The sequence below is a fragment of the Evansella tamaricis genome (assembly GCF_019042215.1).
Lineage (GTDB): Bacteria > Bacillota > Bacilli > Bacillales > Salisediminibacteriaceae > Evansella > Evansella tamaricis.
Genome location: NZ_JAHQCS010000096.1, coordinates 1 through 57,671, shown reverse-complemented (window position 1 = coordinate 57,671; position 57,671 = coordinate 1). Strand labels below are relative to the sequence as shown.

At 36.7% G+C, this 57,671-nt stretch carries 56 protein-coding genes, 1 tRNA gene, 1 pseudogene and 4 riboswitches; of the genes and pseudogenes, 20 read left to right on the top strand and 38 right to left on the bottom strand.

Annotation, left to right across the window (positions count from 1 at the left end; genetic code table 11):
* Positions 1-25: 25 nt before the first annotated feature.
* Together KS419_RS11265 and KS419_RS11260 are read right to left on the bottom strand one after the other, a co-directional pair.
* A complete protein-coding gene (locus KS419_RS11265; RefSeq protein ID WP_217066506.1) occupies positions 26-382 on the bottom strand; it encodes a hypothetical protein in 357 nt (118 codons plus the stop codon).
* A gap of 27 nt (positions 383-409) precedes the next feature.
* Positions 410-643 carry a hypothetical protein gene (locus tag KS419_RS11260; protein ID WP_217066505.1) on the bottom strand — a complete coding sequence of 78 codons (234 nt, stop codon included), beginning with the start codon at positions 641-643 and terminating at the stop codon, positions 410-412.
* Between the two features lie 104 nt (positions 644-747).
* Between KS419_RS11260 and KS419_RS11255 the strand changes: the two genes are divergently transcribed.
* Positions 748-1,278, top strand: a complete 531-nt coding sequence (locus KS419_RS11255; RefSeq protein ID WP_217066504.1) for an Hsp20/alpha crystallin family protein — start codon at positions 748-750, stop codon at positions 1,276-1,278.
* A 657-nt stretch (positions 1,279-1,935) separates the two neighbouring features.
* Here KS419_RS11255 and KS419_RS11250 read toward each other — a convergent pair.
* From KS419_RS11250 to KS419_RS11220, 7 genes are all read right to left on the bottom strand, one after another.
* Positions 1,936-2,394 carry an SAM-dependent methyltransferase gene (locus KS419_RS11250; RefSeq protein WP_217066503.1) on the bottom strand — a complete coding sequence of 153 codons (459 nt, stop codon included), beginning with the start codon at positions 2,392-2,394 and terminating at the stop codon, positions 1,936-1,938.
* Positions 2,395-2,512: 118 nt separating this feature from the next.
* Positions 2,513-2,908, bottom strand: a complete 396-nt coding sequence (locus tag KS419_RS11245; RefSeq protein WP_217066502.1) for a VOC family protein — start codon at positions 2,906-2,908, stop codon at positions 2,513-2,515.
* A 120-nt stretch (positions 2,909-3,028) separates the two neighbouring features.
* A complete protein-coding gene (locus tag KS419_RS11240; RefSeq protein ID WP_217066501.1) occupies positions 3,029-3,577 on the bottom strand; it encodes a GNAT family N-acetyltransferase in 549 nt (182 codons plus the stop codon).
* Between the two features lie 98 nt (positions 3,578-3,675).
* Positions 3,676-4,104 (bottom strand): hypothetical protein, encoded by a 429-nt coding sequence (locus tag KS419_RS11235; protein ID WP_217066500.1) that lies wholly within the window; start codon positions 4,102-4,104, stop codon positions 3,676-3,678.
* Between the two features lie 168 nt (positions 4,105-4,272).
* Positions 4,273-4,686 (bottom strand): VOC family protein, encoded by a 414-nt coding sequence (locus KS419_RS11230; protein ID WP_217066499.1) that lies wholly within the window; start codon positions 4,684-4,686, stop codon positions 4,273-4,275.
* Positions 4,687-4,988: 302 nt separating this feature from the next.
* Entirely contained in the window at positions 4,989-5,804 is an 816-nt protein-coding gene (locus tag KS419_RS11225; RefSeq protein ID WP_281419792.1) for a DUF2935 domain-containing protein, read from the bottom strand.
* A gap of 227 nt (positions 5,805-6,031) precedes the next feature.
* Entirely contained in the window at positions 6,032-6,601 is a 570-nt protein-coding gene (locus tag KS419_RS11220) for a TetR/AcrR family transcriptional regulator (RefSeq protein WP_217066497.1), read from the bottom strand.
* 139 nt (positions 6,602-6,740) lie between these two features.
* On the opposite strand from KS419_RS11220, the gene KS419_RS11215 reads away from it, so the two are divergent.
* The 3 genes from KS419_RS11215 (at position 6,741) to KS419_RS11205 (ending at position 10,887) form a co-directional block, all read left to right on the top strand.
* On the top strand, positions 6,741-8,807 hold the full coding sequence (locus KS419_RS11215) for an efflux RND transporter permease subunit (protein WP_217066496.1): 2,067 nt from the start codon (positions 6,741-6,743) through the stop codon (positions 8,805-8,807).
* On the top strand, positions 8,804-10,636 hold the full coding sequence (locus KS419_RS11210) for a coiled-coil domain-containing protein (protein ID WP_217066495.1): 1,833 nt from the start codon (positions 8,804-8,806) through the stop codon (positions 10,634-10,636). The genes KS419_RS11215 and KS419_RS11210 overlap by 4 nt, the downstream gene beginning before the upstream one ends.
* 175 nt (positions 10,637-10,811) lie before the next feature.
* Positions 10,812-10,887, top strand: a tRNA-Asn gene (locus KS419_RS11205).
* Positions 10,888-11,075: 188 nt separating this feature from the next.
* Here the strand turns inward: KS419_RS11205 and KS419_RS11200 are convergent.
* The 6 genes from KS419_RS11200 to KS419_RS11175 form a co-directional block, all read right to left on the bottom strand.
* The gene (locus KS419_RS11200; RefSeq protein ID WP_217066494.1) at positions 11,076-11,540 is read right to left on the bottom strand and encodes a hypothetical protein; all 465 of its coding nucleotides are present in this window, start codon (positions 11,538-11,540) and stop codon (positions 11,076-11,078) included.
* Between the two features lie 153 nt (positions 11,541-11,693).
* Complete coding sequence (gene crcB, locus KS419_RS11195) at positions 11,694-12,077, bottom strand: fluoride efflux transporter CrcB (RefSeq protein WP_217066493.1); 384 nt, start codon at positions 12,075-12,077, stop codon at positions 11,694-11,696.
* On the bottom strand, positions 12,074-12,478 hold the full coding sequence (locus KS419_RS11190) for a fluoride efflux transporter FluC (protein WP_217066492.1): 405 nt from the start codon (positions 12,476-12,478) through the stop codon (positions 12,074-12,076). Before KS419_RS11190 ends, crcB begins: the two co-directional genes overlap by 4 nt.
* Before the next feature lie 168 nt (positions 12,479-12,646).
* Positions 12,647-13,261, bottom strand: coding sequence for an MgtC/SapB family protein (locus KS419_RS11185; protein WP_217066491.1), 615 nt, complete (start codon positions 13,259-13,261; stop codon positions 12,647-12,649).
* A 233-nt stretch (positions 13,262-13,494) separates the two neighbouring features.
* Complete coding sequence (gene mgtE, locus KS419_RS11180; RefSeq protein ID WP_217066490.1) at positions 13,495-14,868, bottom strand: magnesium transporter; 1,374 nt, start codon at positions 14,866-14,868, stop codon at positions 13,495-13,497.
* Positions 14,869-15,274: 406 nt separating this feature from the next.
* A riboswitch (M-box (ykoK) riboswitch) is annotated at positions 15,275-15,441 on the bottom strand.
* Positions 15,442-15,489: 48 nt separating this feature from the next.
* Positions 15,490-15,660, bottom strand: coding sequence for a hypothetical protein (locus KS419_RS11175; RefSeq protein WP_217066489.1), 171 nt, complete (start codon positions 15,658-15,660; stop codon positions 15,490-15,492).
* 605 nt (positions 15,661-16,265) lie between these two features.
* Positions 16,266-16,433: riboswitch (M-box (ykoK) riboswitch) on the top strand.
* A 209-nt stretch (positions 16,434-16,642) separates the two neighbouring features.
* On the opposite strand from KS419_RS11175, the gene KS419_RS11170 reads away from it, so the two are divergent.
* Complete coding sequence (locus KS419_RS11170) at positions 16,643-17,263, top strand: magnesium transporter (protein ID WP_217066488.1); 621 nt, start codon at positions 16,643-16,645, stop codon at positions 17,261-17,263.
* A gap of 189 nt (positions 17,264-17,452) precedes the next feature.
* Here the strand turns inward: KS419_RS11170 and KS419_RS11165 are convergent, their stop codons facing one another.
* The gene (locus KS419_RS11165; RefSeq protein WP_217066487.1) at positions 17,453-17,986 is read right to left on the bottom strand and encodes a DUF4269 domain-containing protein; all 534 of its coding nucleotides are present in this window, start codon (positions 17,984-17,986) and stop codon (positions 17,453-17,455) included.
* A gap of 424 nt (positions 17,987-18,410) precedes the next feature.
* Here KS419_RS11165 and KS419_RS11160 point away from each other — a divergent pair, with 424 nt between their 5' ends.
* Complete coding sequence (locus KS419_RS11160; RefSeq protein WP_217066486.1) at positions 18,411-19,490, top strand: serine hydrolase domain-containing protein; 1,080 nt, start codon at positions 18,411-18,413, stop codon at positions 19,488-19,490.
* A 157-nt stretch (positions 19,491-19,647) separates the two neighbouring features.
* Here the strand turns inward: KS419_RS11160 and KS419_RS11155 are convergent, their stop codons facing one another.
* The 4 genes from KS419_RS11155 to KS419_RS11140 all read right to left on the bottom strand — a co-directional run bounded on the left by KS419_RS11155 (position 19,648) and on the right by KS419_RS11140 (position 23,667).
* Positions 19,648-21,609 carry a serine hydrolase domain-containing protein gene (locus tag KS419_RS11155; protein WP_217066485.1) on the bottom strand — a complete coding sequence of 654 codons (1,962 nt, stop codon included), beginning with the start codon at positions 21,607-21,609 and terminating at the stop codon, positions 19,648-19,650.
* A gap of 330 nt (positions 21,610-21,939) precedes the next feature.
* The gene (locus KS419_RS11150) at positions 21,940-22,506 is read right to left on the bottom strand and encodes a TetR/AcrR family transcriptional regulator (protein ID WP_217066484.1); all 567 of its coding nucleotides are present in this window, start codon (positions 22,504-22,506) and stop codon (positions 21,940-21,942) included.
* Between the two features lie 295 nt (positions 22,507-22,801).
* Positions 22,802-22,960, bottom strand: a complete 159-nt coding sequence (locus KS419_RS11145) for a hypothetical protein (protein WP_217066483.1) — start codon at positions 22,958-22,960, stop codon at positions 22,802-22,804.
* 212 nt (positions 22,961-23,172) lie between these two features.
* A complete protein-coding gene (locus KS419_RS11140) occupies positions 23,173-23,667 on the bottom strand; it encodes a GNAT family N-acetyltransferase (RefSeq protein WP_217066482.1) in 495 nt (164 codons plus the stop codon).
* Between the two features lie 752 nt (positions 23,668-24,419).
* Between KS419_RS11140 and KS419_RS11135 the strand changes: the two genes are divergently transcribed.
* The 6 genes from KS419_RS11135 (at position 24,420) to KS419_RS11110 (ending at position 30,154) form a co-directional block, all read left to right on the top strand.
* Entirely contained in the window at positions 24,420-24,872 is a 453-nt protein-coding gene (locus KS419_RS11135) for an HIT family protein (protein WP_217066481.1), read from the top strand.
* Complete coding sequence (locus KS419_RS11130) at positions 24,865-25,677, top strand: PP2C family serine/threonine-protein phosphatase (RefSeq protein ID WP_217066480.1); 813 nt, start codon at positions 24,865-24,867, stop codon at positions 25,675-25,677. The genes KS419_RS11135 and KS419_RS11130 overlap by 8 nt, the downstream gene beginning before the upstream one ends.
* A 290-nt stretch (positions 25,678-25,967) precedes the next feature.
* Complete coding sequence (locus tag KS419_RS11125; protein ID WP_217066479.1) at positions 25,968-26,345, top strand: SET domain-containing protein; 378 nt, start codon at positions 25,968-25,970, stop codon at positions 26,343-26,345.
* Between the two features lie 272 nt (positions 26,346-26,617).
* Positions 26,618-27,952 carry a cytochrome ubiquinol oxidase subunit I gene (locus KS419_RS11120; protein ID WP_217066478.1) on the top strand — a complete coding sequence of 445 codons (1,335 nt, stop codon included), beginning with the start codon at positions 26,618-26,620 and terminating at the stop codon, positions 27,950-27,952.
* A 13-nt stretch (positions 27,953-27,965) separates the two neighbouring features.
* Positions 27,966-28,994 carry a cytochrome d ubiquinol oxidase subunit II gene (locus tag KS419_RS11115; RefSeq protein WP_217066477.1) on the top strand — a complete coding sequence of 343 codons (1,029 nt, stop codon included), beginning with the start codon at positions 27,966-27,968 and terminating at the stop codon, positions 28,992-28,994.
* 242 nt (positions 28,995-29,236) lie between these two features.
* Positions 29,237-30,154: a YncE family protein gene (locus tag KS419_RS11110; RefSeq protein WP_217066476.1), complete on the top strand. Its 918-nt coding sequence runs from the start codon at positions 29,237-29,239 to the stop codon at positions 30,152-30,154.
* Positions 30,155-30,319: 165 nt separating this feature from the next.
* On the opposite strand, the gene KS419_RS11105 is transcribed toward KS419_RS11110, so the two are convergent.
* Complete coding sequence (locus KS419_RS11105) at positions 30,320-32,836, bottom strand: GGDEF domain-containing protein (RefSeq protein WP_217066475.1); 2,517 nt, start codon at positions 32,834-32,836, stop codon at positions 30,320-30,322.
* A gap of 436 nt (positions 32,837-33,272) precedes the next feature.
* On the opposite strand from KS419_RS11105, the gene KS419_RS11100 reads away from it, so the two are divergent.
* Both KS419_RS11100 and KS419_RS25500 read left to right on the top strand, forming a co-directional pair.
* Entirely contained in the window at positions 33,273-33,470 is a 198-nt protein-coding gene (locus KS419_RS11100) for a hypothetical protein (protein ID WP_217066474.1), read from the top strand.
* A 237-nt stretch (positions 33,471-33,707) separates the two neighbouring features.
* Positions 33,708-34,142: a spore coat protein gene (locus KS419_RS25500; RefSeq protein WP_217066473.1), complete on the top strand. Its 435-nt coding sequence runs from the start codon at positions 33,708-33,710 to the stop codon at positions 34,140-34,142.
* Positions 34,143-34,221: 79 nt separating this feature from the next.
* Here the strand turns inward: KS419_RS25500 and KS419_RS11090 are convergent.
* The 5 genes and pseudogenes from KS419_RS11090 to KS419_RS11070 form a co-directional block, all read right to left on the bottom strand.
* A pseudogene (locus tag KS419_RS11090) lies at positions 34,222-34,493 on the bottom strand (class I SAM-dependent methyltransferase); the annotation flags it as partial.
* Between the two features lie 2 nt (positions 34,494-34,495).
* On the bottom strand, positions 34,496-35,785 hold the full coding sequence (locus tag KS419_RS11085; protein ID WP_281419791.1) for a histidine--tRNA ligase: 1,290 nt from the start codon (positions 35,783-35,785) through the stop codon (positions 34,496-34,498).
* Between the two features lie 274 nt (positions 35,786-36,059).
* The gene (locus KS419_RS11080) at positions 36,060-36,506 is read right to left on the bottom strand and encodes a flavodoxin domain-containing protein (RefSeq protein ID WP_217066472.1); all 447 of its coding nucleotides are present in this window, start codon (positions 36,504-36,506) and stop codon (positions 36,060-36,062) included.
* Entirely contained in the window at positions 36,506-37,552 is a 1,047-nt protein-coding gene (locus tag KS419_RS11075) for a ribonucleotide-diphosphate reductase subunit beta (protein ID WP_217066471.1), read from the bottom strand. Before KS419_RS11075 ends, KS419_RS11080 begins: the two co-directional genes overlap by 1 nt.
* A gap of 26 nt (positions 37,553-37,578) precedes the next feature.
* Positions 37,579-39,867, bottom strand: a complete 2,289-nt coding sequence (locus KS419_RS11070; protein WP_217066470.1) for a ribonucleoside-diphosphate reductase subunit alpha — start codon at positions 39,865-39,867, stop codon at positions 37,579-37,581.
* Between the two features lie 130 nt (positions 39,868-39,997).
* A riboswitch (cobalamin riboswitch) is annotated at positions 39,998-40,181 on the bottom strand.
* Positions 40,182-40,339: 158 nt separating this feature from the next.
* Here KS419_RS11070 and KS419_RS11065 point away from each other — a divergent pair.
* Entirely contained in the window at positions 40,340-40,897 is a 558-nt protein-coding gene (locus KS419_RS11065) for a hypothetical protein (protein WP_217066469.1), read from the top strand.
* 219 nt (positions 40,898-41,116) lie between these two features.
* Here KS419_RS11065 and msrA read toward each other — a convergent pair whose 3' ends face one another.
* The 6 genes from msrA to KS419_RS11035 all read right to left on the bottom strand — a co-directional run bounded on the left by msrA (position 41,117) and on the right by KS419_RS11035 (position 48,153).
* Positions 41,117-41,662 carry a peptide-methionine (S)-S-oxide reductase MsrA gene (gene msrA, locus KS419_RS11060; protein ID WP_217066468.1) on the bottom strand — a complete coding sequence of 182 codons (546 nt, stop codon included), beginning with the start codon at positions 41,660-41,662 and terminating at the stop codon, positions 41,117-41,119.
* Positions 41,663-41,818: 156 nt separating this feature from the next.
* Complete coding sequence (locus tag KS419_RS11055) at positions 41,819-41,923, bottom strand: YjcZ family sporulation protein (RefSeq protein ID WP_217066467.1); 105 nt, start codon at positions 41,921-41,923, stop codon at positions 41,819-41,821.
* 256 nt (positions 41,924-42,179) lie between these two features.
* Positions 42,180-42,599, bottom strand: a complete 420-nt coding sequence (locus KS419_RS11050) for a universal stress protein (RefSeq protein ID WP_217066466.1) — start codon at positions 42,597-42,599, stop codon at positions 42,180-42,182.
* Positions 42,600-42,654: 55 nt separating this feature from the next.
* Positions 42,655-44,112, bottom strand: coding sequence for a SulP family inorganic anion transporter (locus KS419_RS11045; RefSeq protein WP_217066465.1), 1,458 nt, complete (start codon positions 44,110-44,112; stop codon positions 42,655-42,657).
* A gap of 403 nt (positions 44,113-44,515) precedes the next feature.
* On the bottom strand, positions 44,516-44,833 hold the full coding sequence (locus KS419_RS11040) for a hypothetical protein (RefSeq protein WP_246593791.1): 318 nt from the start codon (positions 44,831-44,833) through the stop codon (positions 44,516-44,518).
* 263 nt (positions 44,834-45,096) lie between these two features.
* Entirely contained in the window at positions 45,097-48,153 is a 3,057-nt protein-coding gene (locus tag KS419_RS11035) for an EAL domain-containing protein (RefSeq protein WP_217066464.1), read from the bottom strand.
* 750 nt (positions 48,154-48,903) lie between these two features.
* Here KS419_RS11035 and KS419_RS11030 point away from each other — a divergent pair.
* Entirely contained in the window at positions 48,904-49,614 is a 711-nt protein-coding gene (locus KS419_RS11030) for a peptidoglycan recognition protein family protein (protein ID WP_217066463.1), read from the top strand.
* 266 nt (positions 49,615-49,880) lie between these two features.
* On the top strand, positions 49,881-50,696 hold the full coding sequence (locus KS419_RS11025) for a squalene/phytoene synthase family protein (protein ID WP_217066462.1): 816 nt from the start codon (positions 49,881-49,883) through the stop codon (positions 50,694-50,696).
* A 273-nt stretch (positions 50,697-50,969) separates the two neighbouring features.
* Here KS419_RS11025 and KS419_RS11020 read toward each other — a convergent pair whose 3' ends face one another.
* Both KS419_RS11020 and KS419_RS11015 read right to left on the bottom strand, forming a co-directional pair.
* Positions 50,970-52,169, bottom strand: a complete 1,200-nt coding sequence (locus KS419_RS11020; RefSeq protein WP_217066461.1) for a phosphoglycerate dehydrogenase — start codon at positions 52,167-52,169, stop codon at positions 50,970-50,972.
* 120 nt (positions 52,170-52,289) lie between these two features.
* Positions 52,290-52,370: riboswitch (ZMP/ZTP riboswitch) on the bottom strand.
* 182 nt (positions 52,371-52,552) lie between these two features.
* Complete coding sequence (locus KS419_RS11015; protein ID WP_217066460.1) at positions 52,553-53,320, bottom strand: DUF975 family protein; 768 nt, start codon at positions 53,318-53,320, stop codon at positions 52,553-52,555.
* Between the two features lie 214 nt (positions 53,321-53,534).
* On the opposite strand from KS419_RS11015, the gene KS419_RS11010 reads away from it, so the two are divergent.
* Positions 53,535-54,017 (top strand): YqeG family HAD IIIA-type phosphatase, encoded by a 483-nt coding sequence (locus KS419_RS11010; RefSeq protein WP_217066459.1) that lies wholly within the window; start codon positions 53,535-53,537, stop codon positions 54,015-54,017.
* 97 nt (positions 54,018-54,114) lie between these two features.
* Here the strand turns inward: KS419_RS11010 and KS419_RS11005 are convergent, their stop codons facing one another.
* The gene (locus tag KS419_RS11005; protein WP_217066458.1) at positions 54,115-54,315 is read right to left on the bottom strand and encodes a cold-shock protein; all 201 of its coding nucleotides are present in this window, start codon (positions 54,313-54,315) and stop codon (positions 54,115-54,117) included.
* A 192-nt stretch (positions 54,316-54,507) separates the two neighbouring features.
* On the opposite strand from KS419_RS11005, the gene KS419_RS11000 reads away from it, so the two are divergent.
* Positions 54,508-54,756 (top strand): hypothetical protein, encoded by a 249-nt coding sequence (locus KS419_RS11000; RefSeq protein ID WP_217066457.1) that lies wholly within the window; start codon positions 54,508-54,510, stop codon positions 54,754-54,756.
* 494 nt (positions 54,757-55,250) lie between these two features.
* The gene (locus tag KS419_RS10995) at positions 55,251-55,709 is read left to right on the top strand and encodes a DUF2621 domain-containing protein (RefSeq protein WP_217066456.1); all 459 of its coding nucleotides are present in this window, start codon (positions 55,251-55,253) and stop codon (positions 55,707-55,709) included.
* 46 nt (positions 55,710-55,755) lie between these two features.
* Here KS419_RS10995 and KS419_RS10990 read toward each other — a convergent pair whose 3' ends face one another.
* The 3 genes from KS419_RS10990 to KS419_RS10980 all read right to left on the bottom strand — a co-directional run bounded on the left by KS419_RS10990 (position 55,756) and on the right by KS419_RS10980 (position 57,501).
* The gene (locus KS419_RS10990) at positions 55,756-56,247 is read right to left on the bottom strand and encodes a CcdC family protein (RefSeq protein WP_217066455.1); all 492 of its coding nucleotides are present in this window, start codon (positions 56,245-56,247) and stop codon (positions 55,756-55,758) included.
* A gap of 72 nt (positions 56,248-56,319) precedes the next feature.
* A complete protein-coding gene (locus tag KS419_RS10985; protein WP_217066454.1) occupies positions 56,320-56,934 on the bottom strand; it encodes a hypothetical protein in 615 nt (204 codons plus the stop codon).
* Positions 56,935-57,501, bottom strand: coding sequence for a TlpA family protein disulfide reductase (locus KS419_RS10980; RefSeq protein WP_217066453.1), 567 nt, complete (start codon positions 57,499-57,501; stop codon positions 56,935-56,937). It lies immediately after the preceding gene.
* Between the last annotated feature and the right edge of the window lie 170 nt (positions 57,502-57,671).

Genomic DNA, 57,671 nt, shown 5'->3' with positions numbered 1-57,671 from the left:
TAAAAGAAAAGTCATATTCATCTTTTCAGTCTCTTTTCTTTTCCTCATCCACAATATTTACCTTTATTGATTCATCATCGGTTGACGCATTGTCCGACTCTGCTTCTTCCTCCAAAGTAGACAGTATTTTTTCCTTTAGCCACTCAGGAATATCATCACTTAATGAGCCGTTAAACATATCAAGAAAATCTGCATCATCTAAAAGCGTTTTTGAATCTTTAAACGAGTTATTGTCCCCGCTTATGGATCCAAATCCTTGATTCTGTTTCTTTTCACTTTTAAACCCTGAATTTGTGTTGTGTCCAATATTCACACTGGATGACCCTTCAACGGTACCGATGCGAATGTTACCTATATAAAATGTAGGAGAAAAAGATGCCATATAAGGAGCCTCCTTTACTGTTGGCCTCTATTCCTTGTAATCTTTCTTTTGCGGGGGGCGATAAACGTCGATATAGTCCGGATCGAAGGTAATACTCATATTATTCTCGGCAAGATTATCTTGTCCCTCTACTTTACCAAATCCTTCATTTTGTTTTGATGAGCTTTTCCAACCTATATGTGTGTTTCGACCGGAAAAAACACCTGAAGATCCTGAAACTTGATTGATACTAATGCTTTTCACATTTATTTTTATATCCATCAATAAGCCTCCTTATGTCTTTACTTCTATTCTATTTTTCACACAACTTTAATATGAATAAGGTATTAGTAAAATAAGTTTTTTCAGAAAGCGTGGTGTTTCTAATGGATGAGAGGGATAAGTTTATTAAGGGAAAAATGGATTGGAATCAATTTCAAAATATCTTTAAAGACAAGGGTTTTATGGGAAATCCCTTTTTTGGTGCAGGTGGAAAGGATCCACAATGGATTGAGGAGTACATCCAAAATGTTTTAAAGCAATCAATGCCAAATACGGATCAACAAAATTCTCCCGATAGGGCTCAAGGGCAGACCCCAAACCAATCACAAAACCCGAATATAAACCCTAATCAATCACCACAACCATTGAAAAGAGAGATATTTGAAGGCCATTATAATATGATTGTAAAAATTCTTATTCCACATCACATACATCCAAACCAATTGAAAATATTTCATGCAGCAAACCACTTAAGAATAGAGGGTATCCCAAATCACCCTCCTGAGATTATCGAATTACCCGCTCTTGGAAAAGCAGATGGTGCCATGTCAGTATTTAAAAACAGTGTATTGGAAGTAAATATTCCAAAGGATCCAAATGTAAACTATCACGAAATTACGATTGTTTTTGAATAACCCTCTTCCATCAAGAGTTCTGGATTGAAAAATATCATTCTCCACATATGTAGGTGTATTTTTCCATTAAGAACAATGATTCGGAGCTTCATTAGCTCCTCAAAAAAGGCACCTAAGCCCCGGTACAGTAATGTTGTACCGGGGCTCAGGCTCATTAAAAAAACGCCAAAGCCAATGTGTCTTCCTCTATTAGTATTTCGAAGAAATGAATCCGTCGACACAAATCGTAGCTTATTCATGAAGAATTGCTCTTTGGTCACGAGCGAAGAGCTTCATTTCTTCCAGTTCTTTTCTATTTAACGAATTGTTTTCCACATTACAGTCCCTCTCAACTTCCATAATCTAAGTGGTATTATATGTAAAAGGAGGAAAGGATATACAGTATTATACATTTTGAGCATGTATCACTGTATAGCCCTTTTTATTGATAAACCTGGTATGGGGATGGAATTTATTATTTTGATGTGATTCTCCTCTAAACGTTTTCCAATGTGTTATACCATTCACTTCATAGGCTAAATGTGACTTCGTTGAAAATCTATCAAACCCATCTTCTATACCTACAAAAACCTCATCATCTCCAACTTGTAACCGAAAGCCACCACGTCGTTTTAGAAAATCAGGCTTCTCTACTTCTGGTATGGCGAATACATTATGTTAACTCCAATAATTTTTCATAATTTCATGTGTCCATTTAGGTTGAACAATCGGTTCTTTCGGAAGGAATTCTTTCATAACTGGCTTTATATCTAATATTGGTGTATCGTTAATGCAGTCAAGTCCTACTACAGATAATTCTCTTCCTTCTCGCTTAAGAACCCTTACCGTTGTAAGCCCTAATTGATTAGGTCTATTTTTTCCACGTTGTCCAAAGATCCCAACTTTAGGTAGACTTTTATCATTTCTTGGATGTCTTGCTCCCTTAACAATTTTATCCTTATCCACCATATGAAAATAAAAAATGATCTCTAAGTGAGAAAAAGTTTCAATTTCACTTAAAGCTTCTTCTGGAAGGGAATTATTTAAAACAATCTTACTTACTACCTCCCCCCAGTAGTCATCTTCAATTTCTTCTCTTTGATTATAAGCAACACCTATAGGATTTAATGTAATCATTCCATTTCCCTCATTTCGAATAATCTAGTTTTTTTTCATTATAACTTCACTGTAGGTTTTTATCGCTTCTCGTTTAGTTGTCTTTAATATCTCCTTCCCCTGTGTAATAATAGAGTGGTCAAGGTGCTACTAATTCAACTTTAATTCTATCTGGATCTTCAAAATAAACGGCGTAATGATCTTCCCCTCCTGCAAAAGGATGTTTATCAGTATAGAGAATTTTAACACCCTTTTCTTTTAACTTTCTTGTCATAACATCAACCTGTTGACGTGAACTAACGTGGAACGCCAAATGATTCAGACCCACTCCACATCTGTGGTAAGGTATGTCCAAAAACCTTTCATCTGTTTGAACGAAGACGATGTATGTTTCTCCAATTCTCCAACTTCGTCCCCTTTCCCACTCCTGATAGGGCTCATATTCTAATTCTTCTAATAACCAACCCCAAAATGTAACTGAACGCTTCAAATCAGAAACATATATTTCAATGTGGTGTAAAAGCCCTTGTAACAAAATGAATAACCCCCTTTTTATTAATCTATCAGATAATTCGAGACCTTGTTATACAATCGCACCCTTTACTCTAAATAGTAATCATCAAAACACTTTAGTGTAATGAAATGATTGATTAACTCAATTTTTATGTCCAATATAGTTAGATTTAAACATACAATAATATAAAGTGGTAACTTCCTTATTATCTAACAACTTTAAGGTTTCATTTTTCTGAAATCTATATTTAAATCCACATTTCTCACTTACTCTTTTCGAGTTATGGTTAAAATTAAAATGTCCACACCAAATTAAATCTAAATCTAGTTTAGTAAAACTATATTTAATTAGACATTTTACTGCTTCTGGAATAATTCCCATTCCCCAATAGTTAGGATTTAAGACATAACCAATCTCCCTCTGCTTTAGTTCCGCAAGACTTTCATCTGGTTTTCTATCATGAAGTCCTATACTACCAATAACTTTATTTTCGGCCTTTAAAACAATTGCATATGTATCATTATTTCGCATAAACATTCTTATAATATCTTTACTTTCTTCTTCATTTTTATGTGGTAGCCAACCAGCATTAGGACCTACTAATTCATTTTTAGCATATTCATACAAGTCCTTGCTGTCCGTTAATTGCCAGTCTCTTAATATTAACCTTTCAGTAACTAGTTGATCCATATCTTTTCCCCCCGTTAGTGTTTTTTTTGAACAGTCCTCCCGCTAGTGACACACTGTCATAAAATCCTGTGGTGCAAACGTATTCCCGAAAGAAGAAACTATACCGTATAACGAATATTCCAACTTTTAGGAAACTCAATATTATTAGCGTAAGCATAACGTATTAATTGTCCGTGATGCTGAACCTCATGTTCCAATAAGTCCATTAAAAAGTTAGGATTTATTTCACCTATGCTATTATCTTGTAAGAATCTTATTATATTTGTATGAGTTTCTTTTAATTTGCTATTGATTAAAGTTTTATTAGTACTATCCGATAAACTACATTCAAAGCCATCCCATTTACCAATAATAAAAGCCTTTAAGTAACTTTCTCTTGCTCCGATAATACAATATGCTTGCTCTCCAATTGTATTTGAAGGGACGTCAGATATTCTTAATCTTAAATGATCACCATTTATATGAGTATAAAAGTCGTCTGTTAAACTCAATGCTTGTAAAACCCGTTGTTTTACTATTATATCCATTCTTTATTCCTCCACTTTTATTTTTTGTAAACCCTACTCCTTAGATTCGTATGAAAAATGATAACTTCGTATCCAATGAAACTACCTTGAGACTGCTACAGCATAAATGTCAACTTTTACTTAGTCTATTTTTCACAAATGAGTATTTCTTTATTTACTCATTTCAACTTAAATATTATTTGGAATATCCTCTGCAGTACATGTAATTTCTATTGTATTATTCATAGGATCTAAAATAGGAAAGCTCCAATAACCTTTCCAATTTGGTTCGTTATAATATGCTGGTATTTCGTTCATTATAGCTGAGTTAACAATTTCAATAAAATCTTCTTTATCACATTCAAGAGACCAACCGGTTCTCGGTTCTGTTCCCCCTTCCCAACCTGGTTGGTTTGAAAACTTAGAAGATAAGATGTTGAAGTTCTCGTTGAATTCAATACTTAATTGGTGTTCACCAATCTTAAAAGCAATCGATGTTTTACTATCCCAAATAAGGTTTAAATGAAGTATTTTAGTGTAAAACCACTTCATTCTCTCCAAATCGTTACAAAAAATATATGTAAATCCCAGTCTTTTTGCCATATTTGTCACTCCTTTAACTCAACTAAATAATAGTGAACAAGAACGAGTATGCGAAGGAACTAGACATTAGCGGATGTACCAAAACGTATCTATTAACATTAAAAAAAGCCGCATATGCAGCTTCTAATCTCTGTTCCGTTATGAAACATCCAAAAAATTCCTATAGCCTATTTTATCATATAGCAGATTTATTAGAGAGCTAAAAGTCTAAATAATTTAAATTTTGTCTGTAATTTTTTGTATCGTTAATAGTATTGCAGATTTTTAATCATTAACTATAGCTCCCAAATATGTTTCTCAATTTATTCAATTGGTGGATCATAGTTTGATGGCTTGGTTAGAGGGCATTCTGGTATTTGATAAATTTCCGGTTCAAAATAGGCAAGTTTTCTTAGGAAATAACAGGTTTCTGTAAAGTGATGTTCAATAAATCTAAGAGTTAATCGGCTTAACACTTCGTCTTTTTTAAATCTTTCCCATACCTTTGTTACAAAAGAATTTAGAGCAACAATGCTTTCTGCAACTTCACGGGCAAACAGCTTTTGTGCAGGAAAGCCAGGTTCAATGAAGCGTAAATAATTCCGCATGTGATGGTTTCTTACCATATGCCCCTGAAATATTTTCATAAATTCCCTTGTTCTCACGTGGAGTGGTCCTTCAATCGGGTCTAAGTGATTTTGTAATAACGTTGCATGTCCTAACTGGTCCTCTAACCATAAATCCATTAAATCTACTAGCGGTAATTCCACAGGTTCCTGTCCTCTCACGAAATATTCCAGTAGCCTTAAATATACTTGGTTTTCCCCTAACGTTCCATTAAAATAAGTTGGTGTTAACTCAATATTAACTTGATTTAATATTCGTAATTGCTGAAGGTGCCCTTCAAATTGATAATACCCGTGTGCTAAAGGGTGGACTTCTCTAGCGAATGACATCATCACTTCCGACTTTGCAGAAAGATTTGGAGGTAATTCCTTCAACTTTCCTCTTAAAGTCTTAAACCCTTTAGCATATTGTGACCCAATTTCAACATACTGAGTTTCCATTGGAGATAAATAATCCCGTGCAAAGATGGCATGATCTTCTAACACCTCAATCCAAACTGGTGTTCTTCCCAAGGGGAAATAAATGGATTCGAGCTCATATTAACCCTCCCATATTTAAGCTTCTAAACCATTGTATTCACCAATTCTCTAAAAAAGAGCAAAGAAAAGTATCTTCCCTTGATTTGGTAAAGTTTTGCCGTACTTTACGTCAAACGCTTTATTTGGGAAAGTAAAAAGACAAAAACCAGGTCCTTGAGAAAATGGAACGTAACCATCACCTTGCTCCCGCAAAACGAATTTTATTTATAAGCGGAGAACCCCTTAAACGAAATATTAGCTATCATTTCCGCAATGTCTTTAGGGCTTTCTTTTAACCCGTTTTTTAGCCAATGCTGAACCACATGGATGCTTCCATTGACAATATAAATACTTAAGTACTCCGAGTTAAAGGTGGTCTGATTACTTCCCTCTCCTTCTAATGATTTCAACATGTGATTTTGTGCTAATTGCATCACTCTTTTCTGGAAGGTGGGATCACCGTGTTCACTAAATAACGTTTGCGAACTTTCCCGATTTTCAGCAAGATATTCTAACAGTTTTTCGATCATTTGAATCGCTTCTTCATTTTTCGTGTGGTTGTAATCAGACAGTGTTTTATTTAAATCTGAGATGATGTTATCTTCGATTTGATTGAGAAGATTCTTCAGATCGCTATAGTGAGAGTAAAAGGTGGAACGATTAATGTCTGCATAATCACATATTTCTTTTATAGTGATACTTGAAAAGGGCTTTTCCTTCAATTTTTTTATAAAGCTTTCTTTTAATACTTGACGTGTATATTTTTTTCTCCGGTCTAATTTAGCACTCATCAACAATCCCCCATTAGTTCTCCAACAATTTATTGTAATATGTTGTTTATTCATCATACGATAATTAACTGTTCGTTGATTAATCAACACAGTGTCATTATAATTAGTAGTTAGTGAAACTTCAAGGAGTTGTTCTAGATTGGCAAACCTCGCTTCCCAGATCATTAAACACAAAAAATCCATTGTGATTATTTTTATGATATTAACTGTAATTAGTGCCATTATCCAGTTTTTTGTACCGATAAATTACAACATGAACGACTATATACCTGAGGACTCCCCCTCCACGAAAGCGATTGAAATAATGGAAGAAGAATTTGATAGCACACTTCCAAATGCACAAGTGATGATTAGGGAAGTCTCGGTGCAAGAAGCCTTATTATATAAAGAGTGGCTTGTAGAAATCGAAGGTGTTACTGACGTCGTATGGCTTGATGACGTCATCGACCTAAAAATCCCTTTAGAAATGGCAGATGAAAACATTATTGAGGAGTATTATCTCGAAAACAATGCCCTGTTCTCCCTAACGGTAACAGAAGGGGAAGAAGTGGTAATTACTGATGCGATTTATGAATTGATCGGTGAGGAAAATGCCTTAATTGGAGAAGCCGCCGAAACCGCTGTTTCCCAAAAGATGGCTTTCACGGAAACAATGTACGCCGCTTTGTTATTAGTTCCGATTATTATCATCATTCTTATCTTATCGACAACATCGTGGATAGAACCCCTCTTTTTCTTAACAGCAATCGGAGTGTCAATACTCATCAATTTAGGTACAAATATATTTATTGGCGAAATATCTTTTGTTACACAATCCGTTGCTCCAGTTTTACAGCTTGCCGTGTCCCTAGATTATGCCATTTTTCTTTTGCACAGTTTTACCGATTATCGTAAGAAAACTGATAATCCAGAAGAGGCGATGCAGCTTGCTATGAAAAAATCTTTTCCTGCAATTTCTGCAAGTGCTGCCACTACATTCTTTGGTTTTATGGCACTGACGTTTATGAAATTTGAAATTGGAGCAGATTTAGGCATTAACCTTGTAAAAGGAATTTTATTAAGTTTTATAAGTGTCATGGTATTTTTGCCAGCGTTAACACTTTTATTTTACAAGTGGATCGATAAAACAGAACATAAACCATTGTTTCCAAGCTTCAAAACGATTGGAAACAAAGTGATGAAAGTAAGATTCATAAGCTTATTCCTAGTTTTTCTGATCATAGTTCCCAGTTATTTAGCACAAAAAGAAACGACGTTCATTTATGGCATTGGGGAACAGCCAGATTCCTCTCGCCTCGGAGCGGATATAATAGCGATCGATGAGGTTTTCGGAATGTCGACGCCAATTGTACTGTTAGTTCCGAGAGGAGAAGTGGCAAGAGAAGTATTGCTAGAACAAGACTTACAGAAACTAGATCGTGTCACAAGCGTGGTTTCCTATAATCAATCTGTCAGTTCTGTAATACCACCAGAATATCTCGATGAATCGATTACAGAAAGGTTTCATTCAGAAAACTACAGTCAGATCATCCTTTATACTGATACAGAATCAGAGGGTGAGGAAGCATTCCAAACAGTAGAAACAGTCAGGGATATAGCTTTCTCCCATTATGGTGATGAGTATTATAGTCTTGGTGAAAGTGTTGCATTATACGATATGAGAACGATTGTGTTAAAGGATAATACCATTGTAAATGCCCTAACAGTCATTGCCATCGCACTCGTATTACTTTTTACGTTTAAATCCATTACGATTCCAGTCGTTTTGTTACTGACAATCCAAACTGCGGTATGGATTAACCTATCCTTCCCATACTTTTCCGATACTCCGTTAGTCTTTATTGGGTATTTAGTGGTTAGTACGGTCCAGCTTGCTGCAACGGTGGATTATGCGATTCTATTTACAGAAAACTATATGGAGAATCGAAAAGAGATGCCTGCGCGGCAATCGATTAAGAAAACATTAAATGAAAAGACATTTTCCATTTCCATATCCGCTGGGATATTATCCAGTGTTGGTTTTATCTTATGGATCACCTCAACTAATCCGATTGTTTCGTCTATTGGATTACTTATTGGCAGAGGAGCATTGCTGGCCTTTATTATGGTCCTATTCTTCCTGCCAGCGCTGTTATATTTGCTGGACAAAGTAATTGGGACTACTACTTTAAGAGCACGTTTTTTTAGGGAGGGAACTGAAAAATGAAAAAGAGAATAATACTGATTTTTCTCGCCATACTTCTCGCCTTCCCCTTTCCAATCGGAATGGCTGAGCCCATAGAAGGCGATGATGATTCCACTAACGATATAGAAGCAGAGACAAATCCATATGGGAAAGTAACTTCAAAGGATGAGGTTATTTACGGACGTTTAACTGCTACTGGCGGGTTAACGGATCTCTATGTCGTTAATATGTTAGATATAGAAAAACCTGGTACTGTTATTGATTATGGAAACTATTCAACAGTCAAAAATTTAACAAATTTAAATGAAATAGAGCGAGTGACAAATGCGGTTCAAATGGAGGCTTCCAAAGGTTGGTTTTATTATCAAGGGAATATGGAAGAGGAAGAGTTACCTTGGAATATAGAGATTTCCTACATGCTTGATGGAGAAGAAATTTCTCCCCATGACCTTCCTGGGAAGGAAGGAAGATTACTGATAAACATTAAAACATCGCAAAATAAGCAGGTTAACCGTGTTTTTTATGATTACTATACGTTACAATTCTCGCTCACTCTTGATACGGACATCATCAGTAATATACAAGCACCTGATGGTACCATTGCAAATTCAGGTAAAAAGAGGCAAGTATCTTATACCGTTATGCCTGATCGTGACGCTGACTTGAGCTTACTTGCAGATGTGGTGGACTTTGAGATGGGGGGAATTGAAATTGCCGCTATTCCATTGTCAATGGCACTGGATGATCTAGAAACAGATGAAATGACAAAAGAACTGCGAACATTAAGTGATGCCATAAAAGAGATAAATAATGGTGTTTTTGATTTGTTGACAGGCGTTTCTGAATTGAATGATGGAGTACACCGCTTGAGCGATGGCTCCGGTGAATTTCATGCAGGAATGATGGAAATTAGTAACGCCTCTTCTGATATCATTGATGCTTCGGAAACGATCGATGACTCTCTCGCAATGATAAATGATGAACTCGGCAGTGCATCTTTAGATTTGGATATTGATGATATTCATGAATTGTTAGAAGGTTTCTTCCAGTTTGATGGGAACATAGAAGATATAGTTGCGGATCTTACAGATTTTAATAAAGAGGTTTCAGAAGCCTTTTCTCAGTTAGAAGATACCCTGAACCGTATTCCCGAGCCTCCCGAAACATTTGATGAAGATATGGAGAGATTGTATGAAACTGGAATTGCCCGCGAGACACTCGACCATTTATTGCAAGTCCATCATACAGCTCAAGAGGCAAGAAGAGCGCTTGATGAGATGAATGAAGCCTTCGAAAACATTGATCGAACAACAGAAGATTCCATTAACTCTGTAAACGACCTTAACCGCCAATTAGCTGCCCTTGAAGATATTATGAGCGGAGGAATAGATAGTTTCGAAGGATTGGAAGCATTTGAGGAATTAATTGATGGAATAGCCATCCTCTCTGAAAGTTACAGTGAATTCCATGCAGGATTAGTAACATATACAGACGGAGTATCAGAGCTAACAAGTGCCTACAAGGAAATCGATTCTGGAATTAATGATCTGGCAGATGGAACATCTGAATTAGAAAGTGGTGTTGGTGAACTATATGATGGAACGAATGAACTGGCAACTGAAACAAGTGATTTACCGGAACAATTGCAAAAGGAAATCGACGCGATCATGGACGAATTCGATTTATCAGATTTTGAGCCAATATCCTTTGTGTCACAGTTGAATACAAATGTAGGCACTGTTCAGTTTGTTCTTCGGACAGAAGCAATTGAAATAGATGATGAAGAAACAAATACCGAAGAGGAAGAAGAGAAGCCAAGTTTCTGGGAACGCTTAATGAACTTGTTTTAATGGCATGAAGATCCATTCCTTCATGCCATTCCTTTTTTAGTTAGCATTCTCAACAGATTTTTTAGTTAAAATGACTGAAAATTGTTAATTAAATCATATTATGCTATAAGGTTTAAAAAAGTCTAGTGTGTTCCATACTATCAACTGTCGGTCTTGAAGATGATATTTTAATTATTCCACAGTAGCTCAGTTGGTAGAGCAATCGGCTGTTAACCGATCGGTCGTAGGTTCGAGTCCTACCTGTGGAGCCAACTTATAAGTATAATCACTAGCAAATAGATTGTATGTAGTTCGGTTCCTTCCGAATTTACTTAATGTCCCATTCATATTAATAAGTTTGAAAACAGTGAGCCCTTGGAAGCGATAATCCAATGCTCACTGTTTTCTTTCCATAGTGATGTTGCTAGTGCCCCATTCTGCTTTCTCCATGAAAATGATCTTATCTACTGTTTATATTTCCAGTACCACTGCCCCCTTGACCATGTGTTCCATTACCATTCTGGCTGAAACCAAGATCTGTTCGGGATCCATATGTTCCATAACCAATTTGACCTCTCTGACGTGAAAGTCCTTCCTGTCCTGTTGGACCTGTCCGCCAGGTTTGATCCGTTTGATTAGAGCCTTGATTTCCAAAGCTTCCATTCCCTTGCTCCGTGGGATTATTTCTTTGTCCAGTAAACATTCCCGTTCTCCGTTGGGCAGATTGACGTAATCCCTGACCACCGAGTGCACCATCGTTTTCAGTAATTCCTGTTTGCCCAGGTGTTTGCCCGTTTGTAGTCCCTTGACCTGTCTGATATTGATAAGCACCTGCTCCATCATCATTTTGATTTGCATCACCACATCCAGTAATACCAGCAAGGATTAACGTTGCCATGGAAATTGTTATAGCAATTTTTTTCATTTTATATCCTTACCTCCTTTCTTTTATATGATGGCTTTCTATCCCGTTAATACGCTGGGAAGTTCTTGGTAGTATTACAGTGAAAGGGACTAACAAAAAAAATTCCCTACTGGATGAAGTAAGGAATTAACTGAGAGTGGAGTGAAGAAGAGATTATATAAGCAATGCGAGAGAAAATCCCATAAGGAAAGTAACGATGCTGCCAAAAATGGACAAGCAAAAATAAAGGATTGCCTTTTTTATTAGCTTCTCATTTATTAGTTGTATCGTTTCTATACTAAAGGTGGAGAAGGTTGTAAATGCACCGAAAAAACCGATTCCAATAAGTAAAAATAGTGGAGCATCGTAGGATGCTAATGGTATTACACCATAAGCGATGGCGAAGAAAATCCCTAAACCAAAGGATCCGGTCACATTCACAACTAGCATTGCTATTGGAATAGGGGGATGTGGAAACTTTTTCATTATACCAACGCCCAGTAAATATCGGGCAACCGCTCCCACTGCTCCACCTAAACCAACTAAGAGAACATTCATGAGAGTCCTCCCTCCGATTCATTCGTTTTTTCTCCACTCCACTTAGTTCCTAGTAGTAATCCCATAAAGGCCAATGTAAGTCCCCCAAATAAAGAAAGGAATAAATAGATTAGAAACGACAGGATGGAAACTTCTTGAACCAGAAAAAAGGAATCTGCAGCTAAAGTGGACATGGTTGTAAAACCTCCACAAAATCCAACGCCCACTCCCACCTTTACCCATTCTCGAGATTTTCGATTCAGAAACCATGCTGTCAAAATACCTAACAAAAAACTACCTAATATATTCTCAATGACGGTTCCGATCGGATATCCAACAAACAACGTATATAAGTTTAAGAAATACCTTGTTATTGTACCTAATGCTCCACCAATTCCAATCGATAAAATATTCTTCCACATGATATGTTCCGTTCCTTCCATGAATATAGACACTACTTATTCAATACATTTAGGTCAGTTTCTAATATTATACTAATTCTTAAAATGTGGAACAAATTTATTCGTTCCAACAGTGAGTGTAAGAATCCCTACTTTTTTATAGGGGAAAATGTCCATCTGTTTGACTTGTTACAAATAGTTTAGTAAAGATGTTGCGATTGATAAATAAACAAATAAACCAACAAAATCATTTATGGTTGTTATAAATGGTCCTGACGCTACTGCAGGGTCTATTTTAACTAGCTCCGTCATTTTATAATTTGGCTCCATCACTATTTTTACGGAAACATCTCTTTCTCTTAGAGTGGCTGGTCCCACGGACTTTATAACCATAGGCAGGTAGTTTACAGCTATAATTAATAAAACCACGGCAATCAATGCTTCAAAGTAAAATCCGGCACCTACCGCTATCCCTAAACCGGAGGCGGCCCAAATCATAGCGGCACTTGTTAATCCAGAAATGACATCATTATTTCTTCTTAATATTACTCCTGCTCCTAAGAACCCGACACCACTTACAATCTGTGCTGCTAGTCGCATTGGGTCCATTGCATTATAAGTAGGGGTTGCAAAAAGATGGAATGATTGTATGGAAACAATTGTCACTAGACAGCTAGCCACACATATGACCATACTTGTTTTTAAACCTAAAGGTTTATGCTTTAATTGCCGGTCGATGCCAATTAACATACCAAAAAACAAGGCCAATGTTAGTTTAAGAATAATTTCTAAATCAACTACCATGGGATAACCTCCTCTCAAAAGATAAGTGTAATTTCGTTTTTCAAGTAATATTATTCGAATTCTCTCAAAAAAGACACCTTCAAAGAAGAAGGTGTCTTACCATGAAATCCATCTTCCATTGTTTAATGAGTATCTGATAAAGGGATACACCATGAAAAGAAAGCTAACCTCACTTATGATTAACTGTTAGACAGGAGTATCTCTCTACACAGAACCATCACATAAAAGAAGTTCTATCGAGGCAAATAATCAAGTAATGCGGTAGCGATAGAGAAATAAATCAATAAACCTAATATATCGTTAACGGTTGTGATAAACGGTCCTGATGCAATAGCAGGATCTAATTTCAATTTATTAATTGCAACCGGAACAACCGCACCAATGATCGTAGCCACACTTAAGGTTAAGAATATAGAAACCCCAACTATACCAGCCAATATCACACCGCCTTCAGGATAGAGGAAAGGGATAACGATCATTAATACAACGGCACAAATTAATCCAAGCATTAAACCGGTGCCAAATTCCCTTTTAATCGTATGGAGTAAACCTCTTCTCTCAAATGAACCTGTTGCAAGGGAACGAACCATTACCGCTAGAGACTGTGTACCTGTGTTCCCTGCTGAGTCCATAATAAGGGGAATAAATACAGCTAAAATCACTATTTCTTCCAGTGTTTCTTCGAATGTACCAATTACACCAGCCGTAATTAACCCGAAGAACATTAACATGATAATCCAAGGGGAACGCCTTTTTGCTGCAGAAAAGGACGTGATATTAACATCCGTTGCCCCTTTTGCTGCAGTGAAATCATCAAAGTCTTCCGTTGCTTCTTCTTCTAGTACATCCATTACGTCATCTACTGTAACGATACCAATGAGTTCATTTGTGGATGTTACTACCGGTGCTGCAAGTAGATCATAATCTTTTATTAACCTAGCTACTTCTTCTTGGTCTGTATGGGATTCAACTGACACAACTTGTGTACTCATTAAATTCTCTATTGTTTCATTTAATTGGGCTACAATTAAATCACGTAAAGAAACAACACCAACTAGCTTATCTTTCGCATCTACAACATAGAGGTAATAAACTGTTTCTGCCTCAGGTCCTTTTTTTCTCAAATGATCCATGACTTCTGATGCAGTATCAGTAGCTTTTATAGAAATGAACTCTTTCGTCATTAATGCCCCAGCAGACTCTTCTGGATAAGACATTAGTTCTATAACTTCATCCGCCTCTTCTTTTTCCATGGCGTTTAAAATATCTTTCGCGTGTGGTTCATGGATTTCTCCTAAGAAATCAGCTATATCATCTGCTTGCATGTGGTTAAACATACTTGCAGCATAGGTTTTATCGAGCTCTTTAACAACTTCCTTCTGTTCTTCCACCTCTAACCCTTGGAAAATCTCTGCAAATTGCTCTGGTGTTAAATACTCATAAAACATTGGTCTTTTATCTTTGTAGAGTTGTTGAAATAATTCCACCTGATCTGTGGGATGCAGTTCCAAAAAATACTCAAGAAATACGTTCTTATCTTTATTCTTCAGTGACTTGAAGATCGTTTCGAAATACTTCTCACGTGCCTCTTCATTTAATCTGTTCATCTTTATTACCTCCTTTGACAAGTATGCATAAGAAAGGTGTTATTCTCATAGGTTCCTATTTATGTAAAAAAAATATTCACCTTTTTCCTTTGATTTCCCCATCTCATACATTATTAAAACAAAATTTTTTTCCTGACTAGAGAAAAACAATATCTATAAAAGCAAGAATGACTAAATTATTCGTACAGAATATGAAGTAGTAACAGACCCACAGTATCTATAGCTCGTTTTCTCCATAAAAAAAGTAGTATAACAACTAGTACAAGGAGCACTATCCATGTCTAATTACCACCTCCAATAAAAAATAAAATTCAAAAACCCCACCTTCTCGAATGAAGGTGGGGAATGTAACCATCCCAATGAAAGTACCATAAAACCTGCCTAAATAGGCATGCTGGCACATGAGTATCTTCCTCCATTCGTAGAGCTTTAGCACTGTGCGGCATAGGAAACATTCCAGCTACGTTAAAAACCACCTTATGTCGATGGTTTCTGTTGACCCATTGGCGTCTTTGGACATTTTTGGGCAGCAGCGTATCTCCAGCACAGGAGCCTCACCTAACGAGGTTTTATTCCATTTACTATGCAAACTTTACATCAATAATAATGTACTGTCAATAACTATTTCTTTAATAAATTTGCTGTATTATTCTTTGTTGTTGATTTTCGCTTTAGGACACTCTCTTTCACCATAGGCACAAGTGCGCCATCCATGTCTACTCCCTTCGTTCGTATACATGGTGTCTTCTTATCCCCGGGCGGTTCGCTACAATCAACACTATATTCAATCATCAACATCATCCTTAAACATAGCTAATTAAATAAAAATGTTTGTCCTGCAATTACTTCTAGCAACGCTACATGATGCAACACAAGTAGTAGCCTCACTGAAGTGCCCCGCAGCCATGCTGTCTCTTCCTCTACAAATATCGCACTGGAGTAAATCCGTCAATCAGGCAAAACTCCACGTCCTGTGGCATGCCCGAAGGTTCCAGAACTAGTAGATTCTGCTTCTCTTTCTCTTAAAAACAGGAAAACGTCCATGCCATAACACCACATCAACATTAACATCGAGTCTACTATAATTCGTTGATAGAGAACTCATTGACAATCATGCTTCTATCCCTGTACAACAAAATGCAAAAAAATGCCACGATAATGGTTTCTCTCATTCTCATTGGGAGTTGAAGATCTTTTTTGCTGGTTTTCGTTTTTCGTTTATATTGCCTTTTGTCGGTTATCTTCCATAGTAAAAAAATCATTTGCATAATGCTAATTTCTTAAACTGGTAGAGCTTTTGCACTGTCCTATCTATATAAAAGTGCGATTATTTTAATTTTAAATTTGTTATTGACACCACGAAAAATATGCTATAGTATCGAACTTGTGAATTTAACTGAATACCTCGTTAGGTGAGGCTCCTGTACGGAGACACGCTGCTGCCCAAAAATGTCCAAAGACGCCAATGGGTCAACAGGAATCATCGAATTAAGGTGATTTTTAATGTAGCTGGACACATTTGTCCTATGCCGTACAGTGCTAAAGCTCTACGAATGGAGGAAATAGTTATTGTATTGTACATTGTACTGTACATGCTTTGTTTTGCTGTGCTTAACACCTTCATTCGTGAAGGTGTTTTTTAATTTTTTGATGTCTGGAGGTGGTATGTCTTGGATAGTAGTCCTGAACCTGAGTCATTCGAGTTTCTTTATTTTTTTCAAAAACAAAAAATTACAGGCATGGTCCAACACATGTCACAGAGGAGGATATCAAAATGGCAAGATTAGAATCAGATTTAAAAGTAAAAGAATTAGAAGATTATCAAGCAAAGGAAGCACTTAAAAGTGATGTGTTAGTAAACGGATCAGTTCTACAAATTTGGAAAGTTCGCCTACCATTTTTAATTATTACACTAATCGGAGGAATGCTTGCTGGAGCAGTAGTTGGCGCATTCGAGGAAGCATTAGAGGCAATCGTTATATTAGCTATTTTCATACCAGTAATTATGGATATGGGAGGAAATGCCGGTACACAATCTTCTTCAATTTTCACAAGAGCATATGTACTAGGACAAATCACCTTTGATAAATGGAAAAGTCACTTAGCAAAAGAAGTCTTAGTCGGAGTCAGTATGGGTGCTGCCCTTGGGGTTGCCGCATGTATCATTGCATACTTATGGCAAGGTATCTTTGCACTTGGGTTAGTCGTAGGTCTTTCTTTATTCTTTACGGTAACAATCGCTACAACACTTGGATTTTTAATACCTTATATTCTTGTTAAATTAGGGTTCGACCAAGCTGCTGGATCAGATCCATTCATTACAACCATTAAAGATGTAACTGGCCTATTAATCTATTTCAGTTTAGCTACTATTTTGTTATCACACTTACTGTAAACAGGAAAACAAATAAACTGCTTTTGAAAGAAGACACATGCCTTCTAAAGAATTATTTGATTGGAGTTCACAGACTAGTCAAATGTTATCTAACACTAAGATAGAAGTAGAGAGGAGATAACTACCTCCTTCTCTACTTCTTTAAATACTAGATTAGTTGAGAGCGAGCCACGTGTATAGATTACAAATCTATTCTAAATATCCATTTGCTTTTCCAAATTCCAACAGGCTTATATACGGGTCTCCAGTTAATCCTAAAACTTTGCAAAAGGCCGGTTCTGTTTTGTATCCTTGTTTCTTTAATGAGATTATCTTTTCTTTCATAGTTGGATTTTCTTCAAGTATTTTACTTTCAATGACCATATGTAAATAAGCATTTTGTTTATTAACTGGTTGGGCTTGTCCAAACAGTTCAAATTCAAAACCTTGAAAATGAAAATTTGCCTTGATGACTGGTCTATTTCTAATTTCGATCTCTTTCAGTTTAAAGTTATCTGTATTCTCATATAAGTTTCTCACTTTTATTTCAAACTGCTTAAAATCATACACTTCCATGATTATATCTAAATCGGAGTCTATTATGTCAATCTGAATTGGTAGGGTTCCACATAGGATAGGGTTATAAACTCCTAAATCTTCCATTATTCCTAATTTACTTATGGCATAATAAGCTCTCTGTTGTTTTTCATTACCAAATTTCAGCTGCTCGATGAAATGTAACATGTGACCTCCTATACTAACTACTCCCCTTTAAAAGAGAGGGTTTCGTCATTGACCGTAATTTACTTACTCCTCTTAAGATTCGCGACAATTTAATGGGAATCTATTAAATCTTGCCTTTGTTAAAGAATATTACAATCATTATGAAAAGCGCATTCGCCTAAGATCACGAGCGTAGGGTAGTGGAGGAATGACAACTTGAAGTCCGCTCTTTGCCTTCAGTTGTCACTTCCGAAGTGCCTTGCAGCGAGTAGGCGCTGGAGCTAGACATTGCCCGAAGGTACCAAAACTTAAATTCTTATCTTTTAAAATAGTCCCAAATATGGGAATATATGATACAATTAATTTATCAGAATTTACAAAATATAGCACAATTTATTTAACATTATAATACAAAATATCTACCCCGAATAGAGGAGGATAAGGGATGACGAAGACAGTTGAATCAAAACAAAAAGAAAAGATTTTAAGCTCTATTGAAAATTCTTTTCGAAAACAGAGACAAAAAGATAACAATCTAAAAAGTGCTGCTTTACTAGTTTCTTCTGAGAAGTTGGGAATTCACTTAAATCTTGCCGATGGAGCAATGGATCCTGATCAACCAGCTTATATGGCAAGCGTGGGAAAAATATTCACCTCCGTATTAATTAGTATGTTATATGAAAAAAATCAATTATCCTTTGATGACTCTATTTCAAGCTATTTAGACAAGGAATTGCTCCATCATCTCCATTTATATAATGAAGTCGATTATTCAAATGAGATAAAAATCAAACATCTATTAAATCATAGCTCTGGATTACCCGACAATTTCTGGCCACTATTAGAAAAAGTCCTTGAGAATCCGGATTTTCACATGAGTACTCAGGAGACCGTAGCTTGGGCAAAAGACAATTTAAAGCCTCATTTCCCTCCTGGCGATGGATTTAAATATACAGATACAAACTATCACTTATTGGGATTCATTATTGAAAAAGTAACCGGGCTCCCTTTCCATGAAGTGCTAAAACAATTTTTCTTTGAGCCTTTAGGAATGGTTCATTCCTCATTCCTCCACCAGTCGACATCCATTGATGAAACTACCAAACCTATGGCTGACTTTTACGCTAATCAAAAAAACATCACCAACCATAAAGGATATGGCAGTCTCGACTACACCGGTGGTGGGATCGTGTCCACTAGGGAGGATATGCTCAAATTCATGAAAGCTTTGGTCTCATATGAGCTTGTAGGACAAGAAACACTTGAGAAAATGTTTCAGGACAAAATGAAATATGAGACAGGCATTGATTATGGTTATGGTATTATGCAGTTTAAAACCATTCCCCTCCTTATGCCAAAAATGTTTAATTGTTGGGGTCATGCAGGTGTAACTGGTGCCTATATGTTCTACCACCCTAAAATGGATGCGTACTTTATTGGGACCTTTAATGATTTTTCATATGCAAAAAAAGGTGTAAAGTTTATGCTAATGAAAGTAATAATGCAATTAGCTAAACTCTCTTAATGAGAACTATATTCCTTTGACATGCTTAATTTATAGTACAAAGTACTCTCACATATCAAGGGGGGCATTTAACAGCCTTCTGTTCCTCTGCCCCCTTGTGTTTTCAAAACCTTCAGTAATACGATGCCATGCTATATCAAAAATAGTCTGTAATCAATTATCCTATGAAGTTCCAAAAACTAAACACCCAGAAAAACAACATCGTTACTACTGATAACAATGTATAGTGAATTCTTCCTGCCATTCTCCAATACTGATTCCGCCAAACGAACACCGTGAAAATAACCATACCTACTCCAATAATAACCATCATGTAAGGAACCCACTGAAATAACCCACTCCATACAGGCCCTTCTCCATAAGCGACAGCTGGTAATTGGTAAACAGGATGAAACTGCATCGTCATCATAAATTCTACTACAAAAATGATTAACAGAAATGCATAAATGATTGCCAACCATTTTGCTGCAATGGATCCTTTTGATCCTTTGCTTTTATTACGTCTGACTTTTTGAATGACAGCTTTCATTCCCCAATATAACAAACTACCAATCATAAATACTAGTGATAACATGATGATCATCATATTGAAGGCGGTTGTCTCATACCACTGAGCTTTAGAATAACTCATTGGACCATCAGTCATTAGTAGCGTTTTGCCCAATGGATCTGTACCGAATACAATGGTTCTGAAATCACCGATAGGATCTTGCGAGCTACCTTCTCTTAAATTGTGATAAACACCTGGCTCTACTTCTAAAAACCGGTTTGTTTCTCCCAAATGAGTTACTAATAAATATCCGTCTTCGTCTACATCAACAGAAATGACACCCATTAGAAGGCTGAGGAATTTCTCTGATGTCGTCAGCTCTCTTCTGTTCTGCTGATACTCTCCTACAAATGCACTCGATCGTTCCAGTAGGTCATCCGAAGATAGAGGTGTATCCATATTACTTTTTTCCATGTTTGATGGATAGTAGCGATCTAATAAGGCTTGAAATACTTCTGTATTGAAGTTGTAGTTGCCTCCGCTATGGGATATAAAAACCCCTGTTTGCTCTTCTGGCAGTAAATATAGTGCTGCATCAAAAAGCATGGTGCTACCCGTATGAAAAAGTGTCCTTCTTTCGTTAAATGTCCCTTCAATAAATCCATGAGCCATTCCATCTAGTCTTTGATGATGACTAAATAGTGGCTTGAACATTTCGTCAACTGTATTTTCTTCTAAAATTCTCTCTCCCCCATACTGCCCTCCTTGTAAATAAGCCAGCATAAATGGCGTCATATCAGAAGCTGTGCTGCTCATACTCCCTGCAGGTTCAAGGATAAACTCAAACATCCCTTCTTGAAACTCCCCATCAACATAACGATACGCCTTAGTCATATTTTCAGCAAAATCGTCCTGTAAAGGTTGATGGAATGTACTGTTCTCCATTCCCAATACGTCATATATATGAGTATCAATATATTCTGCAAATGGCATCCCAGACACTTGCTCCACAATATAACCAGCTAAAGCTGTACCGTAATTGGAATAAGCGATGACCTCACCTGCTGGAAAAATTCGATTAGGGACATTTTCTCGCACGTAATCCTTAAGTGAGATGGTTTGGTCATCAGAAAGGCGATAAAGATCGGAAGATGAATCTTCAAATCCAGGTGTATGACTCATCAAATGCTTAAGTGTAATTGGTTCAGGTTTTGTTGTTTCTTCAACAAATTCAAGTGTAGCAGGAATCTCAAAATCTATATACTCATTGACATCCGTCTCTAAATCTAGTAATTCTCTTTCCACTAATTGCATAACAGCTGTCCATGTAAACAACTTGGAGATGGAACCTACCCGAAAAAGCGTTTCCTCTGCATCTACTTGTACCCGTTCATTTAAATCTGCATAACCATATCCTTTTGAGATTACTACTTCTCCTTCGGACACAATAGAGATCGTAGCATTAGGGATATGAGATTGTTCCATCAATTCTTTTACAACCGTATCTAGATACTCTTCAACATCGTCCTCCTGTAAATGCGGTGAAGAAGCACCTACTGATGAAAAACTAACACTGGAAATGATCAACAACACCAAAGATAAACTAACGACGACTTTAAAAAACTTCATTAAATTTCTCTCCTCTAAATGTATAATTTACAAAATTTGTTTATATAACTAACGTTATGTAACAACTGTAATATAAAGAGGGGAGACTGTCAATACTAAAGTAAAATTTTTTTATTGGCATCGAATGAAATTGACATCAAAAGGAAAGTTGTTCAAAAGGGGAACAATGAAGTGTTGCGGGAAATTCATTGCAAGTGACGTTAGTATGGGTCAGTAACTCACGATTAGAAAAGAAAAAAAGGCTAGCTTATTACACTACCCTTTGTCAAGACATACTTAGATTTAGTTTTTCACAGCATCACTTTCGCAATGGCAATGGTTTTTTCACTCTCACTTTTGTTTACGTGTGGATGAAATGATATCGTTCCCTGTGGATTGTAGTAAGTAAATTAGTTGTTCTTCGGTGAATTCTTCTGGAAGTAACTGATTAGCAACCATAATGGATAACCCCGTCTGGAATATTTTCATTTTTAAAAGAATGCTCATCATCTCGGCCTGTGAAAAACCTTCTAAAACTGGATCCATTTTAATACGTGCAATAAGATCTTTCTCCATTTGCTGGTTGTACTGTTCGGCATAACTGTTCGGTTTCATTGTTAAATCTACAAATAATGCTTTATATTCCTTAGCAACTAAAAGACTTGCTATACCTATATCTAAAAATGGTTGTCCAGAGTTTTGTTCCTCTAATATTTCTTTACTTATATCAACCAACTTCTTGACTACTGCTGATTTTAGCTCATCTACGTTGTCAAAATTAACGTAAATCGGTGCAACCGAACTTCCAATTTTCTCGGCTATTTTCCGCATTGATATATTGTCTAGTCCTTCTGACTTAGCAATCAAAAAAGCGGCATCAATAATTTGTTCTTTAGAAAACTTATTTTTTGGTGGCAAAACAATCCCATCCCTCTGTCTTCGGATAACAAACGTTATTTCAACTTTCTTTCAAGAAGTTTACTACAATTTAATTTATTTTGTAAAGGAACATAAGGATTATTTAGAAAAGCGCAAGCGTCTAGGATCACGAGCGTAGGGCAGTGCAGGAATGACAACCAGAAGTCCGCTCTTTGACTTCGGTTGTCACTTCCGAAGTGCCCCGCAGCGAGTAGGCGCTGGAGCTAGACAACTTTCCCGAAGGTGCAAAAACTTATACTTTCTTACCTTTTAAGAAAAGCGCAAGCGCCTAGGATCACGAGCGTAGGGCAGTGCAGGAATGACAACTAGATTTCCAAAGCGTCTTGTTCAATGTATAATATAACTTTTTCTGCTCTTTTTCATCAGGAATTGGAATGGCATCCATATCCCCCTCCTTTGCTAATATGACTTTCTGCAAGAAATTAGTTTCCATTCTCATGCCTCCTTTCATAAAAAAGACCCCAAGGTTATCTAAAACGTTGCAATTAATTTGATCACAAAGCAAAAAAATAGCCATCATAATCTCCTAAGGTTCTATCTCAAATACAGATAGTTAAGAGGTTTAATGATGACCACATTTATAAACAAACAGAACAACTAAATAACCTTACGTTGAATCAAATAAAGAGGAATTCCATCAAGTACTCACGCTCTAAGTTCGTATTTATAAAACTTCTTGTCCACCCGTAAAATGGGAAAGTTTTCAGGCAATTCACTAACATCAATACTTATAAATCCACTTTTTTCATAGAATCGATGGGCTGCAACAAATTGTAGGGTAGTTCCTAAATAAACCTTCGTTATTGACTTATCATTAGCCCAATTAATTGCAGTATTTAATAAAAGACTTGCAATTTGAAAAGTTTTTCCTCGATATTCTTTTTTTACAAACATTTTTCTTAACGCAACATGTTTGTTTCCAATATCTAATAAACTGATTGTCCCCACTACCTTATCATCAAGAACAGCCACCCAAAAATTCCCATTTCCTGATTGATAAAACTCTTCAATTTGAAACAAATCAGGTTGATCCTCTTTCGTTATCGAGATATTGTATTCCTTTTGTTGGATCTCAAGAATTAAATCTACCACTTCTTTTTGATACTCAGAAGAGTATTCTTTGACACTATCATTTTTCATTCTACACAGCCCCAATGCTTTTTCACTTTTTCCACTCCTCATTATCCATTATTCATTTGCTTTCAATTGTCTCACTAATGATTTACACACTTTATGCACAATTCTATATAATAATTTTAATAACATAACAGTTATGTTCGACCTTCTATATTCTGTACGCACTTTATTTTATCAATTATTAACTATACTGCAAGGAATAATTAATAAAAAAGAATCACATTTCAAATAAACTCGTTCGGTTTTTGGGGAGAAAACAATAAAAAACTACCTATTCGGGGACACAATATACATATAAAAGAATGGCTAAATGGAAACGGTTATGTAAAATCTATAAGAAGCAGAAATCTCTTCCTCCTAAAAGGGACAACTTAATCACTTACAATCAAAGCGAAGTGATGTCCACCACCTTTTCGCTAAGTTGTTATTAAGGTGTACACTGTGACAAGAACCTGCGAGATTTAGAAATAGGCAGAGGAACTTATTAAAATAAATTAGAGATTCTTTAATAAGGTGTTTAAAATTTTCTAGAGCGACACGAAACCAAGCCTCTTCAAAGAATAGAGTTCTGATGCACATCATTTACTTTGCCAAACAGATAGGCACTTTCATTAAAAGATATAATTTATTTGAGATAACACCTCCAATTTTGGTGGTGTTTTCATTGAAGGGAAAAATTAATTTTTTGAATATTATACCAATATTACATCTTTTATATTATAATTCTATAAATAATTAAAAAGGGGAGAATTCCTGTGAAAGACTGTTTTATTTGCAATAAACACGCTGGAAATATTGAAACTTCTGGAGTTATGATTTATGAGGACGAGTATGTTTTTGTAGGTCATATTGATAGAAATGGAAATCCAAACTATTTAGGTCATATTATGATTGATTTAAGAAGGCACGCTCCCACACTTGGGGATATGAGTATGGAAGAAGCAAAAGCATTTGGTATGATGATTGCTAGAGTAAGTAAAGCATTAATGGAAAGTGAAAATGCTGAACATATTTATTCATACGTTATGGGCGATGCTGTTCCTCATCTGCATATGCACTTAGTAGCTCGTTATCCAAATACACCTAAGGAATATTGGGGACCAAATGCTGTTTATGATTGGGAAGATGCTCCTATGGGTGACAATAACGATGTTATTAAACTTTGCAGTCGAATAAAAACATATCTAGAGAAAAATGAAAATGAGTAACCATATCGTAGATTTTAACTGGATCGGGAGCCAAGAAAATTACGTTGATAAACCAGATATTCTTCAACTCAATCATTTTGTGGTCGGACGTTATGGTGGTAATTCGAACGCAGGACAATATAAGAATGAAGATGGATGTCTGGTATGGTCTAATAATAAGGAAGATTGGGAATTCACCATTCTTCTAGATGCACATAACACATCAGAGAGTGCCGAAATTATTGTAGAAAACTTCGTTAATGGAAGATCTCAAATAAAAGATTTATTATCTTTACCAACAACTCATCAAACATTTAAAAGGTTCGAAGAAGAAATATTAAATATGTTTCAATCTGAACACTTCTTATCTGCTTGCCGAAAAGTTACAGGAGAAACTTCTTGTTTAATCGTAGTAAGAAAAGATAAATATGTGTGGTGGTTTTCCGTTGGGGACTGTATTTTATATTTATTTCATCCAGAACTAGCTGCACTAGGTCAGTACCAGTTAAATCAAAGACAATTCTATGAATGGATAGGTCAAGTAAATACATTTGAACAGGAAGTACCTTGTTATAGTGTGGGGATAAAAGAATTAAGACAAGGAGAAAATCACTTTTTTCTAACCACAGATGGTCTTATTGAATGCCCTAATGAACCATATTCAAATCCGATAAACATCTATAATACTTTCTTTAACTCTAAAGATGGTAAAAGTATTCAATCTATGTTGAAGAATATACAAGCTAATAATGTTAGAGATAGCACTACCATAGTTTCTTGGAAAGTAACTATCTCTAAGAAAGCCACGAGAGCTAGCAATCAATAGACGATATTTACTAATTGCTATGCTAATTATGAAGTTAAATTATATAAAAGAGGTGCGAATTGCCCCTCTTTTTCTAATGTTCATTTAGGTTTTCTCACTGTGAACCGAACTCGCCAATATCAAATAACACCCTTTGTTTTACTTCACTAATATATGATAGTTTTGGACTAGTTTACACCATACTTATCCGTTTTGTTAGGGGATTTATATTGAAAAAAATTGATTTTCGAAGATCCTCGATGTTAATCTAATGGAAATCAAACAAATAAAATCAGATTGCAGGTGATAAAATGATTGAGATAAAAACTTCACCCCTCAGTGATGGGGAATTTAATAGGGGAGTATTTGCAACGTGTGATATAGCAAAAGGAGAACTTATTCATGAGGCACCGGTTCTTCCTTACCCTAACGAACAGCATCAATTAATTGAACATACCGTCCTTGCAGATTACGTCTTTGAATACGGAAAGAATCACGGTGCCATTATTTTAGGGTATGGAATGCTTTTTAACCATTCATACGAGCCAAATGCTACCTATGATATTAATTTTACAAACCATACGTTTGATTACTATGCTTATACGGACATCAAAGCAGGTGACGAGATACTAATAAATTATAATGGTGATGTTGATGACAAAGAGCTCCTATGGTTTCACAGGAAGTAATTACGATAAGAGACTGGTAATAAAGTTTCGAAGCAAAATAGAATTGCCGGTCTCCATAATTTCCTTTTAGGTAGTAACCTATCGATGTGTTAACCAATCCTTTTTAGCTCTAACACCTTCTTTACTTCCACTGAATTAAGTTTCCTTTTATTTATCCCCAAACAAAAAATAAATTTATCATTCGTCTGAACTTAAATAGATTGATGCATAAATCTTCCTGTCTTAATAGACAATAACGTTGTTAATTATTGTTAAGAGAGGAAGGTAGTGTAATGGACAATGTAATACTGGCTAGGACCCTGTTTGGTTCTTCCTTAGCGTTTCATATTATTTTTGCAACCTTAGGGGTTGGCCTTACCTTCATGATTCTTATCGCGGAATTAGTGAGATTGTTTACGAAGGATGAAGACTATGCTATCTTGGCCAAGCGTTGGACAAAGGGAGTTGCCATCTTACTCGGAGTTGCTATTCCCTCAGGGACGATCGTCGGCGTGATGATGTCCTTAACCTTCCCAGGTTTTATTGAAGTAGTCGGGCAAGTTATTGCCTTACCATTTGCCATTGAAATATTTGCTTTCTTTGTGGAAGCTGTGTTTTTATCCATTTATATTTACGCTGCAAATCGTCTATCTTCTACTATGCGAATCATTAGTGTATTCTTTGTCGCTCTTGGAGCGACTGCTTCAGCCGTCTTAATTACGAATGTTCAGTCATGGATGAACACACCAAGGGGCTTTGATATGATTGATGGTCAAATTACCAATGTTCAGCCCTGGCAGGCTGTGTTAAATCCAGCATTTAGTTATACGGCTGTTCACGTAGTGAGCAGCGCCTATTTAACGACAGCATTTGTGGTCATTTCTGTCGGAGCATATCGACTGTTACGGGGAAATCTAAGTGCAAGGGAAGTGAGTTATTATCGAAAAGGATTAATGCTCGCTTTAATCATAGGTGCGGCAACGGCAATTTGGACTGGCTCCACCGGCCATAAAGCTGCAGTAGGATTACATCATTATGTACCAGTGAAACTTGCGGCAGCAGAAGGATTGTTTGAGACCCAATCCCATGCTCCACTTGCGATTATGGGTACGCCCGATCCCGAAGCAAATCGTGTTGTTGGGGGAATCGAAATCCCAGGGATGCTCAGCTGGTTAGCCACTGGTTCGACGGATGGGGTCGTCATTGGGCTAAATGAATTTCCCCGGGAGGACTGGCCTCCCCTCTTCGTTCATACCCTTTTTAACGTCATGGTGGGAATTGGTACCTTATTAGTCGCATTGTCCGTGGGAGCACTCCTTTGGAGGTTTATCTTTAAGAAGAACCCTTATCCAAATTGGCTGTTACTGGCTTTAGTCCCTAGTGGGGCCTTCGCCTTAATCGGAATGGAAACGGGTTGGATTTTCGCATGTATTGGCAGACAACCTTGGACAATTATGAACATCCAGCGAACTGCCGATGCAGCTACAGCATCCGGAAATCTTGGGTTCATTTTCGTACTGTTTATTTCCTTATATCTCTTATTACTTGTGTTGACGGCACTCGTGATGCGATTCTATTTCCAACGAAACCCACTAAATAATGAATTTCAAATGACAACATCTGTATAAAGGGGGAATTTCATTGCATGAAGCTTATGTAGCCATTTCTATCATTTGGTTGTTTTTATTTCTATATGCCATAGGAGGAGCCATCGACTTCGGTGCTGGTTTCTGGGCGATGTATTATTATGAACGGAAGGACACTACTGCCGCCAACTTTGCCAACCTATATTTGTCCCCGTCATGGGAAGTAACGAATGTTTTCCTCGTCTTATTTGTAGTAGCTTTAGCAGGATTTTTCCCAGGCGCAGCATTTGCTCTTGGGTCATTAATGATCGTTCCTGTCAGCTTAGTATTAATCTTGTTAACGATTCGCAGTGCTTTTATGGTGTACTCCTACTCGGTTCAAAAGTACACAAAGCTCTTACGTTATATTTCTGGAATAACAGGGCTGTTAATTCCTGCTCTAATGCTTACGGTTCTACCAATAATTATCGGTGGTTTTATTGAGATTGTTGGGAATCGGCACTATATTTTATTTGACAAAGTCCTCACGAGTCCTACGGTCTACGCCCATATCGGCTTCGGCCTTTCAAGCCAACTCTTCCTCTCTTCCTTATTCTTGAGCGACTACGCCAGGGAAGCAAATTCGAATAAAACGTATGAGGAATACAGAGGAAAAGCGATTATGTTTGGACCGATTATGTTAAGTTTCGCCGTTGCCGCTACGTTAACATTAATGCCTGAAGCCATGTGGATGGTGGAAAATATGGCAAGGCAATGGGAGTTATTTGCCTTAAGTATGTTTGCCTTCTCCATCGGTTATAGTGCCCTCTTTTGGCCATCCAAAAAAGTACGGATCGGCCAACCGCGGGTAGCTGTCATCCTCATAATTGTTCAGTATGCCTTAGCAAGCTTCGCCTATGGTTGGGCCCATATGCCATACATTGTTTATCCTGAGCTGACCATCTTTGAAGGATTAACTAATTTAGCTATGTACCAATCATTGCTTTGGGGATACATTGTGATGATGGCCATACTCATTCCTTTGTTTATCTGGTTCTGGAGGCTATTCCTGAAAGATAAGCGCTATATTACCAGTGAAAAATAAATATAAGAAATGGAAAAGCCGTTCAAGCAAGTGTAGTCTTCTTGCATGAACGGCTTTATGGTTTTCTGTTCAATAGTAGTCAAACCTAATCTAACCTAATCTAACCCAATCTAATTCATTGTGAAAGAGGAAAAAACTTTCATATTTCAGGAAAACTACTGATGCAAAACCAATACTTCAATTCTTTCTACTATCGAAATAAATATGTTACTATTTAAATATATAAAAAAGGAGTTGAAACCATGTCAGAACATCTAATTGTATTAAACAAAGACGAAGACACCATTTCCATTGTCAATCTGGAGTCAAATAAAGTGGAAAAAACATTGGAAACGAGCCATAATCCCCATGAGGTAGTGGTTACGAAGGATGGGAAGAAAACGTATGTAGCCTGTTCTCTTGGAAACAAAGTGGATATCATCAATAACGATACATTTGAAGTGGTTAATCGTTTGGAGCATCCGGACTTTCATTTCCCACATGGGGTTGGAATTACGAATGATGGGAAAAAACTTTATTTAGCCTCTACATACAGTGAAAAAATTTTTATTATTGATACAGAAACGGATGAGATTGAAAAAGTCATTCCAACTCACCAAAAGTATTCTCATATGATCTCCTTTTCCCCTGATGGAAGTACCGTTTATATTCCAAACATAGGAAGCAACAATATTACAGTGATGGATGTAAATAAAGAAGAAATCGTCACACATATTCCAGTAGGGCCAGGTCCCGAAGGCGTCGCCGTCCATCCAAACAGGAAGCATCTTTATGTGGCAAATCAAGAGGACAATACGTTGTTTGTTATTGATACAGAAACATACGAAGTGATATTTAAGCGTCGTGTGGGAGGCATACCAGTAAGACTCGTATTTTCACCAGACGGTAAGTATGCTTTAATTGCTAATCGCGAATCGGGAGATGTTTCCATCATTGAAACAGAGCAGCATATTAATGGACAAGTTCGTCCTTGGGAAATTAAACGACTTCCTGTAGGTGTTTGGGCAGGGGGAATTGTATTTAATGATGAGGGATCCTTTGCATACGTGGCCAATAACAAAACAAATGATGTATCGATTATCAATATGGCTACATTAAAAGAAGCAGGTCGCATTGTCGTTGGAATTCATCCTGACGGAATAGCCTATTTAAAACGCTAATATCCTATACATCTATAAGTTTTCTAAGCTAATGGCACCTAATCAGAAAATTAGGTGCCATTTTTATTATTGTTGTTTTAATTCCTCTATAAATTGAAAACCATAGTGAGAATTCAATAATATTAATTCTCATTATGGTTTTCTCACGATTTCCGGCAAGACTTTTTACCCGTTTTTTACCCCGTCATTAAAAATCTCCCAAAAACAAGATACTTTATTCTTGCCATGCTCTTTGGAGTATCTTTCGGCCAGATCGGCTTTGTCAATAAGCTCCTGGATATTCAATGGCTTGTCTTTATCCACACTTGAGACACCTAAACTAGCTGTTATCTGGTACGTATCATTCACATGGATTTTGCGTATTTCATTTAAAATACGTTGGGCTACTCCCCTTGCAATCTCTGAATTGGTATTTGGTAGGATTACTATTAATTCCTCTCCACCATAACGGCCAGCAATGTCCCCACTGCGAACGGACTCTTGGATAGTCATGGCTACCTTCTCCAAAATACGATCTCCTTCAGCATGACCAAACTGATTATTAACGTACCTAAAATCATCAATATCAATCATGATAAACGAGAGGTCCGATTGAAACTCGGCTATTTTATGAAACTCATCTTCTAACCTTTTCATAAAATAATTTCGGTTATATAACTTCGTTAAACCGTCAACTTGGACCAACTCATGAAAAATAACTTTTTCAATCTTAGGGGTGATAAATTGCAAAAATTGTTCCATATAATAAATGCTATCTCCAGATAGTGTTGTTTCGTTTTCTATCAGAACGATGGTTACCACTTCATTCTCATCGGAAAGAATCGGAAATCCATGAAAATAAGAATTGGCAAATTTAAAGTAACTCACTCTCTTTTTTTCTATCACCTTTGTTAAGGCCTCATCCACTTTGTTACAGTGTATTTCTTCACTTTGCAGCTTATCAGTAACAAGTAATGTCTTCGTTCTATTACTATCAATCCTAAAATGAAAATAAACATGCTCGAACATCATATTTTCATGGAGTACCTTTGTAATATTTTTACACACATCTAATAGGTTCTTGGCAGAATGAACTAACTTAATACTATCGAACATAATTTCGTTGTTTGTTAAGAGGTGCATCATTTCATGCTTATTGGATGGTACCTCTAATGATTGCTGATCAATGGAGTCGATATTATCATTTATTTCCTTTTGTTTCAAGCGATTATTCACCTTGAAAAAATAACGTTTTGCCCGAATGAAATGTACCCTAGCTTGAATATTAGATTTATTTTTCATATAAAATAAACCTTTATAATAATAGACATAACCGAGATAACCAAAATATCCTTTGCTATACACTAAATCTTCAAAGGCATGTATATGCTTTGTGAATCCATCATCTTGATTTAGTTGTATGATAGATTTTAAAAGGACCATGAAAAATCCAATCCTATTCTCAACGCTTAGATTCGCTTCTTCAAGACATTGTTCAGCGATTGGGATTGTTTTATCATATTGCTTGAGAGAGACAAAATATTCGCATTGAAGTAATGATAGATCTATACTATCCTTATGTTTCTGAACCATTTTTTCAATAAATGGCCATAACCTCTTCGCTTTTTTCACATTACTTTGCCTCAAGATGATTTTATATTGAAAAACAAGGGCATCCACTCTTGTAATGGTTAGGTTTTTAGTCCTCAACTCAGGCTTTATTCTAAGGATCAGTTTTAGTGCTTCTGAATAATCCTCAATGAGAAAATAAAGCTTCACTAAATTGATCTCATTAAAATTCGAATTGATGGACTTTCCAATTGATTTTGCTTTTTCTGCCAACTCTACAGCATGACTAGTATCTCCTAAATACTGATAGAACATAAACAAGTTTGTATTGGCATTCATCTCATGTTGTCTATTACCAAGCTTTACTGCCAAATCCCTCGATTTTAGCATGTATTCCTTTGCATTGATAACATTCTCTTCCAGTAAACCGATGCCCATCAAGTTATAAATAGTCATTAACATGGATGGATTCTCATACTGCTCTGCCAAGGATTCCGCTTCGTAGATAAGCTGGGCCCTTTCTTTCCAAGGGTGGTTATTTAATAAAAGGAGAATATGTAAGTGGTATATCCAATGAATATAATCTACTACTTTTAAATTCTCCCTTAGTATTATACTATTCTCTTTATGATAGTGGACCATCTCCTCTACAAGAGACGCATCTCTCCCAGAGTAAGTGAAGAAATACCCTAAAATAACTTGTAGATGCAACTTCTCATCCATAGAAACCGCTGGAGAGTGGATACGGTCTAAGCAATCATTCTCATATTGTTTCAAGCGAGACAAATCACGGAGATTAATACTAATATACCCTAGTCTGATGAGAGCAATTAAGGAGTCATGATTGATATAGAGGTCATTAAAAACCGTTAACGCTTGTTTAAGATCGCCATTTTTTTCTAAAGTTTGTCCATACTTAAGTTTTACACTCAAAGGAGGCTCCTTGTCTACTTCCTTTTTATACAGAGAGAATGCTATTTCCAAGCTTTTTTTTGCATCTGAAAATAAGTTTTTTCTATAACTTCTTTTAGCATCCAATAAACGGTAGGCAAGCGCCTTCCTCCCCTGTCCAGCTTCTTCAAAGTGCGTTGAAATCTGATCGTAGTTGAGTCCTGTTTCTTGTTTATCATGCATGGCGAATCTCCTTACATATCCCTTCAATTTATTGTATCTTCAACAAGGACATTGATTTTTTCTTCACTGTGATACTAATCTGAGATGTGAGGCTCTGCTAATTCACTTTTATAGTAAATCTGAGGTCTTCCATTCCTTTTACTAGTTTAAGGAACTAGACTACTTCTTCGAACAAAGACTATGCTTTTTATTTCCATTATACCACCTCCAACTTGAAAAATAAGTAAATTCCATTAGGACTTTATACTATTCTTAACTCTTAGTGTGTTTTAATTAATATCACAGTGGTGAAAATTGATATACCCTAAACAAGCTTTTCTGACGAGGAATCATGAATAATTTTGGATGAATGGAGATTATTCTTGTGTTTAATTTGAATTTCACTCATATATTTCATACTGAAGAACGTAAAGCTTAGATGAAATGGGTGAATAGTATGTTTAATGTTAATTTTTACGAAAAGCGAGACCTTGTATTATGCCAGCTCCGGGAAAATGTTCCTGAAGAAGGTGAAGGGATTAAGTTGAAAGGCCGTAAGGGGACAGTATTAAGTGTTGAAAAAGTAGATGAAAAAACCGTCCATGTTTTAATCGAAACATTAAAGAAAGCAGATGATTCACAAAAGAAAAGGTAGTGAAAATCGGCAAGTGCTCATCAGGAGGCACCTGCCGATTTTTTTATTAAAAAGCTTCTTTATCGTTCAATGGGGATTTAACCGAGAGTGCGTAATAACCAGCAGGAAGAACCCTACCTACTCTCTTTTTCCATAGCTAATATGTGAAATGGATATTTCTCTTGATCATTTTGTCCAATCGAAGGTAGTTATTTTACATATAGTGTTAGTGAGCTTTTAAAAAAGGAGGAGTTCAACGTGACTAAAAAGTGGAGCGCCTTAGATCCGAAAGATGTACACCCATGCGATACGAAGGATGTTCAAGATGAAACACAAGAAGCTGCCAATAAAAATAAAGCAAAACAATTGAACGAAGAATATATTTTTATTAAGGATTCTTGCGATGTAACAATAAATACAACTGATACTAAGGCATCAATAAACCTTCAGGCTGGTCTGCAAGCAGCAATTGTTATACTAATCAGTATTTCCGTTGCTGACTCTCAAACAGCTGAAAAACTAACACAGGAGTTAACGCAAACTTCCAAAACAGAACAAATTTCATTGCAGAAGATCGTAGTAGAAAACTCTCAAAATGTAAATGTCGCTACTACAGACACACAAGCTGCAGCTAACATTCAAATTCTATTACAACTATTATTAGCCTTAGCTGTAAAATTGGATATTCTATAAAATTTGAATGATCCAAGTACCCCACCGTTCTATGTGGGGTACTTTTCTGTACGTTTTTCGGTACCTGAACTGAAAGAGGCTATTTTTCTGCAGAGATGATTAAAAACATAGGTCTTCGGAGTTCATCTTTCATTTCGGGAACATTTTTTAACAAAGCTTCCGAAGGGATCGGCTCGTTGATTTCCTTTATAGAAAAGCCTGTACGAATTAAATTATTGATATAAGTCGCAAATTTGCGATGATATTTTATAACGTTCCAGTTAGGAAGTTTGTTTCTCTCATTCCTTCTGATTGATAATCATCTACTGCCCAATGGAGACGGTTTCCATGTTCATCATAATACAAGTCTTGGTTCATGCATTTTTATACTGAAAAGACTCCAATCGTTCTTCACCAGTAACCATATCTTTTACCTTATACTGATTCGTTTTTACTTCATTTTCTCCAATTATAATAACCATCCGTATGTTTTCCTTATTTGCTCTATCCAGTGCTTTTCCTAATTTTTTATTACTCATTTCACAATCCACTTTGTAACCTTGATCCCTCAAGTGACGTGCAACTAATAAAGATTCCTTTTGCGTCCCTAATGGAATGATAAAATAATCAACGTTTGAACTATCCACTCCTTTCTCTTCCCAGTTACTAATAGCTGCATAGATAACATCTAAACCAAATGAGATCCCAACCGTTGAATATTTTTCATTTGTTCCGAGTAGTCCACCGATTGCATTGTCATACCTTCCCCCACTTCCGATACTCGATGTCATGGATTTGTCAGATAAGAATATTTCATAAATGGTACCCGTATAAATTTCTAGACCTCTTGCTAAAAACGGGTTAAAGACGCATTGTTTATTAACTCCAAGAAATTCCAAGTAACTTTCTAATTCTTGTAATTCCATCAGTCCTTCTTTTACTTGAATATTTTGTTTTGAAAATGCTTTAAAATAATCATAACTTCTATTCCGATTATCTCTTAAAAACTCCCCTATTAAAGTGACTGTTCGTGTAGAAAGTTCTAGCTCTGTAAGTTCTTTCGTTACTGATTCTACTCCAATTTTTTCAATCTTATCTAGTATGAGAATGACTTTACTAATTTTATCAACATCTGTTTCAAAAACTTGCAACATGCCCGTTAATAATTTTCGGTTGTTATATTGGATGGTGATCTCTATGTCCAGTTTGCGAAATGCATCCAATGCCATCATCATTAATTCAGCTTCCGCAATTTGGGATTTTACGCCGACGATATCCACATCACATTGAGTAAATTCACGGAGCCTGCCTGTTTTTATTGGCCCATCCCTAAATACTTTTCCTATTTCATATCTTTTAAAAGGTAGCTTTAATGTTGGATTCATGGCAACCACTTTTGCAAACGGAATCGTAAGATCGTACCGCAAAGCCAAGTTTCGTTCTCCCCTGTCCGTTAGTGTATACATTTCCTCTAGGATTTCAGACCCTCCACCATATTTGGACGCTAGTAATTCTGTGTAATTCATAATAGGAGTTTCCAATGGTTTGCAGCCATACTGGATAAATACATCTTCCAGTGTTCTCTTAATATCTCTTCGAAGAGATTCTGCATTCGGTAAATAATCTTGTGTCCCTTTTACATTCTGATAATTCATTTTTTTCATATTTCTTTCCCTCCAAATTTTTAGATAAAATAAAAAACCGCACCTGATTTAAGTTTGTTAACTTAATTCAAATACGGTTTTACGTAAATAACCTTCCTATTTTCGATTAAAAGACATCGGAATAGCAAGGCTAATTATGATGATGGAATTGTACAAGCGAATTAGTTTTATTAAATGGAACCATTGTCATTCACCTCTAATTTTCATCAATATATCACTAAAGACTATCTAATTCAATGCTTTTTTCAGTAAATCACAAAGCGATAGCCTCCATTCAACTCAATAATCGTTTGTATAATAAATCCGCAAACTTGCGACACCGTTTCTTATCTTGAATTTGTGGCCTCAATTCCACCTTTAATGTTACGGCAAGGTCTGTATATTGAAATAACATGTCTCTAAATTTATCCACCGCTCCACAAAAATGGGGATAAAAGCTATCCCCCGTGCCAAATACTCCCGTAACTATATTTTTATTTCCCTCGTATGCTATGGCATTGAAAAGGTCGTTCAACTCTTCTGGGATCTCACCATTTCCCCAAGTATATGTCCCTACAACAATGGCATCAAAGTGATTTATTTTTTTTACTGAAAAACTTTTGCTAGTATATACTTCTAGATAAATCCTATAGTTCTTAAGGCAATTCCTCACCATTTCTGCTAATTCCTCTGTATTGCCTGTAACAGAAGCATAGATAATCGCTACTCTATAGCGTTCCATTATAATTCATCAAAACCATTAGATTCTGTGACCTTAGAATACGTTCTGGATTTTTGTTCGAAAAAATCTGATTTAGTCTCATTTATCATTTCATCACTGAAAACATGGATCCAAGGCATGGGATTTTTTCTTTCTTCATAATAATTCTTTAATCCAAGCTGCCTTAACCTCTTATTTGCAAGATATTCCACATATCCTTCAAATTCCTTCAGATCCAACCCGCTTAAGTCCTTGAGGATATAGTGAGCCCATTCTTTTTCTAATTCCGTCGCATTTGAGATGGTTTCATAAATATACTCTATGTGTGTCTCTGACTGAAGATCTGGGTTTTCGGAGATGAGAATCCTCAAAAATTGGGCGATAAAATAAGCATGCTGCATTTCATCCCGTTGAATGTAACTGATCATTGTACTCGTTTTTAGCATTTTCTGTTGACGGGCTAAGTGATAAAAGAAAGCGAAACCTGCGTAAAAATAGATACCTTCCAAATTGATGGAATTCACAGCTAATTTAAATAAGCTTTCTGGTGTAGGAGCCTGTCTAAATCCTTCATAAGCAGTTAAAATTAGCTGGTTCCGTTTCTGAACAATAGGGTCATTTTTGGCCTGGTTGAAACGCTCATTTTGTATACTTAAAGGTACTAGTGAGCTTAACACATAGGAATAGGATTCATTATGGACAGCCTCTTGCTGGGAAATCACTGCAAAAATCGCTTTAAAACTGGAGTCCGTTACATAGTCCATCACCTGACTCATCGTCGGGGTTTGCAGGCTATCTAAAGACGCTAATTGGGTGTTGATCCGTAAAAATATATCCTGTTCCATTTCTGTAAGCTGATCCCATTGTTTAATATCATCCTGCATATTAATCTCTTGCGCCTTCCAGAAATTAGATAACAAAGCTTGGTATAAATCATACATCTGTGGATAGGCAATATCATTCCAATTTAGTAGACCAGAAGATTTCCCATTTATAATTCCTGTGGATTTGTTTGGAAACTCAGGATTTAATAGTTTTATTCGTGATAAAGGTTGAGTCATCGCCATTTTTGTTTCCCTCCTAAACATTAACTTTAACTATGGCACGCTTCACATTCTTCTATTTCTGACTGAGATGTACTTCTTACATAATACGTTGTCTTTAAACCTTGTCTCCAAGATTCTAAATGAAGGTGAAGTAACTCTTTTGCTTTGATGTCATGGCGGACATAGAGATTAAAGCTAATTCCTTGGTCAATGTGACGCTGCCTGGCAGCATTTTGCTTAATACTCCATACCTGATCCAGTTCATGCCGGGCTCTCTTGTAAAAATTATAGGTGATATGATTTAAATCAGGTGCTGTAACTTTGAATTTAAAGTTCTTCTTCTCCTCGGCATACTCCACCGCGTAGAGAGGATCGATCCCATCTGTGGAACCACCAATTTTTGCTGTGGAGGAGTTGGGGGCAATGGCCATCATCCAACCGTTTCTGACACCATATCCTTCGATTTCCTTCTGCAACATTGTCCAACGTTCACTTGTATATCCTTTCCGTTTGAAATAATCCCCTGTCTCCCATTCAGAGCCGTGAAATTGGGAATAAGCTCCCTTTTCTTTTGCCAATTCCATGGATGAATGGATCGTATGGTAGGCAATATCTTCATAAAGCTCATCTGCATAAGCTACCGACTCGTCTGTCTCCCAATGGATTCCCTCTAATGCAAGGAGGTGATGCCATCCAAAGGTGCCCAAGCCGACTGCTCTGTATTTTTTATTCGTTACCTGTGCTTGTCCCACACTAATAGTATTTAAGTCGATGACATTATCCAGCATCCTCATTTGTATCTTTATTAATCTACTTAATACACCGGACGAGACCGCTCTTGGTAGATTAATTGAAGATAGATTACAGACAACAGAATCTCCTGGTTTTCTAATTAAGACGATATTTCCTTCTTCATCCTGGTATTCCTTGTGAATGGTAGTAGCAGACATATTCTGAGCAATTTCCGTACATAAATTACTGCAATAAATGGACGTACGACCAACCTCATTAGCATGCTTATTAGGATTTTGACGATTCACTTCATCTCGATAAAACATATACGGTGTTCCTGTTTCCAATTGTGCAACCATGATCCGCGCCATTATATCCATTGCTCGATAGGTTTTTCGTGGCAAAACCGGGTGATTTACAGCTTCTTCATATTTTTCCGTAAAGTAGCCTCGATCGTTTTCATCATAAAAGTCTTCCAGTCCGAGGGGGTTTCCATGCTCATCCTTCCAGCCCATGATCTGCTTTACTTGATGTGGACAAAAAGTATGCCATTCTCCGATACTTCGACCGTTCTCATCCACATCCTCAAGTTTCTTCATAAATAAATCTGGAATAGTAACACCGGTAAAAATATCGTGGGCCTTCCGACGCTCATCCCCATTATTTGTCTTTAAGTCCAGAAAACCATTCATAATGTCTTTATGAAAAAGATCCAAGTAAACGGCAACTGCACCTTGACGTTGCCCCAATTGATCGACACTGACGGCTGTATCGTTTATTAAACGGATCCATGGCACCACACCAGAAGAATTTCCTTTGAATCTCTTTATATCCGACCCTAATGCTCTAACCTTCCCATAGTAAATGCCAATGCCGCCGCCATCTTTACTTAATCTAGCAGTATCCCAATTATTTAAGTAGATTCCATCAAGGGAGTCTTCCACTGTATCAATGAAACAGGAGGATAATTGTCCAACTCTTTTCCCTGCATTCGTAAGGGTTGGTGTGGCTACCGTCATATAAAGATTACTTAAGGCCCAGTAGGCTTCCTTGACCAATGCTAACCGTTTCGGTCGATCTTCCTGTTTCATTAATGTCATCGCGATTATCATAAACCGTTCCTGAGGCAGTTCATATAGATTCCCGTCGTGATCTTTCGCAAGATATCGATCAGCAAGTAGAAACAAGCCAATGTAATTAAAAAGTAGATCACGCTCTGGCTTCATTTCCTTCTCTAACTCTTTCAGTTCATCTTCTGTGTACGTATGTAAAAGATCTGTGGAATATATCCCCTGTTCCGTTAATGTATTAATTAACTGGACGAACCTACCGTATTTTAAATGCTGGTTATACTTACGGTTCGTCGCCGCTTTATGATATAACTCGTTCAAATATAAACGAGCAGCAACATACGTCCAGTCTGGCTCATCCATAGCGATTCGATTCAGCGCATAAAACATCGCTTGTTCATTAGCTTGTTGCACTGAAAGTTCTGCCTCTAGTACCTTTTCCTTCATGGAGGTTACATCCAATCCGTACTTATTAAAAGCCCAGTCAAGGGCTTCCAGCACACCACTTCGTTCATGTTTGACATCTGTTATCATTTTTCATTCCTCCTAAAAAATAAAAATCCGCTCGAATACATTGAGCGGATGAAACGATAGCCAAACAAAAGGGATCAATACAACGGTCCCCAGTCGCCACCGTTTCATCTCCTCAATCCCCGAAGAAGGTGAAACATCTCAAGATAAGATAGGTCTCCTGACTTATGCGTCGTTCTACTTTGAGCCCTTCCCATATAGCACTACTATACAGTGGGTAATACTCATTTCGTCAGCATATACAGTTGCGGGGGCAGTTCTGGATTCTCACCAGATTCCCTTTTACGCCATATGGCATCTTACCTCAAGGCAAACACTAAATATAGGTCTTTTGTCTATTAGAATACTATATATAGATCCTAATACTGTATCATACTATACTATCTACCATTTTTTATCAAGTCCCAATTTTTCCTCTATTGCTATAAATCATTTTCCCCCTTTTTGGATATCTTAAAAAAAGGAGGGCAGGGACATGATCATTTATTTTGGTGTGATGAAAGAATTGATATACGGAAAGAAAGAATCAGTGATCCAACAAGTACCAAGTGATATTGGTTCGATTGGATTTTGGTTTACTTCTGATGTGGTATCAGCAAAACCTTATGCAATAGGAAAAGAGACCGTTCTCGAAAAATCGAAAACGGAATTTTGGGAAGATGGAGAACCTAAGGTCATTCAAGTAGACAAGACCCTGGTAGGGTACGTTTATAGAGTTTACATAAATGAACAACACCTTAAGATTTATGAATCAGATACAGTTAATGCGCATGAGTTGTTTATGGAAGACCGTGACAACTACTGCGACTATTATAGTGCAAAAAAAAGAAATCTTACCTGGAGAGATAAGCCAATTCTCTTAAATAAGGACGACGCCAATACGAAGTTTCGTGACCATCTAATCAGTCAGAATTACGAAGGGTTTCTTATACGAAATAGTAAACGACATCATGGTGTTACGGATTTATACTGTCTATTTTCCATTGATTCCATTCATATTTCAGAAGTCATCCCGGTAATTAATGTGGATTAGTTTTTCTCAATTTCCAAAGAATTTCTTGCTTTTAAACGAATCGATTTACCATTCAATAAATTAAAAATGAATCCTGACTCAAGATTTTATGTTAGTCGTTTATTAAGTATTTATTTTATGCAGCCCCGTTGGACTAAATCCATTTCCTTTAAGTGGATGGAACCCCCAAAGCTCCCTAGGGAATAGGGAAATGCCAAAGCACCATGTAGATTACCATTATTATTCTTTCGTTCCATACCAATTTGTTTCTAGAAAAGCTTGTCTACCAGATTCTTGTACTTCTTTTTTATACTTAAGAGGATTTTTCTTATAGAAATCCTGGTGATATTCTTCGGCAGGATAGAAGGTTGTTGCTGGAAAAATATCGGTAACAACCGGTTGTACAAATATATTGCTCGATTCTAATTGCTCCTTTGTTTCCTCTGCCTGAACCCTTTGCTCTTCACTATGGTAATAAATGGCTGTTTTATATTGTTCTCCCCGATCGATAAATTGCCCTCCGGCATCGGTTGGGTCAATGGTACGCCAAAAAATAGCCAATAGGTCTTTATATGGGAAAAGAGTAGGATCGTAAGTGATTTCTATGGCTTCCCGGTGACCGGTTGTTCCCTTCTTCACCTCTTCATATGTTGGATTTTGCTTATGTCCCCCTGTGTAGCCTGAAACGACCTTATGGATACCTGGAAATTGATCGAACGGTTTTACCATACACCAAAAACATCCACCGGCAAATGTTGCTTTCTCTAATTGCTTCTCAGTAGTCATGTTCTCACCTCATCATTATGATGACTAGTTTAATATGTTATATAGTATTTCACAAGTGTAAAGTGATTTATTTAACATTATGTAATGCCAGGTCTTTGTTATGGTAGGAAACAAAGGGAGAAAATTAATCCCTTTGTTTTACCTACTTGAGCTTTACTAGTAAGGTCTTACTACCGCAGCTCCAATAATAACTAGGAGTACGAAAATAACCACAATAAACGCGAAACCACCTGCAAAACCTGGTTTGTGTGCGTGTGTCATCGTAAACCCTCCCTTCCAAAGTAAGCTTAGCTTAGAAGGAACTTCTCCTTCGATATTAATTTATGTTTTTATAAAAAATATGTATAGGAATTGTCCCATTATTTTCATAATTGGATAGATAGGAATGGATAGTAGCCTGCTATGAAGTTTCAATTGTCGCATAAAGGATGATAGAAGGAGGGCTGAGGAAAACGTTTTATCTATCTCTCGAAAAAAAATAGACCAACACTTTAACGTGTGGTCCAGATTATCGCGTTTATTTAACCATTAATACTGGTGATTTTACGTGCTTCATCACCTTATGGCTTACACTGCCCAAAATCATTGTCTGTACTCTACTTCTTCCTCGACTACCGAGGATTAAACAATCAAAGTTGGTTTCATTTGTATAATTAATTATAGTTTCTGCTGGAAGACCGTGTAAAACAGTAATATGGGAAGAGATTCCTTCCTTTTCAATCTTCTCTTTAAATATGGACAACATCTCTTCCCGCTTCCTCGAAACTGTTAGTGTGTCTCCGTAATGTAATACATCAGATTTTGACTGACTACCATCTACAACATAAATAATTTCAATAGTTGCATTTGTGGACAATTTTGCTAGTTTAATTCCTTTGTCCGCTGCACGATGGGAATGTTCAGAACCGTCTAAAGCCAATCCTAGTTTATTAAACATATTCGGCCTCCTACTATGCCAATAATAATGCCGTTTACTGCAATATTGCTGACAGTTAATGTCCTGAAGCTTTACTTATGCCACCGATTTTATCCATTAAGAGCGAACTTTCTTTATTTAAGCCCCGTATGACCACTTCAATTTCCTTCTGTTCATACTTTGCTTGTATTTTATCCATCGCTCCAACGGCAGAATCATCCCAAAGATGTGCTCCAGATACATCTATTATAACCTTCTTAACGTCATCATTGAAATTAAAAGATTTTAATAAGTCGGTTACAGAAGCAAAAAATAGTTGTCCATTTATTTGATAAACTTTAATGGAGTTCGACTCCAAAGTAGTTTCTACTCTTACTTTTGATATTTTCATAGCAAAGAAGATGGCGCTTAATACTACACCAGCTAGTACACCTTTCGATAAATCGTGAGTATACACAACGGTACCAACTGTCACTACCATAACAGTTGCATCGGTACGGGGAATTTTATGGAGATTCCGTAACGAACTCCAGTCAAATGTACCAATTGCTACCATAATCATTACACCAGCAAGTGCAGCCATTGGAATTTGGACAACTACACCACCTAGTACAATAATTAAGAACATCAGAAATAGTCCTGCAACGAGAGTGGATAATCGTCCCCTTCCACCGGATTTTACATTAATCACTGATTGGCCAATCATGGCACAACCTGCCATCCCCCCGAAACAACCGGTTAGCATATTGGCAATCCCTTGTCCACGGCTTTCCTTGTTTTTGTCACTTTCCGTATCGGTCATATCATCCACGATGGATGCTGTTAATAAAGACTCCAATAATCCAACAATCGCTAACGCTAAAGCGTAAGGAAAGATAATTGCTAGTGTTTCAAAGTTCAACGGAATGTTAGGTAAAGCAAAGATTGGCAAAGTTTGTGTGAGATTCCCCATACTTCCAACGGTACGAACCTCAACATTCATAAAAATTGCAATAGCCGTTACAACAATAATGGCCACAAGAGTTGATGGTACTGCCTTTGTAAAACGGGGTAAAAGATAAATAATTACTAGTGTTAGTGCTACTAACGAATACATGATCCACGTTTCTCCCACAAAGTGCTGTAATTGGGAAGTGAATATAAGTATGGCTAATGCGTTAACAAAGCCAATCATGACAGATCTTGGTATAAACTTCATAAAACTGGCTAGCTTAAAAACTCCGAATAATAATTGCAATATTCCTGTTAAGATGGTCGCTGCCAGTAAATACTCTATCCCATGATCCGCAACAAGCGTAATCATTAATAGGGCCATTGCACCAGTTGCCGCTGAAATCATTCCAGGACGGCCTCCAATAAAGGCAATGACTAGACAGATACAAAAAGAGGCATATAACCCTACCATTGGATCTACTCCTGCAATAATAGAGAAGGCAATCGCTTCCGGAATTAAGGCTAATGCCACCACAATACCCGCTAAGATATCCCCTCGAATATTCCCCAACCATTCAGTTTTTAGTTTTTGTGTTATCATTGATGCACCTCTTCCATGTTTAGTTTTTTATTATTTTCGTTTGTTGAACTTTCCCGCAGAAAGTTCGGTCGGCAAGAACGATATTGAGTTTATCATTTTACTTTTATTATTGAAAATTGAATGTAAGCGAAACTCATCTATGAAATACTCAATATTTCTTTACTTTTCTCTCATTCTCTTGGTATTTTCATAAATTCGTCACATTTTAAAAGTCTTTTTAATCGGAATAATCAGAAAAATTATGATACTATTTTCATAATCCATACTAAAAAACCAGTGAGAAACTATTTCTGTTCTCCCTGGTCTTTCCATTGAATTTATATTTAGCGATGGTTCATTAGTTTTATACTTATGGTTTCTCGTGTTTAATTGATTATCATTAGCGACATTAAAATTTAATACACTAACTTCCTTTTTTGGATATGGTTGGTTCGATCCGATACCAAATATTTAAATCATTTATGATACTTGCAAATTTCATTATTTCATTGTTTAACTTTACCATTTTTTCCTCATCATTTTCCACTAACATGTCATTTGTTTTTATTTTAACAATATTCTCTAGATCTTTAATTCGATCTGGAATCTTAGCACGTTCTTTTTCCCAGATGGAAAGGATCTTTGATTGCTCCGTAACCGAGTATCCGTCCCACTGTTTTTCTAACTTTGGCAAGTTAATTCCAAGTCTCTTGTCTTCTAAAAATAATTCCTGTATTTGCAAAACGTTCACATCCTTTTAATTCCATAACACTGTATGCTTTATACCTTCTTTATGTATATTCAACAATCAATTCATTCTTCCTTCTTTCTTTCCTGAAATAAATACCCGGTGGTTGGTTCGTCCAACTATTAATAAATATCCAGGTTGTTTATGTTTATTAAGTACATTTACGCAAAACCCCCTCCAACATACGTCTGTTAGAGGGGGCTTATGACAACAACTAATACATTAAAATTTATTAAAAATTATTATATCAATGAAATTTAATGCATGTTCTGAAAATACTTATAACAATCTTCTGAAGTTAATGGTTTTTTATAATAATAGCCCTGAACATAGTTACAATTTTCATTTAAGAGAATTTGCCGTTGTGCTTCCGTTTCTACACCTTCCGCCGTAACAGTCAATTCTAATGAATGTGCCATCGCTATAATTGCTTTTACAATGGCAGCGTCATCCTTATCTTCATCCATATCTCTTATAAACGATCGGTCTATCTTAATTGTTGTAATCGGTAACTGCTTTAACATAGCTAATGATGAATACCCTATCCCAAAATCGTCAATAGCGATTTTAATCCCAAGTTCACCCAGTTCCTTCAGCATATTCATACTGATTTCTACGTCTTTTATAGCTGTACTTTCTGTTATTTCAAGACACAAGTATTCAGGTGGAAGCTCAGTCTGTTCCAAAATCATTTTAACATCGCCTACAAATTGTTTTTGTTGTATCTGCCTTGCTGAAATATTAATCGAAATAATCATTGGTGATATTCCTTGATCGATCCAGGTTTTCATTTGCCGGCAAGATTCTTCTAGCACCCAACGTCCCAAAGGTACGATAAGCCCTGTTTCCTCGGCTAGGGGAATAAATTCAACTGGTGATACCATACCTCGGTCTGGAGAATTCCATCGAATTAATGCTTCGATTCCAATAATTTGATTTGTCTCTAGGTCATATTGGGGCTGATAATGCAATACGAATTCCTTTCGTTCCAAAGCTTTACGAAGCTGATTCTCCATCTTAAATCGTTCCATGGAAAGGGAATTAATCTCAGATGTATATACCACCATTTGATTTTTTCCATTTTCCTTTGCTTTGTACATGGCAACATCGGCACACAACGCTAAATCATCTAAGTTTTGACCATTATCTGGATAAATACTTATACCAATGCTCGCAGAGGTGAAAACTTCATGGTTTTCTATTAGAAATGGTTCTTTGAATTTATCAATTATTCTACTGGCAACTAGCTGCACTTCTTTAACATCTTGGATATGAGTTAATAAAACAATAAACTCATCCCCCCCTAATCTTGCTACCGTGGAATTTTCAAAACCGCCTCTTGCAATCGTATCGGAAGAACGTATAGTGCTTTCCAATACCTCAGCAACCTTCTGAATAAGTTGATCCCCGGCATGATGTCCCAATGTATCATTAATCACTTTGAACCGATCTAAGTCAATTAACAGTATCCCAAGTTTAAAGTGATAACGATCTGCTTGTTCCATCGAAAGATTTAAGCGATCTCGAAATAGCTGACGATTGGGAAGACCTGTTAAACCATCATGGAAAGCAAGATGCTTAATTTGTTCCTCTGCTAGTTTTTTTTCTGAAATATTAGTAATGGAACCGATAATCCGAACGGGATCTCCAGTTTCATTACGAATCGAGTCTCCTGTCACATAAACCCAAAGCACTTCCCCTTTTACCCCTTTGATACGGAATTCAATTTTTAACGGAGTTCCTTTTTCACGATGTGAATGAAAACTGTTCATAAAAAAATCATAGTCCTCAGGATGAATAAGACGGAGAAATGATTCCGAATTAGATGGAAGATCTTCTCCAATTGAAGTAAAGATATCATGACTCCGGACATTCCATTGAATATGGTTTGAATACAAATCCCAGTCCCAAATCCCATCATTCGTCGTTGTTGATACGATTTCCAACTGCTCTGCGATGGATCTAATTTGCTGAAATAACTCATCCCGCTCCATTGCAGAAGCAGATATAGTGAAACTTACCTGAGTAATATCACTGGAAGAAATAAATACTAGATCATCCACTGGTGCCACAATCGCGATAAAACCCCAGTCTCCCCGCTCATTTCTGATGGATTGAACTCGTACAAAATCTTTTTCTTTTATTTTTGGAATCCACTCCGTTGGGGGGAATTGATCCAGTGGCACTTTTAACCCGATCGGCGGCAAAGTTTTACTATCCTTGCTAAACGCCTGCGAGATAATCAGCTGATTTTGATTTCCTGAATTCTTATCCCATAATGCAAGACAACCCCAATGACTTTTATTCTTAAACATATTGGAAAAATTAAATTTTTTCTCTCTCGTTGCCATTGCCCATTTTTCTACAAACTGATCGTACCGTTTAATGATTTTTTCTAAATGCATTTTTGATTCGACCAACTGATTCTGTACATCTAAAGTTTGTTCTAGTTCTGGTTTATGTTTACAACCACACGTCGCCCGTATTACTAGCTCCGTTTGTATCCTAGTAAAGGAGTTTTCTAGTATTTCACCATTCATCTGCCGATGTAAAATATCAAAACTCGCCTTTGCAATATCTGTCAGTGATTGCCGGACTGTTGTCAACGGCGGATTAAATGTAGCAGCTGGTGGTAAATCATCGAATCCAATTATTGCTATATCTTCAGGGACACGGTATCCTATCTCTTTTAATTTTTCTATCACTCCCATAGCATTTAAATCTGTGGAAGCAAATACTGCTGTAAAGTCAATTCCCCTTGCCAGCATTTGTTCTGCTGCATGATAGCCACCTCTCCGCAACGTATCACTAGCATTAAATAAAAGCCCTTCATCGTACTCAATCCCCACGTCCGTAAGCGCTTGCAAATATCCTTCAAATCGTTCTACCATATCTATATGTTCATCACTTCCCACAACAAATGCTACTCTTCTGTGGCCATGATCTTTAATTAGATGCAAAACGGCTTCCCTCGTCGCTTGGCGATTATCAATTATTACGGAGTGACATTTAATAAAATCCTCTTTATAGCCAATGGTTACTACAGGTTTTCCAGTACTTTCAATACGTTTTAATAAATCAGGAGCTAATGGCAAAACTGAATGGGGATTGGTCATTAACAGCCAGCCATCCGTTACAGAAGTCCCAACCTGGTAGTGAAAAGGAATTGGTTTTTTGGCATTTGCTCTTGCTTGGATGGTGAATAAAGTCGATTGATTCTTGTTGGCTTCGGCTAGTAAGTCGACAAAAATTCTCCCATAATAATCTCCGTCCAGATAGGGAGTCAATAAACTGATGCGAGTAGTATTATTCATAGGCCTCTAACTCCTTAACATTCATCTGTCACTCTTTATTATCAATTTTATAATAAATTCGGCTTGGTTTGGAAAATTCCTCCTAGGACTATCTTACATATTTTGGTTTTCAATCAAATCATCAATAAAGGATGCGATAATAGTCATGGGAGGAATCACACACAAACTTTGTTATTTCAATCCACACATCCATATAGGATGCGACTTATTCCCCCAACGAAACTCTTACGAAAGTATGATTTCAATCCACGCATCCATATCCATATAGGATGCGACAAAAGTTCTTCAAAAGTACGACTTTTTCAAAAAAATTTCAATCCACGCATCCATATAGGATGCGACTGCGTTTTGCGCTATAAAAAAACACATGCTTACTTTTTTTGCATAGCGATCGCCATTTTCTTTAAAAATCACAATAAAAATTCCAACATATTACCATTTATTGGATCAATGTAGTGAAATAATGGGTGCCAATTTCCTTGGAAAATCATGTGCACTTGACATTCGCACTCCAAAAATCCTAGAGTTTTAGAGGTCAACATTGAAGTCCTCCATACTGTAGCATCAAACAAATTTTACCACATCTATCCGATCAATAGCGATAAAACAATGGATATTTTTGTAATTTAATTCATTTTGCGACAACAATTTACTTCTATCGTTATTCTTCCTTCAGTCTAGAATAAATTTAATTTTATACTACACACTAGTAGGGGGAAAAAATTATAAATAACTATGGTGAAAGGAATTATGAATATGAAAAACAGATGGATTCTTTTTCTTACACTAATTATTGGAATCACCCTTATCACCTCCCCTGCATTTGCAGTAGAAACGATGACCGCTCACGAACAGCATCACCTTATGACAAAGGAAGAATTTAAAGATTGGTTATTTCAAAATGACTTTGACAGGGAAATAAACCTCATCCAACAGCATCACACTTGGGCACCGGATTACAAGCGTTTTAATGGTACTAATCACTTTGAATTGCTGCAGGGGATGGAGAATCACCATATAAATAAAATGGGATGGGATCATATTGCTCAAAATTTAACAACATTCCCAGACGGAAAAGTGGCAGTCTCCAGGCCATTTAATATTGCTCCGGAAGGCTCTATTGGCTCAAAAGCAAACGCGCATGGGATCGCAATTGAACATGTTGGAAACTTTGACAAAGGTAATGATGTCATGACAAAAGAACATAAGGAAACAATTGTTTATATTACAGCATTACTTTGTATAAAATTTGGTTTAACACCATCTATAGATAGCATTACTTATCATCATTGGTGGAACCACAAAACAGAAAAAAGGGTACTTGATAATGCTCAGGACCACGAAGTGAAATCTTGTCCAGGCACAGGCTTTTTTGGTGGCAATTCCACAAACGATGCGAAAAACTATTTTTATCCTCTCGTCTCTCGTAAGATAGATGAGATATTGGCTTCGATGAAATAATATCCTTCCTTTTTACCAGGAACTCCAATATTTTGCCTATTGGGGTTTTTCCCGTTTATTTTCTTTGCAAATTATGACCTGCCACATAGTTTTCATTTGTGTATAGGAGCAGGATTATTTACAATAGAAGAAAGGGAATAAACAAAGTGGAGTTGGATTTCCATTTTCATCTTATAAATATAGTGAAATACAGTCAAAGTCGAAACTTTTGATGTGAAAGGGAATTCATTCACGAACACCGATTCCATTTTTTAAGGAGGAAATAAATGAACGAAAAACTATTACAAAAAGAAGCTATGCAAATGTTAAAAAAGACAAGCAGAACATTTTACATACCAATTACATTGTTAGAACCTACCTTAAAAAAGACTGTCGCCTCTGCGTACCTTTGCATGCGTGCAATTGATGAGATCGAGGATAATGTGAATTTAGATTCAAGTACAAAACAACATTTACTCCAGGAAACTGCTTCCCTACTTAAAAAACCTTTCGATTCGGAGGCTTACCAACAATTAATGGAACCATATAAACCACTTCTTCCAGAAGTGACATTGAAACTAGGAAACTGGATTACCACATGCCCTTCAGGAATCGTTCAAAAAGTTCAAGATTCCACAAGCACCATGGCTTTAGGGATGGCCAACTGGGTAAAGAAAAATTGGCATATTAAAAGTAAAGAAGATTTAAATGATTATACTTATTATGTTGCTGGGTTAGTAGGTGTTATGCTTTCTGATATTTGGGAATGGCGGGATGGAACAAAGACAGACCGGGATTTGGCCGTTGCTTATGGCCGAGGATTACAGACAGTAAACATCTTAAGGAATATCGATGAGGATCGAGAACGTGGTGTCTCGTTTATCCCCCATGGGTGGTCCATTGAGGATACTTTTGCATATGCGGAGAAAAATCTAGCCCTTGGGGATGAATATATGAAAGACATAAACAGTAAAAGTATATTAGTATTCTGTAAAATTCCATTAGCCCTTGCAACGAAAACATTAAAAGCTTTAAAAAGTGGTAGGGAAAAAATGTCCAGGTCCGAAGTGGAAGCCCTCGTGGAAGAAATAAAAAGTAGTTAAGGAAATTAGTTCATCAAATGAAAAGATAACCTGTATTCATTCGTAAGCGATCCACATCTTATTGGGCACTATCTAAAAATACAATCCAATATTTTAATAAAAGACAAATATGAAAGACCTTTACGATGTTTACTTAGTAAACATTGTAAAGGTCTTAATTATACGACCACTTTGACGATATACAGTGTACTTTCGTTCCCCAAGTCATACCTGGGTTACTATTAATTTAGAGGACAACTTCCTTCTCCGCCCCTTTGCTCAATTAATCTAGTGTTAAATAACTCTCAGCATCACAATCCCATCTATCTGATTCATTTTTTCAATCAAACCAGGAATCGTTTCCCCATTTATTTTATTGTCAATGTCAATCATCGTGTAGGCGTAATCTCCACGACTTCGGTTTACCATATCGGCAATATTCAAATTGTATTCAGAGATAGCCGTTGTCATTTGTCCCACCATGTTTGGAACGTTTTGATGGAATGCGGCTACACGGCGCTTCCCTGTATATGGTAATGATGCATTTGGAAAGTTCACCGAGTTTTTTATATTACCTGTTTCTAAATACTCTTTCAATTGACGGGCAGCCATTACTGCACAGTTTTCTTCCGATTCTTCTGTAGATGCACCGAGATGTGGGATTGGAACAGCATTTTTCATTTTTAACACATTTTCATTTGGGAAGTCTGTAATATATTTCCCCACTTTTCCATCTTCTAGGGCAACGGCCATATCGGTTTCATTTACCAATTCCCCGCGGGAGAAGTTAAAAATATGGACATCTGTTTTCATAATTCCAAAAGTATCTTTGTTAAACATGCCCCTTGTATCATCTGTTAAAGGAACGTGCACAGTAATGTAGTCAGCATAGGAAAACAATTCTTCCAATGACATGGCACGGTGGACATTACGGGATAAATTCCACGCTGTATCCACTGAAATGAAAGGATCATACCCAATAACTTCCATATCTAAGTCGAGGGCATCATTGGCAACGAGTGCTCCGATTGCTCCTAATCCAATTACTCCGAGGGTTTTCCCCTTAATTTCCTTCCCTACAAACTGCTTTTTCCCCTCTTCTACTAACTTTGGAATTTGTTGCCCTTTTCCGTCTAAAGACTTCACCCAAACCATTCCATCAAAAAGGTTGCGGGAAGACGCTATTAATGACGTCAACACCATTTCCTTCACTGCATTGGCATTTGCGCCTGGAGTGTTAAAAACTACAATCCCTTTTTCTGTACACTTCTCTACCGGTATATTATTAACTCCAGCTCCAGCACGGGCAATCGCTTTTAAATTTTTATCCAATTCCATCGAATGCATATTAAAACTGCGGACAACTATCGCATCAGGGGATTGGCTATCATTATCAATTGTATAATTCTCTGTATTAAATACATTTAATCCTCTTTCCGCAATATTGTTTAAAGTCTTAATGGTATTCAATTGATTTAAAGTTGAAATACTCATATTATAAATCTCCTCTTCTTCTATGAATGTTTGAAAAAGTTATCATTTCAGGAACTGACATGAAGTGACCGGCTTTCCCCCCTTATATATACATAAAGAGGTAAGGGAAGAAGATTCCCTTACCTCTGCCCAGGCGAACGGCAATGTCGATACTATGTGCTCCCCTACGGTTCTCCGTTTTCGCCAGTTACACATAGCCTTTTAATTCCTTACATCGTAACAGACAAATTTGTAAACATCAACACTAATTATCTAAATTTTTTATTTTTTTATTGTATTAACGCAGGAAAGCGTGTTAGTCCCTTTAGGTTAATTATTTTCTGTGATTATTTAAGATTAATTCCATGTATCTATCAGTCTCACGAATCATGTTTAATCAATTATTATTCAAAATTTTTCTTCCACTCCCGCTGCCTTTCCTTTTGCTTTAAGCCATGGAAGTACTCCAGTCTAGTAACTTCATAGAATGATATAGTTACAAATAGACCCACTACTAATGCCATTAACCCAACGGAATGTACGAATAAGAAGATGATATATAATCCGATCAGGGACAAACGGTGTCCCTTCATCATTCGAAAGCTCCTTCGGATACAATTAAAAATACTCGTTTTTGGATCTTCATATAAGAGGTACATGGCTTGGGATAAACCAAGGAAAACCCAAAGACATACTACCGAAGGAAGAAGTATGCCCCCAAATCTGACGATGCTCTCAGAAGAAAACCCCTCCATAAATACGTTAAGTAGAAAGAGGAACGAAATAATATAAAGAATTACTGTTAAAAACAGTAAAACGGCATTAATAGCATGAATAATAAAGCCTTTATATAAGAGACTTGGATTTTTAAAAGCATAAAGAAAACTTGAGAAGAGATTTTTTCTCTCCTTCGTTTTTAATTTTGATAGAACATCGATAACGGTAAAAAACAGAATGCTATTAAAAAAGGCTCCAATTATGATTGCGGTAATATTTTCTGAAGTGGCAAAAACCATCGGGCTCATACTAAACCCATCACCTGTTATATTCCAGGATGAACGGGATGTTCCTAATAAGACTCTGATCACGTAACAAAGAATAACTATCCCCATGACCTTTAACCAATTTCCCTTTAAAACATCTAATGCAGATGACATCGATGACCAGACCATTTTATCCTCCAAAAAATTGATAATTGTGTGCCTTTGTGTGCTTAAAAATTATAACACGATTAGATAATACTTAACAAAAACATATGGAATGGATACAATATTGTAGTATAGGTAGAAGTTCCCATTCCTTTTATGATAAAATTTTAATTTGTAGAGAACGTGGGATACTATTAAAAAATGACGATATGAAACAATACTTAAAGGGGAACTGTCGATGAAGTATTTTAAACCCGATTATTTGTTTGAACATTTTTCCGATATTACGATGACGTGGCTAGTTAATAACAACATTGATCATATTTTTTCAGACTTGGACAGCACCCTTACCGCTCACAATCAGCAAGGGAATAATACGTTTGAAAAATGGTTCCGCTTACTACAGGAACATAACATTTCATTAATTATCCTTTCCAACAATAGCCAAGGGAGAGTGGACAAGTTCACCGAACCATATGGAATCAGTGGGTATGGAATGGCAAACAAACCAGCAACAGTAAAAATCAAAAAAATCATGGAAGATGCTGGTGCCGAATCGGAAAAGAGTCTTTTCTTAGGGGACCAATTATTTACCGATGTATGGTGTGGTAAACGATTAGGAATGAAGACCGCCCTTGTGCAGCCTATCGAGCCAGAACACGAACCTTGGAATGTGTCACTTAAGCGAAAACTGGAATCCTCGATTCGAAAAAGATGGTAAACTAAGGGGAAAAAGACTAAGGGGCGCCCTTTAGTCTTTTCTAATGAAATAAAAGAAGTACAACCCGAACGGGATGTACTTCATGAATTTACATGGTTTAAAGTTTTGTTACGTTCGAAGCTTGTGGACCACGGTCACCGTCCGTAATTTCAAACTCTACACGTTGACCTTCTTCAAGGGTTTTAAAGCCGTCTCCTTGGATCGCAGAGAAGTGAACGAAGATATCGTCTCCACCTTCTTGTTCAATAAAGCCGAAACCCTTATCAGAATTAAACCATTTTACTGTACCTTCTGCCAAATTAATCCCTCCAAAATTAGTAAAAAAACCTTCTTTCATATACTTCCCAATCAGTAGCAATCTAAACATATTTTCATGCAAATTATGAAAGGACTACCATATTTTCCTTAGCCAATCTGTTTTGAAGCTATTCCACACTTCCTATCCCGTGGTAAAATTAGGAAGAATAATTTTTTAAAGGGGTTAAAAGAAATGACTATTGATGGATACTTAAGTATTGTAAGAAGGAATTTAAATCTTTTAGATGAAGAAAAAAAAGAAGATGTGGTTAATCATTTAAAACAGAAACTGAATCAGGAAATACAAAGGGAAACAACTGCTGTCAATGATGTGTCTACTGCCACTGCAAATGTCCTGTACCGATGGCCACCCCCGTCGAAACACGGAAAGGTGATTTCTGATGAATTGGAAAGAAAGAAGACAACATTTAAAGGGGAATAATATTTTAAATTTTATTTCATCTGGTGTTTGGGAGTCATGGGATTAGTCCAGTCCATTTTTCTTATTTTTACTGATTCCATTTCCAAAAATTTATACTTAGGCTACACCATCGTTTTCACCACTTTCTCCATCGTGATTCTCTTAAAAAAGCGCTTCTGGTCTCCTCTCACCATCGATCTATTGAAGGCGACCTTAAAACAAGCCCCTTTGATTTTTATTTTAATTCTAGTTATTTTTTATGGATTATCTCTCCTACCAGGAATGGTGGTTTTTAATCAATTTTCGATTCTGTTTTTCCTCCTCTTTTGCTGTATCCTTATTATTTATTTACTCTGTATATATTTTATAAAAAAACGAGCTGTTAAGAATCTATATCCATTCTTTGAGGAGTGATCGCTGAATTTCTCCGTTTGTGTAAAAATTTCACACCATCCCTTTTCATTGGGACAAGAATATCGTACAATATTAGACATGAAAAGGAAGAGGTGAAATCGATGCCAAGCGATCTTTTTATGTGGTTGATCGTCCTTTGGTCTTTGTTTTTAACAGTGACCATTGGTATCGGAGGATATTTTATGTTCCGAAAGTTCTTAAAAAAGCTGCCAAAAGAAGACGGGAAATCGATTCTTGATTGGCAAGAATACTATATTAATGAAACGCTCCATTTATGGACCGATGAAAAAAAAGCCTTTTTAAATGAATTGGTAGAACCTGTTCCTGAGTTATTTAGGGATATTGCAAAAGGAAAGATAGCAGGAAAAATCGGTGAGTTGGCACTAGAAGAAAAGGCTGATGAAATGACTGACGATCTCATCATCAAAGGTTACATTCTGGCTACACCGAAGCGTGATCATAAATTCTTGATTAAAAAATTACAAGAAAAGCAAGTGGATCTCATCCCGTATCAATCATATTTCGACTCACATAACTTAAAAAAGACAAATGAGGCATAGTAATGCCTCATTTGTCTTTTTTTCTTAAGTTAATGAATAAGAGAAACTAAAAGATCAGTTCTCGCTGCAGTTCTTTTTCTGTTCGCTTATATTTTACAAGCATGGCAATCCTCCACGGCAGGATCATACCGAAAGCCAAGATAAAGAACATTCCTGCCAACACTTCATACTCGAAGTGAATCCCTAAAACGAGTTTTACGATTAATCGGATAAACAATAATCCGATCAAAATAAAGGGAAAGGCTTTTGAGCGTTTTAAATAAATATGATTGTCTCTGATCTCAAAGGTGGAAAGTTTAATCAAAAGAATAGAAAAAATCAATCCCACCAAAAAGGCTTCCCCCACTTCCAGTAAAGAAGGTCTCGTGGGTGGATAAAGAAACATCATAAAACCTGTAGACATGGCTACAGGGGGAATAATGATTTTTTTTACATTCGCAGGTTGTCTCATTGATTTCATTCGTACGAAAAGGGCAATCAGGGCCATCATTAGACCAAAAACACTAAGTAAAATTCCAATATTCCCATTTAGATTCATGGGAATCCCCCTCTTTTTCAAAACTTCTTAAATAGTATACCATAGGCATTTCACTGTATCTCTTTAAAGACACTAGACACCAAATGGAGAAACAAGATATAACGAAACAGAAATTCCAATGATAATAAACACGGATCTGCCAAATTTCTTTTTTGCTGGGACAAGGATTAGAGCACCAAGTAAAACAAAGATAAAGAGCCAACTTTCGTAAAGATTCACAGGATGATAAACAATGTCGTCCAGTTGATACCCCATTGTAAACGGGCTAATTACTCCATATTTCTTTATAGAGAGCGTTGAAACAACTAGTGCACTCACAGTTGCAACCGAAGCACTGTCCCATGCATGATGACTCCATTTTTTTCGAATTCCTTGGATCAGGAAATAAATGATTCCTCCAAAGCTCGAAACAAGAAAAGCAAATGGTCCTCCGGCATAAAAAAGCAAGTTCCTTGGTTCCGTCAGGAGTCCTGGCTGTTGGATAAATGGCCAAAATTTATAAAGGATGACACCAATGACAATTGAAACCATCACAGCATCCAATACCTCTTCCCGTTCTTTGACCTTCATACGATTTAAATATAAATTCATTGCAGCATAGCCCACTCCAACTGCAAGTAATAGAACAAGCATTTCAATGGATAAAGTAAACGGCCCAACCGACCAAGATTTTAAAGGATCAAACATTTAATGATTGCTCCTTTCCAATTGTTGGATTCCTTGTTCAATATCCCTTACTGTGATACCGCCAACTTTACGGTAAGTAATAATACCTTCTTGGTTGATAAAAATAGTTGTTGGAACAGGTGGCACAAAGTAAGTGTTAGAAACAACACCGTTAGAATCCATCATATTTTCAAATGATATACCGTGGTCTGCCACAAAACTCTCAGCTGCTGCTTTTGTATCTTGATTCGTTACATTAATTCCGATAAAAGTTATGTTTCCCCCATACTTTTCATTTCCAGTTTCTAGGGCTTCCATCGATGCGGCACAAAATGGACACCAGGTCGTCCAAAAGTAAAGAATAGTACCTTCCTTTTCATGGATAATGTTAGATAGTTGTTTTTCTGTTCCATTTGACAGTGTGTGGAGGGAAAAATCAGGTGCTTGAAAGCCCACTTGAGGCAAAGATGCTGTTTCCACCTTAGAATTACCATACTGATACAACTTCCTCTGTTCCTGGTCCATCCAAATAAATATTCCCACACTAAGGATCAAGAGGATGATCATTGTCCGTTTCATATGTATCATAAAGTTCCCCACCTTGGTTTAGTTGCTAGTATCTATCATAGCAGACTGCTCCCTACTCCGATACGAATTGTTTCTAATAAGAAAAGCGCAAGCGCCTTGGTCACGGGCGAAAGTCACTGGAAGGACTTTGACAGAAGCCGCTTTTTGGCTTCCGAAAAGTCATGAAGTGA

Excerpts from the sequence above, each read along its gene's own strand:
- KS419_RS11265 (WP_217066506.1), bottom strand. The coding sequence starts at position 382 with ATGGCATCTTTTTCTCCTACATTTTATATAGGTAACATTCGCATCGGT.
- KS419_RS11260 (WP_217066505.1), bottom strand. The coding sequence starts at position 643 with ATGGATATAAAAATAAATGTGAAAAGCATTAGTATCAATCAAGTTTCA.
- KS419_RS11255 (WP_217066504.1), top strand. The coding sequence starts at position 748 with ATGGATGAGAGGGATAAGTTTATTAAGGGAAAAATGGATTGGAATCAA.
- KS419_RS11250 (WP_217066503.1), bottom strand. The coding sequence starts at position 2,394 with ATGATTACATTAAATCCTATAGGTGTTGCTTATAATCAAAGAGAAGAA.
- KS419_RS11240 (WP_217066501.1), bottom strand. The coding sequence starts at position 3,577 with ATGGATCAACTAGTTACTGAAAGGTTAATATTAAGAGACTGGCAATTA.
- KS419_RS11235 (WP_217066500.1), bottom strand. The coding sequence starts at position 4,104 with ATGGATATAATAGTAAAACAACGGGTTTTACAAGCATTGAGTTTAACA.
- KS419_RS11230 (WP_217066499.1), bottom strand. The coding sequence starts at position 4,686 with ATGGCAAAAAGACTGGGATTTACATATATTTTTTGTAACGATTTGGAG.
- KS419_RS11220 (WP_217066497.1), bottom strand. The coding sequence starts at position 6,601 with ATGAGTGCTAAATTAGACCGGAGAAAAAAATATACACGTCAAGTATTA.
- KS419_RS11210 (WP_217066495.1), top strand. The coding sequence starts at position 8,804 with ATGAAAAAGAGAATAATACTGATTTTTCTCGCCATACTTCTCGCCTTC.
- KS419_RS11200 (WP_217066494.1), bottom strand. The coding sequence starts at position 11,540 with ATGAAAAAAATTGCTATAACAATTTCCATGGCAACGTTAATCCTTGCT.
- crcB (WP_217066493.1), bottom strand. The coding sequence starts at position 12,077 with ATGAATGTTCTCTTAGTTGGTTTAGGTGGAGCAGTGGGAGCGGTTGCC.
- KS419_RS11190 (WP_217066492.1), bottom strand. The coding sequence starts at position 12,478 with ATGTGGAAGAATATTTTATCGATTGGAATTGGTGGAGCATTAGGTACA.
- KS419_RS11185 (WP_217066491.1), bottom strand. The coding sequence starts at position 13,261 with ATGGTAGTTGATTTAGAAATTATTCTTAAACTAACATTGGCCTTGTTT.
- mgtE (WP_217066490.1), bottom strand. The coding sequence starts at position 14,868 with ATGAACAGATTAAATGAAGAGGCACGTGAGAAGTATTTCGAAACGATC.
- KS419_RS11175 (WP_217066489.1), bottom strand. The coding sequence starts at position 15,660 with ATGATTGAATATAGTGTTGATTGTAGCGAACCGCCCGGGGATAAGAAG.
- KS419_RS11170 (WP_217066488.1), top strand. The coding sequence starts at position 16,643 with ATGGCAAGATTAGAATCAGATTTAAAAGTAAAAGAATTAGAAGATTAT.
- KS419_RS11165 (WP_217066487.1), bottom strand. The coding sequence starts at position 17,986 with ATGTTACATTTCATCGAGCAGCTGAAATTTGGTAATGAAAAACAACAG.
- KS419_RS11160 (WP_217066486.1), top strand. The coding sequence starts at position 18,411 with ATGACGAAGACAGTTGAATCAAAACAAAAAGAAAAGATTTTAAGCTCT.
- KS419_RS11155 (WP_217066485.1), bottom strand. The coding sequence starts at position 21,609 with ATGAAGTTTTTTAAAGTCGTCGTTAGTTTATCTTTGGTGTTGTTGATC.
- KS419_RS11145 (WP_217066483.1), bottom strand. The coding sequence starts at position 22,960 with ATGGAAACTAATTTCTTGCAGAAAGTCATATTAGCAAAGGAGGGGGAT.
- KS419_RS11140 (WP_217066482.1), bottom strand. The coding sequence starts at position 23,667 with ATGAAAAATGATAGTGTCAAAGAATACTCTTCTGAGTATCAAAAAGAA.
- KS419_RS11130 (WP_217066480.1), top strand. The coding sequence starts at position 24,865 with ATGAGTAACCATATCGTAGATTTTAACTGGATCGGGAGCCAAGAAAAT.
- KS419_RS11125 (WP_217066479.1), top strand. The coding sequence starts at position 25,968 with ATGATTGAGATAAAAACTTCACCCCTCAGTGATGGGGAATTTAATAGG.
- KS419_RS11120 (WP_217066478.1), top strand. The coding sequence starts at position 26,618 with ATGGACAATGTAATACTGGCTAGGACCCTGTTTGGTTCTTCCTTAGCG.
- KS419_RS11110 (WP_217066476.1), top strand. The coding sequence starts at position 29,237 with ATGTCAGAACATCTAATTGTATTAAACAAAGACGAAGACACCATTTCC.
- KS419_RS11105 (WP_217066475.1), bottom strand. The coding sequence starts at position 32,836 with ATGCATGATAAACAAGAAACAGGACTCAACTACGATCAGATTTCAACG.
- KS419_RS11100 (WP_217066474.1), top strand. The coding sequence starts at position 33,273 with ATGTTTAATGTTAATTTTTACGAAAAGCGAGACCTTGTATTATGCCAG.
- KS419_RS11085 (WP_281419791.1), bottom strand. The coding sequence starts at position 35,785 with ATGAAAAAAATGAATTATCAGAATGTAAAAGGGACACAAGATTATTTA.
- KS419_RS11080 (WP_217066472.1), bottom strand. The coding sequence starts at position 36,506 with ATGGAACGCTATAGAGTAGCGATTATCTATGCTTCTGTTACAGGCAAT.
- KS419_RS11075 (WP_217066471.1), bottom strand. The coding sequence starts at position 37,552 with ATGGCGATGACTCAACCTTTATCACGAATAAAACTATTAAATCCTGAG.
- KS419_RS11070 (WP_217066470.1), bottom strand. The coding sequence starts at position 39,867 with ATGATAACAGATGTCAAACATGAACGAAGTGGTGTGCTGGAAGCCCTT.
- KS419_RS11065 (WP_217066469.1), top strand. The coding sequence starts at position 40,340 with ATGATCATTTATTTTGGTGTGATGAAAGAATTGATATACGGAAAGAAA.
- msrA (WP_217066468.1), bottom strand. The coding sequence starts at position 41,662 with ATGACTACTGAGAAGCAATTAGAGAAAGCAACATTTGCCGGTGGATGT.
- KS419_RS11055 (WP_217066467.1), bottom strand. The coding sequence starts at position 41,923 with ATGACACACGCACACAAACCAGGTTTTGCAGGTGGTTTCGCGTTTATT.
- KS419_RS11050 (WP_217066466.1), bottom strand. The coding sequence starts at position 42,599 with ATGTTTAATAAACTAGGATTGGCTTTAGACGGTTCTGAACATTCCCAT.
- KS419_RS11045 (WP_217066465.1), bottom strand. The coding sequence starts at position 44,112 with ATGATAACACAAAAACTAAAAACTGAATGGTTGGGGAATATTCGAGGG.
- KS419_RS11035 (WP_217066464.1), bottom strand. The coding sequence starts at position 48,153 with ATGAATAATACTACTCGCATCAGTTTATTGACTCCCTATCTGGACGGA.
- KS419_RS11030 (WP_217066463.1), top strand. The coding sequence starts at position 48,904 with ATGAATATGAAAAACAGATGGATTCTTTTTCTTACACTAATTATTGGA.
- KS419_RS11025 (WP_217066462.1), top strand. The coding sequence starts at position 49,881 with ATGAACGAAAAACTATTACAAAAAGAAGCTATGCAAATGTTAAAAAAG.
- KS419_RS11020 (WP_217066461.1), bottom strand. The coding sequence starts at position 52,169 with ATGAGTATTTCAACTTTAAATCAATTGAATACCATTAAGACTTTAAAC.
- KS419_RS11015 (WP_217066460.1), bottom strand. The coding sequence starts at position 53,320 with ATGGTCTGGTCATCGATGTCATCTGCATTAGATGTTTTAAAGGGAAAT.
- KS419_RS11010 (WP_217066459.1), top strand. The coding sequence starts at position 53,535 with ATGAAGTATTTTAAACCCGATTATTTGTTTGAACATTTTTCCGATATT.
- KS419_RS11000 (WP_217066457.1), top strand. The coding sequence starts at position 54,508 with ATGACTATTGATGGATACTTAAGTATTGTAAGAAGGAATTTAAATCTT.
- KS419_RS10995 (WP_217066456.1), top strand. The coding sequence starts at position 55,251 with ATGCCAAGCGATCTTTTTATGTGGTTGATCGTCCTTTGGTCTTTGTTT.
- KS419_RS10990 (WP_217066455.1), bottom strand. The coding sequence starts at position 56,247 with ATGAATCTAAATGGGAATATTGGAATTTTACTTAGTGTTTTTGGTCTA.
- KS419_RS10985 (WP_217066454.1), bottom strand. The coding sequence starts at position 56,934 with ATGTTTGATCCTTTAAAATCTTGGTCGGTTGGGCCGTTTACTTTATCC.
- KS419_RS10980 (WP_217066453.1), bottom strand. The coding sequence starts at position 57,501 with ATGATACATATGAAACGGACAATGATCATCCTCTTGATCCTTAGTGTG.